Annotated in this window: 51 protein-coding genes, 1 tRNA gene and 1 pseudogene (1 of these 53 cut by a window edge); 33 read left to right on the top strand and 20 right to left on the bottom strand. The window is 61.3% G+C overall.

Annotated features, from left to right (window positions below):
* Positions 1-300 precede the first annotated feature (300 nt).
* The 7 genes from ATY76_RS31820 to ATY76_RS31790 all read left to right on the top strand — a co-directional run bounded on the left by ATY76_RS31820 (position 301) and on the right by ATY76_RS31790 (position 7,190).
* A complete protein-coding gene (locus tag ATY76_RS31820) occupies positions 301-1,251 on the top strand; it encodes a lysylphosphatidylglycerol synthase transmembrane domain-containing protein (RefSeq protein ID WP_088678593.1) in 951 nt (316 codons plus the stop codon).
* Between the two features lie 3 nt (positions 1,252-1,254).
* On the top strand, positions 1,255-2,586 hold the full coding sequence (locus ATY76_RS31815; RefSeq protein WP_088678592.1) for a glycosyltransferase family 2 protein: 1,332 nt from the start codon (positions 1,255-1,257) through the stop codon (positions 2,584-2,586).
* Positions 2,587-2,588: 2 nt separating this feature from the next.
* Positions 2,589-3,371 carry a methyltransferase domain-containing protein gene (locus ATY76_RS31810; protein ID WP_088678591.1) on the top strand — a complete coding sequence of 261 codons (783 nt, stop codon included), beginning with the start codon at positions 2,589-2,591 and terminating at the stop codon, positions 3,369-3,371.
* A 2-nt stretch (positions 3,372-3,373) separates the two neighbouring features.
* On the top strand, positions 3,374-4,123 hold the full coding sequence (locus tag ATY76_RS31805) for an FkbM family methyltransferase (RefSeq protein WP_088678590.1): 750 nt from the start codon (positions 3,374-3,376) through the stop codon (positions 4,121-4,123).
* 16 nt (positions 4,124-4,139) lie between these two features.
* Positions 4,140-5,003, top strand: a complete 864-nt coding sequence (locus tag ATY76_RS31800) for an FkbM family methyltransferase (protein ID WP_088678589.1) — start codon at positions 4,140-4,142, stop codon at positions 5,001-5,003.
* A gap of 199 nt (positions 5,004-5,202) precedes the next feature.
* The gene (locus ATY76_RS31795; RefSeq protein WP_088678588.1) at positions 5,203-6,210 is read left to right on the top strand and encodes a fatty acid desaturase family protein; all 1,008 of its coding nucleotides are present in this window, start codon (positions 5,203-5,205) and stop codon (positions 6,208-6,210) included.
* A gap of 215 nt (positions 6,211-6,425) precedes the next feature.
* Positions 6,426-7,190, top strand: coding sequence for a class I SAM-dependent methyltransferase (locus tag ATY76_RS31790; RefSeq protein WP_245310205.1), 765 nt, complete (start codon positions 6,426-6,428; stop codon positions 7,188-7,190).
* A gap of 172 nt (positions 7,191-7,362) precedes the next feature.
* Here the strand turns inward: ATY76_RS31790 and ATY76_RS31785 are convergent.
* Positions 7,363-7,436 (bottom strand) — tRNA-Gln (locus tag ATY76_RS31785).
* A 245-nt stretch (positions 7,437-7,681) separates the two neighbouring features.
* Here ATY76_RS31785 and ATY76_RS31780 point away from each other — a divergent pair.
* Together ATY76_RS31780 and ATY76_RS31775 are read left to right on the top strand one after the other, a co-directional pair.
* Entirely contained in the window at positions 7,682-9,241 is a 1,560-nt protein-coding gene (locus ATY76_RS31780; protein WP_088678586.1) for a Ppx/GppA phosphatase family protein, read from the top strand.
* Between the two features lie 8 nt (positions 9,242-9,249).
* Complete coding sequence (locus ATY76_RS31775; protein WP_088678585.1) at positions 9,250-9,969, top strand: RlmE family RNA methyltransferase; 720 nt, start codon at positions 9,250-9,252, stop codon at positions 9,967-9,969.
* 33 nt (positions 9,970-10,002) lie between these two features.
* Here ATY76_RS31775 and ATY76_RS31770 read toward each other — a convergent pair whose 3' ends face one another.
* A complete protein-coding gene (locus ATY76_RS31770; protein ID WP_088678584.1) occupies positions 10,003-11,427 on the bottom strand; it encodes an MFS transporter in 1,425 nt (474 codons plus the stop codon).
* 244 nt (positions 11,428-11,671) lie between these two features.
* On the opposite strand from ATY76_RS31770, the gene ATY76_RS31765 reads away from it, so the two are divergent.
* From ATY76_RS31765 to ATY76_RS31740, 6 genes are all read left to right on the top strand, one after another.
* Positions 11,672-12,664, top strand: a complete 993-nt coding sequence (locus ATY76_RS31765) for an MBL fold metallo-hydrolase (RefSeq protein WP_088678583.1) — start codon at positions 11,672-11,674, stop codon at positions 12,662-12,664.
* A 246-nt stretch (positions 12,665-12,910) separates the two neighbouring features.
* Positions 12,911-14,395 carry an IMP dehydrogenase gene (gene guaB, locus ATY76_RS31760; RefSeq protein ID WP_088678582.1) on the top strand — a complete coding sequence of 495 codons (1,485 nt, stop codon included), beginning with the start codon at positions 12,911-12,913 and terminating at the stop codon, positions 14,393-14,395.
* Positions 14,396-14,397: 2 nt separating this feature from the next.
* Complete coding sequence (locus ATY76_RS31755; RefSeq protein ID WP_088678581.1) at positions 14,398-14,952, top strand: hypothetical protein; 555 nt, start codon at positions 14,398-14,400, stop codon at positions 14,950-14,952.
* Positions 14,953-15,055: 103 nt separating this feature from the next.
* A complete protein-coding gene (locus ATY76_RS31750) occupies positions 15,056-15,472 on the top strand; it encodes an MAPEG family protein (protein WP_088678580.1) in 417 nt (138 codons plus the stop codon).
* Positions 15,473-15,722: 250 nt separating this feature from the next.
* Entirely contained in the window at positions 15,723-18,785 is a 3,063-nt protein-coding gene (locus ATY76_RS31745) for an autotransporter domain-containing protein (RefSeq protein ID WP_245310203.1), read from the top strand.
* Positions 18,786-19,083: 298 nt separating this feature from the next.
* Positions 19,084-19,725, top strand: coding sequence for a TetR/AcrR family transcriptional regulator (locus ATY76_RS31740; protein ID WP_088678622.1), 642 nt, complete (start codon positions 19,084-19,086; stop codon positions 19,723-19,725).
* Between the two features lie 6 nt (positions 19,726-19,731).
* Here the strand turns inward: ATY76_RS31740 and ATY76_RS31735 are convergent, their stop codons facing one another.
* Complete coding sequence (locus ATY76_RS31735; RefSeq protein ID WP_088678621.1) at positions 19,732-20,685, bottom strand: LysR substrate-binding domain-containing protein; 954 nt, start codon at positions 20,683-20,685, stop codon at positions 19,732-19,734.
* 202 nt (positions 20,686-20,887) lie between these two features.
* Here ATY76_RS31735 and ATY76_RS31730 point away from each other — a divergent pair, with 202 nt between their 5' ends.
* Entirely contained in the window at positions 20,888-21,187 is a 300-nt protein-coding gene (locus ATY76_RS31730) for a DUF1127 domain-containing protein (protein WP_088678579.1), read from the top strand.
* 86 nt (positions 21,188-21,273) lie between these two features.
* Here ATY76_RS31730 and ATY76_RS31725 read toward each other — a convergent pair whose 3' ends face one another.
* From ATY76_RS31725 to ATY76_RS31705, 5 genes are all read right to left on the bottom strand, one after another.
* On the bottom strand, positions 21,274-22,143 hold the full coding sequence (locus ATY76_RS31725; RefSeq protein ID WP_088678578.1) for a DUF937 domain-containing protein: 870 nt from the start codon (positions 22,141-22,143) through the stop codon (positions 21,274-21,276).
* A gap of 106 nt (positions 22,144-22,249) precedes the next feature.
* On the bottom strand, positions 22,250-23,623 hold the full coding sequence (locus ATY76_RS31720; protein WP_088678577.1) for a glutamate--cysteine ligase: 1,374 nt from the start codon (positions 23,621-23,623) through the stop codon (positions 22,250-22,252).
* A 146-nt stretch (positions 23,624-23,769) separates the two neighbouring features.
* Entirely contained in the window at positions 23,770-24,507 is a 738-nt protein-coding gene (locus ATY76_RS31715) for a 16S rRNA (uracil(1498)-N(3))-methyltransferase (protein ID WP_088678576.1), read from the bottom strand.
* A gap of 16 nt (positions 24,508-24,523) precedes the next feature.
* On the bottom strand, positions 24,524-26,023 hold the full coding sequence (locus ATY76_RS31710) for an inorganic phosphate transporter (RefSeq protein ID WP_088678575.1): 1,500 nt from the start codon (positions 26,021-26,023) through the stop codon (positions 24,524-24,526).
* Between the two features lie 62 nt (positions 26,024-26,085).
* The gene (locus ATY76_RS31705) at positions 26,086-26,598 is read right to left on the bottom strand and encodes an NUDIX hydrolase (protein WP_088678574.1); all 513 of its coding nucleotides are present in this window, start codon (positions 26,596-26,598) and stop codon (positions 26,086-26,088) included.
* A 263-nt stretch (positions 26,599-26,861) separates the two neighbouring features.
* On the opposite strand from ATY76_RS31705, the gene ATY76_RS31700 reads away from it, so the two are divergent.
* Both ATY76_RS31700 and ATY76_RS31695 read left to right on the top strand, forming a co-directional pair.
* Entirely contained in the window at positions 26,862-27,740 is an 879-nt protein-coding gene (locus ATY76_RS31700) for a LysR substrate-binding domain-containing protein (protein ID WP_088678573.1), read from the top strand.
* Between the two features lie 98 nt (positions 27,741-27,838).
* Positions 27,839-29,002, top strand: a complete 1,164-nt coding sequence (locus ATY76_RS31695) for an adenosylhomocysteinase (RefSeq protein WP_088678572.1) — start codon at positions 27,839-27,841, stop codon at positions 29,000-29,002.
* Positions 29,003-29,017: 15 nt separating this feature from the next.
* Here the strand turns inward: ATY76_RS31695 and ATY76_RS31690 are convergent, their stop codons facing one another.
* Complete coding sequence (locus ATY76_RS31690) at positions 29,018-29,914, bottom strand: LysR family transcriptional regulator (RefSeq protein ID WP_088678571.1); 897 nt, start codon at positions 29,912-29,914, stop codon at positions 29,018-29,020.
* Between the two features lie 263 nt (positions 29,915-30,177).
* On the opposite strand from ATY76_RS31690, the gene ATY76_RS31685 reads away from it, so the two are divergent.
* The 4 genes from ATY76_RS31685 to ATY76_RS31670 all read left to right on the top strand — a co-directional run bounded on the left by ATY76_RS31685 (position 30,178) and on the right by ATY76_RS31670 (position 34,854).
* Entirely contained in the window at positions 30,178-31,617 is a 1,440-nt protein-coding gene (locus ATY76_RS31685; RefSeq protein ID WP_088678570.1) for an FAD-linked oxidase C-terminal domain-containing protein, read from the top strand.
* The gene (gene glcE / locus ATY76_RS31680) at positions 31,614-32,813 is read left to right on the top strand and encodes a glycolate oxidase subunit GlcE (RefSeq protein WP_088678569.1); all 1,200 of its coding nucleotides are present in this window, start codon (positions 31,614-31,616) and stop codon (positions 32,811-32,813) included. The genes ATY76_RS31685 and glcE overlap by 4 nt, the downstream gene beginning before the upstream one ends.
* 247 nt (positions 32,814-33,060) lie before the next feature.
* Positions 33,061-34,371, top strand: a complete 1,311-nt coding sequence (gene glcF, locus ATY76_RS31675; RefSeq protein WP_088678568.1) for a glycolate oxidase subunit GlcF — start codon at positions 33,061-33,063, stop codon at positions 34,369-34,371.
* Positions 34,372-34,413: 42 nt separating this feature from the next.
* Positions 34,414-34,854, top strand: a complete 441-nt coding sequence (locus ATY76_RS31670) for a hypothetical protein (RefSeq protein WP_088678567.1) — start codon at positions 34,414-34,416, stop codon at positions 34,852-34,854.
* 108 nt (positions 34,855-34,962) lie between these two features.
* On the opposite strand, the gene ATY76_RS31665 is transcribed toward ATY76_RS31670, so the two are convergent.
* The 3 genes from ATY76_RS31665 to ATY76_RS31655 all read right to left on the bottom strand — a co-directional run bounded on the left by ATY76_RS31665 (position 34,963) and on the right by ATY76_RS31655 (position 37,419).
* Complete coding sequence (locus tag ATY76_RS31665) at positions 34,963-35,637, bottom strand: outer membrane beta-barrel protein (protein WP_088678566.1); 675 nt, start codon at positions 35,635-35,637, stop codon at positions 34,963-34,965.
* Between the two features lie 122 nt (positions 35,638-35,759).
* Positions 35,760-36,446, bottom strand: a complete 687-nt coding sequence (locus tag ATY76_RS31660) for a L,D-transpeptidase (protein WP_088678565.1) — start codon at positions 36,444-36,446, stop codon at positions 35,760-35,762.
* 226 nt (positions 36,447-36,672) lie between these two features.
* A complete protein-coding gene (locus ATY76_RS31655) occupies positions 36,673-37,419 on the bottom strand; it encodes a L,D-transpeptidase (RefSeq protein ID WP_088678564.1) in 747 nt (248 codons plus the stop codon).
* Positions 37,420-37,645: 226 nt separating this feature from the next.
* Here ATY76_RS31655 and ATY76_RS31650 point away from each other — a divergent pair, with 226 nt between their 5' ends.
* Positions 37,646-38,275, top strand: a complete 630-nt coding sequence (locus tag ATY76_RS31650) for a DNA-3-methyladenine glycosylase I (RefSeq protein ID WP_088678620.1) — start codon at positions 37,646-37,648, stop codon at positions 38,273-38,275.
* On the top strand, positions 38,272-38,775 hold the full coding sequence (locus ATY76_RS31645; protein ID WP_088678563.1) for a hypothetical protein: 504 nt from the start codon (positions 38,272-38,274) through the stop codon (positions 38,773-38,775). The genes ATY76_RS31650 and ATY76_RS31645 overlap by 4 nt, the downstream gene beginning before the upstream one ends.
* A gap of 17 nt (positions 38,776-38,792) precedes the next feature.
* Here ATY76_RS31645 and ATY76_RS31640 read toward each other — a convergent pair whose 3' ends face one another.
* The gene (locus ATY76_RS31640; RefSeq protein ID WP_088678562.1) at positions 38,793-39,497 is read right to left on the bottom strand and encodes an HAD family hydrolase; all 705 of its coding nucleotides are present in this window, start codon (positions 39,495-39,497) and stop codon (positions 38,793-38,795) included.
* A 234-nt stretch (positions 39,498-39,731) separates the two neighbouring features.
* On the opposite strand from ATY76_RS31640, the gene ATY76_RS31630 reads away from it, so the two are divergent.
* The gene (locus tag ATY76_RS31630; protein WP_088678560.1) at positions 39,732-40,781 is read left to right on the top strand and encodes an aldo/keto reductase; all 1,050 of its coding nucleotides are present in this window, start codon (positions 39,732-39,734) and stop codon (positions 40,779-40,781) included.
* Between the two features lie 62 nt (positions 40,782-40,843).
* Here the strand turns inward: ATY76_RS31630 and ATY76_RS31625 are convergent.
* From ATY76_RS31625 to ATY76_RS31615, 3 genes and pseudogenes are all read right to left on the bottom strand, one after another.
* Positions 40,844-41,200, bottom strand: a pseudogene (locus ATY76_RS31625) (DUF305 domain-containing protein); the annotation flags it as partial.
* Positions 41,201-41,274: 74 nt separating this feature from the next.
* Positions 41,275-41,643: a hypothetical protein gene (locus ATY76_RS31620; RefSeq protein WP_088678619.1), complete on the bottom strand. Its 369-nt coding sequence runs from the start codon at positions 41,641-41,643 to the stop codon at positions 41,275-41,277.
* A 59-nt stretch (positions 41,644-41,702) separates the two neighbouring features.
* Positions 41,703-42,458 (bottom strand): hypothetical protein, encoded by a 756-nt coding sequence (locus ATY76_RS31615; protein ID WP_088678559.1) that lies wholly within the window; start codon positions 42,456-42,458, stop codon positions 41,703-41,705.
* Between the two features lie 137 nt (positions 42,459-42,595).
* Between ATY76_RS31615 and hisS the strand changes: the two genes are divergently transcribed.
* From hisS to hisG, 3 genes are all read left to right on the top strand, one after another.
* The gene (hisS, locus tag ATY76_RS31610) at positions 42,596-44,134 is read left to right on the top strand and encodes a histidine--tRNA ligase (protein ID WP_088678558.1); all 1,539 of its coding nucleotides are present in this window, start codon (positions 42,596-42,598) and stop codon (positions 44,132-44,134) included.
* Between the two features lie 231 nt (positions 44,135-44,365).
* Positions 44,366-45,487: an ATP phosphoribosyltransferase regulatory subunit gene (locus ATY76_RS31600; RefSeq protein ID WP_088678618.1), complete on the top strand. Its 1,122-nt coding sequence runs from the start codon at positions 44,366-44,368 to the stop codon at positions 45,485-45,487.
* On the top strand, positions 45,484-46,179 hold the full coding sequence (hisG, locus tag ATY76_RS31595) for an ATP phosphoribosyltransferase (RefSeq protein WP_088678617.1): 696 nt from the start codon (positions 45,484-45,486) through the stop codon (positions 46,177-46,179). Before ATY76_RS31600 ends, hisG begins: the two co-directional genes overlap by 4 nt.
* 80 nt (positions 46,180-46,259) lie before the next feature.
* On the opposite strand, the gene ATY76_RS31590 is transcribed toward hisG, so the two are convergent.
* Positions 46,260-46,673 carry a DoxX family protein gene (locus tag ATY76_RS31590; RefSeq protein WP_088678557.1) on the bottom strand — a complete coding sequence of 138 codons (414 nt, stop codon included), beginning with the start codon at positions 46,671-46,673 and terminating at the stop codon, positions 46,260-46,262.
* Between the two features lie 203 nt (positions 46,674-46,876).
* Here ATY76_RS31590 and ATY76_RS31585 point away from each other — a divergent pair, with 203 nt between their 5' ends.
* Positions 46,877-47,587 carry a glutathione binding-like protein gene (locus ATY76_RS31585; RefSeq protein ID WP_088678556.1) on the top strand — a complete coding sequence of 237 codons (711 nt, stop codon included), beginning with the start codon at positions 46,877-46,879 and terminating at the stop codon, positions 47,585-47,587.
* A 195-nt stretch (positions 47,588-47,782) separates the two neighbouring features.
* Here ATY76_RS31585 and ATY76_RS31580 read toward each other — a convergent pair whose 3' ends face one another.
* From ATY76_RS31580 to groES, 3 genes are all read right to left on the bottom strand, one after another.
* Positions 47,783-48,229 carry a hypothetical protein gene (locus ATY76_RS31580; protein ID WP_088678555.1) on the bottom strand — a complete coding sequence of 149 codons (447 nt, stop codon included), beginning with the start codon at positions 48,227-48,229 and terminating at the stop codon, positions 47,783-47,785.
* A gap of 628 nt (positions 48,230-48,857) precedes the next feature.
* On the bottom strand, positions 48,858-50,495 hold the full coding sequence (groL, locus tag ATY76_RS31575) for a chaperonin GroEL (RefSeq protein WP_038687103.1): 1,638 nt from the start codon (positions 50,493-50,495) through the stop codon (positions 48,858-48,860).
* Positions 50,496-50,567: 72 nt separating this feature from the next.
* Positions 50,568-50,864 carry a co-chaperone GroES gene (groES, locus tag ATY76_RS31570; protein ID WP_004675403.1) on the bottom strand — a complete coding sequence of 99 codons (297 nt, stop codon included), beginning with the start codon at positions 50,862-50,864 and terminating at the stop codon, positions 50,568-50,570.
* Between the two features lie 283 nt (positions 50,865-51,147).
* On the opposite strand from groES, the gene ATY76_RS31565 reads away from it, so the two are divergent.
* The 4 genes from ATY76_RS31565 to ATY76_RS31545 form a co-directional block, all read left to right on the top strand.
* Positions 51,148-51,996 (top strand): TIGR01459 family HAD-type hydrolase, encoded by an 849-nt coding sequence (locus ATY76_RS31565; protein WP_088678554.1) that lies wholly within the window; start codon positions 51,148-51,150, stop codon positions 51,994-51,996.
* A 14-nt stretch (positions 51,997-52,010) separates the two neighbouring features.
* Positions 52,011-52,994 (top strand): bifunctional riboflavin kinase/FAD synthetase, encoded by a 984-nt coding sequence (locus ATY76_RS31560; RefSeq protein ID WP_088678616.1) that lies wholly within the window; start codon positions 52,011-52,013, stop codon positions 52,992-52,994.
* A gap of 288 nt (positions 52,995-53,282) precedes the next feature.
* Positions 53,283-56,210: an isoleucine--tRNA ligase gene (ileS, locus tag ATY76_RS31550; RefSeq protein WP_088678553.1), complete on the top strand. Its 2,928-nt coding sequence runs from the start codon at positions 53,283-53,285 to the stop codon at positions 56,208-56,210.
* 131 nt (positions 56,211-56,341) lie between these two features.
* Positions 56,342-56,886, top strand: partial view of a hypothetical protein gene (locus ATY76_RS31545; protein ID WP_088678552.1) — the 5' portion only. 85 nt of this gene lie beyond the right edge of the window; only the first 545 of its 630 coding nucleotides appear in the window; its start codon is at positions 56,342-56,344; its stop codon lies off the right edge, out of view.

Genomic DNA, 56,886 nt, shown 5'->3' with positions numbered 1-56,886 from the left:
AAAACGGCTGAACTGGTAAATGTGACGCTGCGGCCGCTCTGAGCTTATTCCATAATTAAAGCCGGCTGGCACAATTGGCTCCGAATCAAAAGGCAGCGGGCCACGGGCTAAGGTCAAGCGCTGTCGCGACTGCAACTCCTGTCAAAGCGAGAGGTCAAGGGGTTGCTCCTGATTGTTGTAATATGTTAGGGGCAGCGATCCAAGCAGAGCGAAGACCTTTGCGGTCCAACGGCGCCGCCGCTTCCAGAGAGAACTTCAGCAAACGTGATACGCGGCCTATTTAATCATCGACGCCTGCAAATGCTTATAGCCTCGGCAATAAGCCTTCTCTTCCTGATATTCCTGCTAAAGGCAGTGGATTGGGAGGAAGCTATCCGCATATTTCGTAGCGGAATATCCGTGACATCGCTCCTGTGGTTTATGCTTGTTACCTTCGGCATTGCTGTGGGTTATGCGGTGCGATGGCGCCTGTTGCTGGACGGCAAGATCGGTTACGGAACGTCCCTCATGGCCTCCCTCCTCGGTCTGGGCACCAACATGTTCCTTCCTGCGAGAGGCGGAGATCTTTTACGCGTGCATTACAGCCGCGTCGTCGCGACTGTCCCCTACGCCGACGCTCTTGGCAAGCTTCTGATCGAAAAAATGGTTGACCTGGTGACGATCATTTCTGTCGGTATATTTTCCTTGGTCTTGCTGAGTCATACACTGAATTCCGAATACCGAAATGTTCTTCTGGTCATCATGTTTGGTGCAATAGTCGGGATATTTCTATCGGCAGTTCTGGTAAGGTTTTTCAGTGATCGGCTTGTCCCGATATTGCGACCCGTCTTCGGTCTCGTGCGACTGCAGGATTTCTTTGACCGTCACATTGTTTATTTCATCCGGAATTCCGCACGAAGCTTATCTCTTTCCGTGACCATCGTTCCTGCTACTCTGACGCTGATTTTGTGGCTTTCGGCATACGCGCTTGCATATATCTTCGTTGCCCGATTTGTCGGTGTCCCGCTGAGTTATCAAGAATCGTTGTTCGTGTTGTTTGCCGGCGGGTTGGGCCTGATGATCCCAGCTGCACCATCCGGAGTCGGTACCTTTCATGCATCCGTCGTTTCGGCATTCTTATTACTAGGGCGTTCTCCCTCGGAGGGGTTGCTCCTGGCGACGGCCGTTCATTTTCTCTTTTTTATGGTGTACGTTGTGCCTGCAGCCCTCATTCTGGGACATTGGCGCTTGAACCGCTTGGCGCCGAGGTAACTTATGCGGGACTATTTCTATTCTCAATTGAGGAAGTACATTGGCCTCTTTATCCTGGGCCAGAATTCCGTGGTCGAGATCGATCCGACGACGCCTCTGCTGATTGGTAAATTTCCTCAGGGCAAGATAGCGTTTCGCTCGAGAACGCACCCTGCAGAACCTGTGAATGAGTTTGACGAGCACAAGATCGTCAAGATCGAAGCCGTCGCTGACACCAAACCTGATTACCTTGTCATCAGCGGCCTCATCCATTACGAACGAGACATACAGAGCATGTTCGCTCAGGCACGTGCATTGTGTTCGCCTGAGACACGCCTTGTTCTTACCTACTACAGCAGTATGTGGCGGCCGCTTGCCACTCTCGCATCTAAGCTCGGTCTGCGCCGGCGGGTTCCTGAATCGAATTGGCTCGCCCATGAAGACGTCGAGAACCTCCTGACGCTCGAAGACTTTGAATTGATACGACTGGACCAGAAGATCCTGATCCCGCTTTACATCCCACTTATCAGTGCCTTTGTTAACCGCTACCTCGCTCCTCTTCCGCTTCTTCGAACTCTCTGCCTTATCAACATCGCGATTGCGAGGCCGAACGGTGATGCCGCGTCGAAGACCGTGCCGTCGGTGTCAATTGTAGTTCCTGCGAGGAACGAGGCAGGAAATATCGAGGATATTGTGAAGCGGTTGCCGGTTATGGGGCCGGATGATGAACTTATTTTTGTCGAAGGCAATTCAACCGACGCGACGTGGAAGGCGATCCAGGAAGCGCAACAGCGTTATGGCGGCGAACGCACCATCCTGATTGCCCAGCAGGATGGAAAGGGTAAAGGCGATGCCGTCAGGAAGGGTTTTTCGCTGGCCTCAAAGGACGTCTTGATGATTCTTGACGCCGACATGACGGTCCCGCCCGAGGATTTGCCGAAATTCTACAATGCCATCAAGGACGGGAAAGGCGAGTTCATCAACGGCACGCGCTTGGTCTATCCCATGGAAAAGGAGGCTATGCGTTTCTTCAACCTCCTGGGCAACAAGTTTTTCGCATTGGCTTTCTCCTTCGTTCTTGGCCAGAGATACAAGGACACCCTATGCGGAACCAAGGTGATCAGCCGCTCCAACTATCTGAAGCTTCAGGCAAACAGATCCTACTTCGGTGATTTCGATCCCTTTGGCGATTTCGACCTGATCTTCGGCGCCGCGCGGATGGGCCTTAAGATCGTCGAGGTTCCGATCAGCTATCGTGAAAGACTCTACGGTGAAACGAACATCTCGCGTTGGCGCCACGGTGCCATCCTGTTGGCCATGCTGGTTTTTGCGGCAAGACGAATAAAGTTTCTCTGACGATGGAATCCGAAAGCGCTCTCTATGAAGCCGATCTTGCTCAGACGCTGGCAAATCGCACGCGGCTAAGCGCAAATCCGAACCTGATGCACTGGTATGGTGAGCTCTACCAGGAGATGTTTCGGCAGGAACCGGATATTGCCACGAATACAGTTCTGGAAATCGGGAGCGGAACGTCGCCTCTCAAGGGCTTCCTGCCGAATGTCATCACCTCCGATGTGCTGAAGTTAGACTATTTGGACTTTGTCTTCGATTGCCACGAGATCGCGAGCTTGCCTGACATCGCGGACCACAGCGTCGATGTGATTACCATGACCAATGTTCTGCATCACCTGAAGGATCCCCTTGCTTTCCTCCGCGGAGCAACGCGAAAGCTCACAAAGGGCGGCAGGGTGTATGTGACGGAACCCTATTTGTCTTGGCTATCCTACCCGATGTACAAACTTCTCCATCATGAGCCGGTGGATTTCAGTATCCGCCGCCCGGTTCTTGATACCGTTCAGGGTCCTCTTTCGACCTCAAATCAGGCTATGCCACATATGATCTTCTTTCAGCGGCCGGACTGGCTCGCTGAGCTTGCAGATTGCTATAGCCTCGAGAAGACGAGGATCAGCTATTTCACCTCGCTCTCCTATATGGTGACAGGCGGGATATCGAGAAAGTATCCTGTGCCTGGTTGGGCTTATAAGCCTTACTTCAAGCTCGACAGAGCAATAGGCGCCGCGCTGCCCAAGGTGTTCGCCTCATTCTTCACGGCCCGCCTCACATCAAAAGAAGAGGTGTAGGGATGGTTTTGCTGCGTCTCGCCGATTGGCTCTATCGACACTGTTATCCCCTTTATTACCCTCTCTATTCCGTATGGAAGGCAGTTTCAGAACGACGTGAGCGCGCACTGATGCGCGAGATGATTTCGCCGGGCATGATCGTCGCAGATATCGGTGCAAATATCGGAATATATACCCGTATGTTCTCCGCTCTGACGGGAGCGACCGGCCATGTGCATGCCTTCGAGCCGGCGCCGGCGAACTTCGAAAAACTTGAAGCGACGGTAAGCGGCTTGTCGAATGTATCGCTGCGGCACGCCGCGGTCGGAGCGGCCAGCGGCACCACAAGGCTGTATGTTTCGGCCGAGCTGAATGTCGATCACCGAACATTCGATAGCGGCGACGGGCGAGTGAGCATCGACGTCCCATTGGTGAAGCTCGACGATTACTTTTCGCCGGGGCAGCGGGTCGATTTTATCAAAATCGATGTTCAGGGATACGAGTTGAGCGTTCTGCAGGGTGCCGAGCGGGTCCTGCGGGAGAATCACGACATTCGGGTATTCATGGAGTTCTGGCCTTACGGCTTGTCGAAAGCCTCGGTGAACCCGTCCCAGCTCACCAGATTCCTGACGATGCTGAATTTCGAGTTCCACAACATAGCGGAACCACCTGGCACTGCTTTCAATGACGAGAGCCTTGATCCAAATAACGCGGGCCAATATTGCAACCTGATCGTTGCAAGAAGAGCGCCCGCCAATCACAAAACCATTTAGAGGCGACCTGAGGACAATGTTATCCACCAGCAACAAAATCCTGATTGCTCGCACTCTATCCAAAGCTGTCTTGTTCGTCCGGGGTTGCGTTGGCCTACCCGCCACCGTGATCGCGAAACGCCGGGGAGTAAATTGGTCGCTCGACCTCAGAGACGGCGTTGATTTCGCGATCTACCTATTGGGCGGGTTCGAGGTCAGAACGCTCCACAGGTATAAAGAGCTGATCAAGGATGGAGACATCGTCCTCGATATCGGCGCCAATGTGGGTTCTCATACGTTGCCCCTGGCACAATTGGTGGGCGGAGCCGGCAAGGTAATCTCCTTCGAGCCGACCGCTCATGCATTTGCGAAACAGAAAGCCAATATTTCGCTCAACCCGACGCTCGCCCAGCGTATCGACGCATACCAGATGATGCTTATGGCAAGTGCGGCCGAAGCGATGCCCGAAGCGGTCTATTCAAGCTGGCCGCTGGAAGTTGCTGAAGATTTGCATAGCGAACACCACGGCCGCCTCATGTCGACACAGGGCGCGCGGCTCGGCACCCTGGACGAAACACTGCGGGATCTTGGGGTCGGCAAAGTCGATTTCATCAAACTTGACGTCGACGGAAATGAGCTTGCGGTTCTGCTTGGGGCGACGGTGACTCTTGAAAAGTTCCAGCCGCGCATAATGCTTGAATTGGCCCCCTATGTTTATGCTGAGAATCCCGGAGACTTCGACAGATTGTTGGAGCTTCTCTGGGAGGGCGGCTACGAGATTGGTGAAATGGCATCCGGCAGGAGGCTGCCCGAAGACGCCGGCAAAGTCCGCGCGATGATACCGGAAGGTGGCGGTATGAATGTGCTGGTTAGAAGCAAGAGCTCAAAGGAAGGTGGATAACTTACTTCGAGGATTATAGGATGGATGGGTGGGGAATTCTGTTTTCTTTCTCGCGAGGAAACGCGGCGATACCGGGCCGTGACGTGGAGCGTCGCTACCGCGACGGTTTCCTTTGTAAGGTTTGAGCGTTTGGATCCCGCCTTTCGGTCTGGCGCTTGCAGATGCTTTCAAATTTTGAAACCTGAGGATTGGTCACTGCATGGATGCGCAGTTCAATGAATGCATGAAGGTAGCGAGAAGGCTTGTCGACCCGAGCTTCCTTGAATCGTTGAAACGGCCTCAACCGCGCGCAATTGTCGTGGCGACCACGATGATCTGGTTTCAGATTGTGACCTCTTGGGCGATCGCGCTCCTCGGCCCCTGGTGGCTCCTGTGGCTGCCGTTCCTGATTAACTCCGCAACAACGCAGGGCATGTTGCTTTGGGTTCACGAGGCGTCGCATTTCCATCTCTTTTCCAGCCGCCGTAAAAACGATATCTGGTGCGATATGTTCTTTGCCGCCCCTGTTGGAATGTCGGTCGGCGCGTATCGACTACGCCACATGAGCCACCATGCACACCTCGGTACGGAGAAGGATGCTGATGGTTACCCCTATCGGGAGCCGATCAAGGGCTTCCGGGCGCTCGCGTGGGTCATGGTAAAGGCGCTGAGCGGTGGCATGGGCGTATGGCTGGCGGCTGACAAATATGGTGGTCTGGCTCGAAAGAAAGCATCGGGGAACTCGCTGTCGCCTTCCTGGCTGGCACCGATGGTGACGATCATCTTCAACGGCTTGCTGCTTGCACTCTGCATTGCCGCAGGCCGCTGGTATCTCTACATTTTTTTATGGGGCTATCCCATTGCTGCCGTAGCAATCGCCCTCAATATCGTGCGCACCATTGCGGAGCATCAGCCCGAGGACTATCCACTTTACCAGGACGGACAGGAACGGGCCATGATGCCGCTGGCCCGGACGACAGTCCCTAATTGGTTTGAGAAATGGCTTATGTACCAAGCGAATTTCAACTATCACATCGAACACCATCTTTTTCCCGCCATTCCGCAGCACAATCTCGCAAAACTTCATAGACACCTCCTCGAAGGCGGATTCTACGAGCATTTTCCGGGGTGCCTGCAGCGCAGCGGTTTTGCAAAATTCATTCGACTCTCGAGAAATCGCAGGAACGACGATTTCTCGGATTCGGTTCAAGATGCGTTGGCTCTCTAGGTATCGAACGCGACAATATGAACTCTCAAGTAACAACGCATATAAGATCGACCCCCACAACGTGCGGCTGTTGCGGCAGCAACAGCGCCACCGTTGCCGCTTCCGGGCGCGACTATATATATCACGGCAGTGAAGATACCTTCACATACGTCCGATGCGACGGATGCGGTCATTTCTATCTCAATCCGAGACCCGACATCACTGAGCTATCTTTGATGTACCCGGCCAATTACGGCACCTTCTCGAACAGATTTCAGGGCCGGGCAAACCTTCTTGGTAGAATAAAGACAATCGTCAATCGGAAGCGCCTGAAGAGCGTTGTCGCGCATCTCCCTTTGCGGGCAAGGGTGCTCGATGTGGGATGCGGCAATGGCGAACTTTTGCTTGCACTTCGCCAAGCACGTCCCGATCTTGAACTTTTCGGTCTGGATTGGCATTTCCCGGTTGAAACGCGTGCCGCTCTGGAAGGCCATGACATAGGTGTAATCGAGGCGCCGCTTGAAGCGGCGGAATTGCCGGCGCAGCCCTTTGATCTCATCGTCATGCTCCAGCTCATAGAGCACCTTTGGGAACCGGAAGAGAGCTTGCGGCGTCTCGTCCGCGCCTTGGCGAAAGATGGCCGGTTATTGATCGAAACGCCTAATTCTGACGGCTGGGATAAACAGATCTTCGCAGATGGTGCGTGGGGCGGATATTATTTCCCGCGCCATCTGAACCTTTATAATTTTGAGCGATTGGCTAGATTGTTGCGCAGGGTAGGCTTGGATGTCGAATCGCAACGCAGCCTTTTGGCGCCTCTAATATGGGCATATTCCCTTCAGGGAGCTGCACAGGCGAGATTCGGGTGGAAGAGTCCTGTAGCAAAGCTTTTCGGCGTCAAAAACATCCCATTGATCGCAGCTTTCGCGTTCCTGGACAGCGTCGCTATCGCCATCCGAGTTACCACTTCAAACCAACAAGCAATTGCGAAGAAGGTATAGTAGGAAATGTTGGTTTCCTTGCGATCACGCACATGCGGCTTGGGGAGCCGATCGCCTTAGATAGTCGCAATTACGGAGCCAGCATTTTCCGAGCTACTCAAAGGATTGGTTTATTCCAAGCACCGGAAAACCACCCAGTCAGTATTTGATCGTCTCGATGTGAATGAGATTTTGGCTGGGGAACCTGGATTCGAACCAAGATCGACGGAGTCAGAGTCCGCTGTTCTACCATTGAACTATTCCCCATCAGGCGAACCGGCGGCCGGTTCGGCTGGTGTGCGGCGCTTATAAACAAAAGCCCGAAGATTGCAAATACCTGTTTCGAAAAAAATCCGGCCTTGCCTGGGGCATGGCCAACTTATCCGCAAATCCCTTGTCCAAAAAAGAATTTGGCGATTTCGGCGGGCGCTGATATCTTCGCGCCAACGCAAAAATCGAATGAGCGCCAGCTGCATATCCCAGGGACTTGCGCGGCGCGATGGAAAACGAACGTGGAAGACCCCGAAGGCGGCGCCAAGCCGCAATTTGACGGGGCGTCGGCGGCAGGGCGCAGGGACGGCAAGAAGTCCAGGCGTCGCAAAGGCAAGCGTGGCGGGCAATCCCGCAGCGCGGCTCATCCCGCTTCGCATGAGCTTTCCGGCAATGCCGGACAGTCTGCGCGCCCGATAGAAGACGCAGCCGGGAATCCGGCCCGCAAGCGAAAGCGTCGCCGCCGTGGCGGCCAAGGTGCCGCACAGGACGGTTCAACTCACCCTCAGGCCATGGAACAGGCGGCAGCGTCAGCTCACCCCGGTCGGGCCGATGGCGATTCGGCGCCGAGCCGGCGTAACCGCCGCAAGCATCGCGGTAAGCGCGGACTGCAGGGCCGGCCGCTGGCGCCGGCAAAGCCTTCGCTGCAGCGTGAAAGCCATGTGCAGCAGACGGCGCGCAGTGTCGAGCCGCGCGAAACGCCGAATGGCGCGGTCGCGATCCGGAAGGGCCGTCCGGATGGTGATGCTCGTTCGGGTCGCGACGGCGATCGCCAGGCCGTGGAGCATGCATGGCCGGAAGAACTTTACGCCGCGCTCGATCTTGGCACGAACAATTGCCGTCTGCTCATCGCGCAGCCGACCCGTCCGGGCCAGTTCCGCGTCGTCGATGCCTTTTCCCGCATCGTCCGTCTCGGCGAGGGCCTTGCGGCAAGCGGCCGTCTGTCCGACGAGGCGATGGAAAGGGCGATCGAGGCGCTGAGGGTCTGCGCCTCCAAGCTGCGGAACAGGGAGATCCGCCGTATGCGGCTGATCGCGACCGAAGCCTGCCGCCAGGCGGTCAATGGCGAGGAATTCCTCGGCCGCGTCGTTGCCGAAACCGGCCTCGAGCTTGAAATCATCGATCGGGAAACCGAGGCGCGGCTTGCCGTCTCCGGTTGCTCGTCGCTCGTCGGGCGGGAGACACGCTCCGTCGTGCTGTTCGATATCGGCGGCGGTTCGTCGGAAATCGCCGTCATCCGCATTGGCGACAATCGCTTCAGCCGGCTGGCCAATCATATCACCCACTGGACTTCGCTGCCGGTCGGCGTCGTGACGCTGTCGGAGCGCCACGGCGGACGCGATGTGACGCCGGAACTCTTCGAAGGCATGGTGCGCGAGGTCGAAGGTATGCTCGGTGGTTTCGACTGCCCGGAGATCGAGATCGCCCAGACCGGCGACTTCCACCTGATTGGCACGTCTGGGACGGTCACGACCCTTGCCGGCGTCCATCTCGACCTGCCGCGTTATGACCGGCGCAAGGTCGACGGCATTTGGCTCTCCGATGGCGAGGTCTCGGCCATGCAGGCAAAACTGCTCTCCTGGGATTTCGAAAGCCGCGCCGCCAATCCCTGTATCGGGCCTGATCGCGCCGATCTAGTGCTTGCCGGCTGCGCCATCCTCGAGGCGATCCGCCGCCGCTGGCCGAGCCCGCGCATGCGCGTTGCCGATCGCGGCTTGAGGGAAGGCCTGCTGACCGACATGATGGCTGATGACGGTGTTTGGCGGCGCAATCGCAATCGCCGCGGCCAGCGGGCTAGATAGGGGAAGGCATGACCAAGGCACCGATCGCGGGAAACCGCACCGGCCGCAAGCTCGGCCAGCGCGTCAAGAACAAGAAGATGAAGGCGTCCTCCCGCCAGTGGCTGCAACGCCACATCAACGATCCCTATGTGCAGCGCGCCCAGCTTGAAGGTTATCGCGCCCGCGCCGCCTTCAAGCTGCTGGAGATCGACGAGAAATACCATATCCTGCGCGGCGCCAAGCGCATCATCGATCTGGGAGCTGCCCCCGGCAGCTGGTCGCAGATCGCCGCCAAGGTCACCGGCTCCACCGACGAGGATATCCGCGTGGCCGCGATCGATTTCCTCGAAATGGCCCAGCTGCCGGGCGTGAAGTTCCTGCAGCTCGATTTCCTCGACCCGACGGCGCCGGAAAAGCTGATGGAGGCCGTCGGCGGCACGCCCGATCTCGTCATATCGGACATGGCGGCACCCACCACCGGCCACCACCGCACCGACCATCTGCGCACCATGCACCTCTGCGAGGTGGCGGCCCATTTCGCTATCGACGTGCTGGGGGAAGGCGGGCATTTCCTCACTAAAACCTTCCAGGGCGGCACCGAGCGCGATCTGCTTGCCATGCTGAAGCAGAATTTCCGCCAGGTCGTCCACGTCAAGCCGAACTCGTCTCGCGCCGAATCGGTCGAGATGTTCCTGCTCGCCAAGGGCTTCAAAGGCCGCAAGGCGGAGGGCGAAGAGCAGGAAGCCTGATCTTCACGCCGATCCTGCCGACTTCGCGGCCGCCTATTTTACCGCCGGCTGCTCTGCTTCACCAGCCGATGCCGCCAGGTGCCTCGAGCGGTGGCCGGAAACGAGCGCGCCGGCATTGCGGTCCATCTTGAAAAAGGGAATAGTCGCAACGACGGTCAGCCCGGCGATGATGTAGAAGGCGAGGTGGAAATCGGCCACCTGTAGCGCCTCGCCGCGGAAATAGATCGAGGTTTCCAGGATCGCGGCTGCGACCGCGACGCCGAGCGCCAGGCTGATCTGCTGCATCACCGAACTCATCGATGTCGCCTGGCTGGCTTCGGCATCGTCGATCTCGGCGAAAGCAAGCGCATTGACGCCGGTGAACATGAAGGAGCGGGAGAAGCCGCCGAGAAGCAGCACGCCGATGATGACGAGATGCGGGGTTGCCGGTGTGAAGAGGCCGGTGATGACGGTTACTCCGGTTGTCACCATGGCGGCGCAGATAAGCGTTGTGCGGAAGCCGGTGGCGGCAAAGACGCGCTTGGCCATGAACTTCGTGGTGATCGCACCGATCGCCCCGGCAAAGGTGATGAGGCCGGATTGGAACGGCGTCAGCCCGAAGCCGAGCTGCAGCATCAGCGGCGTCAGGAACGGCATGGCGCCGACGCAGATTCGAAAGAGATTGCCGCCTGTGGTCGAGGCCCGGAACGTAGGGTTCCTGAACAGGTTGAGGTTGAGGATCGGCGCCGGGTGGCGCTTGGCATGGCCGACATAGAGGAAGCCGCTGGCAAGGCCGATCAAGGTGGCGGTGATGCCGATCATCGGGGGGAGGGCCGGCAGGCTGACCACCGACAGGCCGAAGACGACGCCTGCTGCCGCAAGCGAGGTGAGCACGAAGCCGGTGAGATCGAGCTTCGGCGGCGCCGTCGCTTCCACCTCCGGCAGCAAGATCGTCGCAAGCCAGATGCCGATGATGCCGACCGGAACGTTGATCAAAAAGATCCAGTGCCAGCTGAAATAGGTGGTGATGAAGCCGCCGAGCGGCGGACCGGTGAGCGGGCCGACGAGCGCCGGAATGGTCAGCAGCGCCATGGCCGAGACGAGGTCGCTGCGTTGCGTGGTCCGCACGAGGACGAGGCGACCGACCGGCGTCATCATCGCCCCGCCCATGCCTTGCAGAAAGCGGGCAAAGACGAATTCGATGAGGTTGGACGAGACGGCGCAGAAGATCGAGCCGACGACGAAGACTGAGATGGCAAGGCGGAAGATCTTCTTGGCGCCGAACCTGTCGGCCATCCAGCCGCTGACCGGAATGAACACGGCGAGCGCCACCATGTAGGAGGTCAGCGCGAGCTTCAGCGTGATCGGCCCGACATGGAGATCCCTAGCAATTGCCGGCAGGGCCGTCGAAATCACGGTGGAGTCCATCTGCTCCATGAAGAGGGCGACGGCGAGAATCAGCGGGACGATACGGTTCATAGGGGAGCCTTGATAGGCTGCGGATTGGATCAGGAAAGGTGCTTGCTGTGTAGTCCCACTTCCAAAGCCTGCCAATCCTTCAATCCGCCTGGATGACACGTTTGGTTCACGTCTGCGTGAGATGGCTTGTTCGACATTCTCGCCTGTCAAGATTGACATATGTTTGCTTCGCCGGGGCAGGGCCTCCGGCTGGCGAATTGTCGGGGCAGTGCGGCGAGACGCCGCGCATCATAGGGGAGTGGATATGGCAATTTCAACGCGAATGAAGCGACGCACGCTTTTTGCCGCAGGCCTCGGCCTGCTGGCGGCACCGATGATTTTAAGACAGAAGGCCGAAGCGGCCGCGACTGGAGAAAGCAGCAATATGAACGCAACGCCTTTGCCCGAAATCAATCAATTCAAGCTCGGTTCCTATAAGCTCACCGTCGTACGCGACGGCATCAACATTTCCGAAAAGCCCTATGAAACTTTCGGGACCAATCAGGATCCGGAAACCGTCAAGACTTTGCTGACGGCCAATTTCCTGCCGGCCGACAAGTTCGTGAACGGCTATTCGCCGGCCCTCATCGACACCGGATCGGATGTCATTCTCGTCGATACCGGCTTCGGCGCCGGCGGCCGCGCGCGGGGTGCCGGCCAGCTTGCCGAAGGCCTGAAAGCCGCCGGATATTCGGCAGACGACGTCACCATCGTCGCGCTCACCCATCTGCATGGCGACCATATCGGCGGGCTGATGGAAAACGGCGCGCCGGCCTTCAAGAATGCCCGCTATGTCATCGGCCAGGCCGAATATGATTTCTGGTCGAACAAGGCGCGCGAGGGTACGCCTGCCGAAGGCGGCCACAAGGCCGTGCTCGCCAATGTGACGCCGCTCGTCGAAAAAGCCACCTTCATCAAGGATGGCGACAGCGTCGCGTCCGGCATGACGGCGATGCTGGCTGCCGGTCACAGCCCCGGGCATATGGTGTTCCATGTCGAATCGGAAGGAAAGCGCCTGGTGCTGACCGGCGATACGGCCAACCACTATATCCTGTCGCTGCTGCGCCCGGATTGGGAAGTGCGCTTCGATATGGACAAGGCGCAGGCGGCAGCCGCCCGTCGCAAGGTTTTCGACATGATTGCCACCGATAAGATCGCCTTCCTCGGCTACCATATGCCGTTCCCGGCCGTCGGCTTCGCCGAGAAACAGGAGGCCGGCTACCGTTTCGTGCCGAAGACCTATCAGTTCGACATCTGATCGCCCGCATGTCGCCCGGAAGTGTGCGGCGGTAGCGCATCGTATCGACCAAGTTTGACGTGATGCGCTTTGGATGCATGGCACCCATGACGAGCCCGGCGCACATGCCGGGCTTTTTGCTATTTCCTTCCTGTCATAGACGTGTTACCAGCCCTCGCCAACTTCCAAGCAACTCATGCACACCGCCGGGGCGGACGATTCGTTTCCGGGACGGGTTGCATTTTTCTTAACTGAAGGAATTTGGCGATGGCACGCATCATAGAAACGGCAACCGGCGCGGACGCGCTCACCTTCGACGACGTGCTGCTGCAGCCCGGCCATTCCGAAGTCATGCCCGGCCAGACGAATATCGCGACCCGCATCGCCCGCGACTTCGACCTCAACATCCCGATCCTCTCTTCGGCCATGGACACCGTCACCGAAAGCCGGCTGGCGATCGCCATGGCCCAGGCCGGCGGCCTCGGCGTCATCCACCGCAACCTGACGCCGGTCGAGCAGGCCGAAGAGGTCCGCCAGGTGAAGAAGTTCGAAAGCGGCATGGTCGTCAATCCCGTCACCATCGGCCCGGAGGCGAAGCTCGCGGAAGCGCTGGGCCTGATGAAGTCGCACGGCATTTCGGGCATTCCCGTCGTCGAAAAGTCCGGCCGCCTCGTCGGCATCCTCACCAACCGCGACGTCCGCTTCGCCTCCGATCCGGAGCAGAAGATCCACGAGCTGATGACCAAGGACAATCTGGTCACCGTCAAGGAAAACGTCGACCAGCAGGAAGCCAAGCGCCTCCTGCATTCGCATCGCATCGAAAAGCTGCTGGTCGTCGATACCGAAGGCCGCTGCGTCGGCCTCATTACCGTCAAGGACATCGAGAAGTCGCAGCTGAATCCGAACGCCTCCAAGGATGGGCAGGGCCGGCTTCGGGCCGCCGCCGCCATCAGCGTCGGCGATGACGGCTTCGAGCGCGCCGAGCGCCTGATCGAGGCCGGCGTCGATCTTCTGGTCGTCGATACCGCTCATGGCCATTCGCAGCGCGTTCTCGATGCCGTCACCCGTGTGAAGAAGCTGTCCAATTCGGTGCGTATCATGGCCGGCAACGTCGCCACCTATGACGGCACGAGGGCGCTGATCGATGCCGGCGCTGACGCCGTCAAGGTCGGCATCGGCCCGGGTTCGATCTGCACCACCCGCATCGTCGCCGGTGTCGGCGTCCCGCAGCTCGCCGCCATCATGTCGGCCGTGCAGGCCGCACAGGATCAGGATGTGCCCGTCATCGCCGACGGCGGGATCAAATTTTCGGGCGACCTAGCCAAGGCGATCGCCGCCGGCGCCTCCGCCGTCATGATCGGCTCGCTGCTGGCCGGCACCGATGAGAGCCCAGGCGAGGTCTATCTCTACCAGGGCCGCTCCTTCAAGGCCTACCGCGGCATGGGCTCTGTCGGCGCCATGGCCCGCGGCTCGGCCGACCGCTATTTCCAGGCGGAAGTGCGCGACACGCTGAAGCTCGTTCCGGAAGGCATTGAAGGCCAGGTGCCGTATAAGGGGCCGGTCTCGGCCGTCGTCCACCAGCTCGCTGGCGGCCTCAAGGCGGCCATGGGCTATGTCGGCGGCAAGGACCTGAAGGATTTCCAGGAGCGGGCGACCTTCGTACGCATCTCCGGCGCTGGTCTTCGCGAAAGCCACGCCCATGACGTGACGATCACCCGCGAGAGCCCGAACTATCCGGGCGCCGGCCTCTGATCATGAAAGCGGGCAGCGCAATTCCCCTCTGGGTCGTTGCGCTGCTCGCAGCCCTCTGCCTTGCCGTGCTCGCCTGGACGACCTTCGGCTTCGTCGTCCCGTTCAAGCACGAAACCGGGCAGGCGGTGCTGGACACCTATTTCGCCGGTTACGACGAGTCGGCCGTCTTCCATATGCAGAAGCTGCTCGATGAGAACGAGACGGCGGCGAAGCTGCTCAGCGCCATGTATTTCGGGCCGGAATTGATCTTTCCGGCCTTGCTGACGGCGCTGCTGTTTCTCGCCTTCCTCCGGCTTGGCCCTGTCGGCTCATGGTTCGGCCGATCGCTTCATCCGCTCCTCGCCGGGGCGATCTATCTGCTGCCGTTCATCTACGGCATCGCCGACTACGGCGAGAACATCTCGAGCCTGATTGCCTTTAGCGACGGCGTCTATGCAGGCGCGGCAACGCACCTGCTGCCGTGGATGACGCGGCTGAAATTCGCGAGCCTCGCCATCTGCTTCATCATCATTGCCAGACTTGCCATTGCCCGTTGGCTCTCGCCGGACGAAGGCTGAAGGCGTTTATGGCCCGTCTCTGCGATTTAAGGCCGCGTTGGCATCCGGGCTCCCTTTCGGCTACTGCTCGCAGCGACGGCAAGAGCGGAAAGGACGCGATCATATGACCGGCTATCAAATCTTCTGGCCACTCGTCGCCCATGTGGCTCTGGTCTATGGCCTTTATGCGCTTCTTGGGCTTCGACGCGCTAAAATGGTCCGGGCCGGCAGCGTCGCGAAATCCGATTACCGCGAAAATCGTGGCGAGCCCGCCGAAAGCCTGGTTGTGAAGAACTGCCTGGCCAACCAGTTCGAATTGCCTGTGCTCTTCTATGCCTGCTGTGTTCTTCTCTATGTCACCGAGGCCGATAATCTTGTCTCCGTCTGCCTCGCCTGGCTCTTCGTCGCCCTGCGGTATGTGCATGCCGGCGTGCATGTCACCAGCAACGACTTGCGCTACCGCAGCCCGCTCTTCGCCGCCGGCTATGGAGTGCTGGCCGTCATGTGGGGCTGGCTCGCCGTTTGGATGGCGATGGGCTGACGTTCGCCGAACTCCTGCATGGTTCCTTGGATCGGGATTGATTTAGCAGGGAAATTACACAAGAATTCAAGATGTTGCAGTGTTCGTTCCGCCTCCGCAAAGACGCGCGGGGCTGTGGTCGAAGAATAATTTCAGGAACATGGTTACTAATATTTAAATTGATTCGTCTATTTCTGCGCGAGCGAAGTGTGGTGAGGACGATTTGCGAGCGAAGATAGGCGAGAAGACAGGCGGGGCGGCAATCCATCGGATGGCCACGCTTCGACTTGCGGCATCAGCCAGCAGCGTAGCGCTGGCGCTGATGCTGGCGGCAGAGCCGGGATGGGCGCAGCAGGTCATCGGCGGCAACGATACGGAGATTGTCGACGGCAACGATCCGGGCGGAACCGGTGCGGGCACGCAGCCAAGTCCATGGACGATCAACAACGACCTCCTCATAGGCGAGCAAAGCGGTGATGACGCAGCCCTCATCATCCGCAATGGCGGCGATGTCAGCAATGATACCGGCGTGTTCGGTGTCGATCCGGGCGCGGCCGGCACGGTGACGGTGACGGGGCCGGGCTCCACCTGGAGCAATTCCGACGACCTCTATGTCGGCCATCAGGGCACCGGCACGCTCAGCATCGAAGATGGCGGCGTGGTCGACAATGCGGTCGGATATGTCGGCTATTTCTCCGGCGCGAGCGGTTCGGTCACGGTCACCGGTGCAGGTTCGACCTGGACCAGCTCCCAGGACCTCACCATCGGCGACAGCGGCACCGGCACGCTCACCATCTCGAATGGCGGGACGGTCAACAGCGCCTCCGGCTATATCAGCAACGATTCCAGTGCTGTCGGCGAGGTCATTGTCACAGGTGCGAACTCGCTCTGGAACAATTCCGTTGAAGTGTCGGTCGGCACGGCGGGAGCGGGCACGCTGACCGTTTCAAACGGCGGCTCGGTCACCAGCAGCTTTGGTTATGTCGGCTTCAGTACAAACGGCAGCGGCGTGGCCAGCGTGACCGGCGCGGGGTCGAGCTGGATCAATTCCAGCGAGCTGTATGTAGGGGAATTCGGTTCGGGCAGCGTAACGATCGAGAACGGCGGCATGATTTCCGCTTCCGGAGTCATCGTCGCCGACGATTCGGGCGCCACGGGAACGGTAAACATCGCCGGAAGCGCCGGAAACGGGCGTGGTGTCCTGGAGACCGGTTATATCGACCGGGGGGCCGGTGACGCCAGCCTCGTCTTCGATGGCGGGATTCTGCGCGCAACGGGCAATGAGGCAAATTTCCTGGGCGGTTTCAACGCCGGGGATGTCATCTTCAATGCGGGCGGCGCCTTTATCGATACGAACGGCTTTGCCGTCGGTGTCGCCACCGATCTGCAAGGCACGGGCGGCCTTACCAAGCAGGGCACGGGCACGCTGACGTTGTCCGGGACCAACATCTATACCGGCGTGACGACGGTGGATGCCGGCACGCTGCTGGCCGGCAGCGCCGGCGCCTTCGTGCAGAATAGTGCCTATGCGTTCAATGGCGGCATACTCGATCTCGGCGGCTTCGATCTGACAATGGCGGAACTTTCCGGAAGCGGCGGCGAGATCGCGATCGGCAGTGCCGATCTCACGATCGATCAGGCAAGCGACAGCACCTATGGCGGCATATTCTCCGGCAGCGGCGATTTCACCAAGCTCGGCAGCGGCACTCTGCTCCTGACCGGCAACAGTTCGGGCTTTGCCGGTACGACGACCGTGGCGGACGGCCGCCTGACCGTCAATGGCAGCCTTGGCGGCATCCTGACGATGACGGGCGGCAGACTGGGCGGCTCGGGGTCCGTTGGTACGCTGAACGCCGGCGCGGGCGTCACTGTTGCGCCCGGCAACTCCATCGGAACATTGACCGTCGGCGGCAACCTCACTTTCGATCCGGGCTCCACCTATGAGGTCGAGGTCGATCCCGCCGGCACCGCCAGCGATTTCATCTCGGTCGCCGGCACCGCGTTTCTGAATGGCGCCACCGTCTCCCATGTCGGGATGAACGGCCACTACAAGCCCTTCTCCACCTATGCGATCCTGACCGCTGCCGGCGGGATCAGCGGCACATTCGGCGCGGTCACCTCCAACTATGCCTTCCTGGCGGCCGACCTCTCCTATGACCTGAACAATGTCTATCTGGAGATCGCGCGCAACGACGTGAGCTTCACCGACATGGCGGCGACGCGCAACCAGATTGCCGCTGCCGGGGCCGCCGAGCAGCTCGGAACCGGCAACGATATCTACGACGCGATCGTTACATTGCCGGACGACGAGTCGGAGATCCATGCGAGCTTCGATGCGCTTTCCGGCGAAATCCATGCCTCGATCAAGACGGCGCTGATCACCCAGAGCCTCTTTGTCCGCGAGGCCGCCAATGAGCGCCTGCGCTCCGCTTTCGGCGATCCCGGTGCCGCCGCGGTCCCGATACAGGCCTTGTGGCCGGGCGGCCCGGAACTGATCGCCGCCGATACGCCGGAAGGGCCGGTGTTCTGGAGCACGGCCTTTGGCGGTCTGAGCGAAGCATTCACGGATGGCAACGCCGCCACGCTGCGTCATCAGACCGGCGGGTTTCTCGCCGGCGTCGACACCACGTTCGATGAGGTCAGGCTCGGCCTGCTGGCGGGCTACAGCAACTCGGGCTTCGACCCGCGCCACCGCGCCTCATCGGGATCGAGCGACGATTATCACCTCGGCCTCTACGCCGGCACGCAGTGGGACAATCTCGCTTTCCGCTCCGGCCTTGCCCATACATGGCACGAGATCGAGACAAGCCGCCGCGTCGTGATCGGAAGCTTCGAGGACAGGCTCGATGCGAGCTATAGCGCCGGCACGCTGCAGGCCTTTGCCGAACTCGGCTATCGCTTCGATAAGGCGGCGGCCTCTTTCGAGCCCTTCGTCAATCTTGCTCACGTGGCCGTTCGCACGGCGGGCTTTACCGAAGAGGGCGGGGCGGCCGCGCTCGACAGTTCGAGCCGCACGACCAACACCACCATCGCCACCCTTGGCCTGCATGCCGAGATGGATATCCGCCTGGGTGGGACGAATGCCACCCTGCGCGGCATGTCGGGCTGGCGGCATGCGGCCGGCGATACCGTTCCGCTGGCGACGCATGCTTTTGCGGGAGGCGACGACTTCACGGTCGCCGGCGTCCCGGTGGCGCGCAACGCCTTCATCCTCGCTGCCGGGCTCGACTTCGACCTCAACCCAAGCGCTGCCCTCGGCATTGCCTATTCCGGCCAAATCGCCGAAGACGCGCAACAGCATGGCGTCAAAGCGACACTGTCGTTGAAGTTCTAACATCCGCTGACCTGCATCCCATGGCGACGAAGGGGCAGCGGCAGGCTACCGAGGTGCGGGGACGCCAATCGGCCCACTGATGAAATTATCCAGCAATTTTAAAGTGCTATGGTCGCCTTTTCGCGTCTGAGGAGACAATCGGTGCCATCGCGCGCCGATTTTCGCAGGCTTTTGCCGGTCGTTAAAATGCGAGCGTTTCCATTTACGGCGGATGAAGACCTGCATGTCATATCGGCCCGATGCGCTGGTTTGGGCGAGAGCTTCTTCCGCCGCGAAAAACGATAAGAATGGGAACGACATGGGCGCGGAAAGCGTAGATCGGATCGGCCTCCGCAGGAAGCCGAAGCAGGAGCGCAGTATCCAGAGGCTGGACCTCATTCTCGCCGCCGCTTCGAACATCATTGCAAAAAAAGGCGTCAGCGCCATGCGGATGACGGAACTCGCCGTCGCCGCCAAGGTGCCGATCGGCTCGGTCTATCAATATTTTCCCGAGAAGGCGGCGATCGTCAAAGCCCTGTTCGACCAGCACGCTTCGGCAATCCAGGCGAAGGCGGCGGCAATGTTTGCCGATGTACAGTCGCTGGACCAGGCGCTCGATCTCGTCTGCGCCACCATCGACTGGTACTATGAATCCTACCGCAACGACCCCGTCTATCTCGGCGTCTGGATGGGCACGGAGACGGATCAGGATCTCCTGCAGCTCAACATCGAGCATAGCGGGCGCGTCGCCGGCATCTTCCAGGACGCCGTCCGCCAGCTGGCGCCCGACCTCTGCGACGAAGAAATGTATGCGCGCACTTATCTCTTCAGCCACCTGATCGGCGCCGTTATCCGGCTTGCCGCCGTCAGCGAGGAGGCCTTGGCGCGGCGCATGCTCGACGAGTGGAAACGCGTCATCCGCGCCTCGCTTTTCGCCGCTACGGCGCCCAGCGCCGCCTGAGCGCCTCTACCAGCTCGGCACCATATTGGCGGCCTTCAGCCGCGGGTAACGCGCCTGGGCGGATTTGACGTCCGCCTCGAGATTGTCGTCGATGACGGCAGGCGTGATGTTGTCGAGGCAAGCGGTGATGTGGGCGGTAATCGCGTTCATCAGCGAGATCGAAACGCCCGGCCGCTTCATGATGCCGATCTGCACCGGCGGCAGCGCCGGAAACCCATCCGCCTGGCTCAGCACCTTCATACCCGTCCGCAGAGCCGATTCCGGCATCACAGAAACCGCCATGCCGGCAAGCACGGCGGCGGCAACCACGGTGCAGGACCAGCTGGTGAACAGGATCTGATGTTCGCGTCCCACAGCATCGAGCGCCGAGCAGGCGAGCTGGCGCCACTGGCAGTCGCGCCGGCCGACGGCAAGCGGTACCGGCGCATCGTCCCGGATCGGATGATTGGCCGAGCCGACCCAGCAGAGCGGCTCGGTTCTCACCACGTCGGACATGCGCTCGCGCGGATTGTGAGTGACAAGCGCGATGTCGAGCTCGCCCTTGTGCATGCGCTCGGCAAGGTCCACCGAAGGCTCGCAGACGATATAGAGTTCGACGTTCGGATGCGTCTTGGCGAAGCGGCCGATGATTTCAGGCATGTAGCGGTCGGCGTAATCATCCGGCGTGCCGATGCGCAGCGTCCCCTCCAGCCTGTTGTCGTCGAAGGCGGCGATCGCCTCATTGTTGAGGCGGATGATGCGCCGGGCGTAATTGAGCAGTTTCTCGCCCTCGACCGTCAGCCGGTTGCCGCGGCCGTCCTTGATGAACAGCTGCTTGCCGATGCGCTCCTCGAGACGGCGCATCTGCATGGAGACGGCCGATTGGGTCTTGTAGACCCTGTCGGCCGCCTTGGTGAAGCTGCCGGAATCGACGATGGCGATGAAAGTCTGCAACTGGTCGAGATCAAGAGGCGCGGACATGGTGTCACCCATAAAGATAGCTGATGATAATCATTAGAAACATTCGTTGGACTGATCAATAGGTCTTTGGCATCTTCGGGATGCAAATCAAGCAAAGTGAAGGACAGACACCCTGCCTGTCCAAGCAGAATCCAGCCTGATCCCTCCCGCATGACCTCGCGGGCGGGGTGGGTTGTTGCGTGCCCGAAGAAAGGAGAGTTCGATGCACACGACAGACCGAACAATAGAACTCGACTGCAGCAAGCTAACCCCGACGCTTTTCCAGCGTCTGGTGGCAGGCCTCGCTCCGCTGGTCTTCCTCTTTCGCGGGTTCCGCAATCGAATGGAGATCAATGGGCTGCATGATCTGAACGACAGTCAGCTAAGGGATATCGGCCTCACCAGGGCCGACCTTACCTCCGCGTTCCTGGCCTCGACCTTTTTCGAGGACCCGTCGGAACATCTGACGCGTTCGGCGCGCAGTCGCTGGCGCCTGCAGCTCTTCCGCCCTCACGAAGAGTAGGGCGTCGAGTTTCCCCGCAGGGTGATAGCCAATAGCCCTGCCGCTTGACCCGGTGATCGGCTTTCCCAAGCCATCTCCGGGTTTTTTTATGCCTTGGTTTCAGAAGAGGGTTTCGGCCGGTAAGTTTCGAAAATCGCTTCCAGGTTTTTCTGGTAGCTCTTCTGCACTTCGAGCCCGCTGTCGAACATGGCGTTCAGCATCTCGGCATAGGTTTCGGCCGTGGCCTTCGCCTCCTCCGTCGGAGGCTCGGGGGGCTTTGCTGCCGGTGATTTGGTCGCTGGCTGCTGACCGAGACCTGCCATCATTTCTTGGAAAGCCTTGGCAAAGGGATTGTCGAGGAAGGGGTTCGGCGCGGGCGTCGGTTCCGGTTTCGGCGTCGAAAACATCACCTGCATCGCCTGCGTGAACGGATTGTCGAAGATGTTAGGCACCGGGGCTGCCTTCGGCTTCGGCGCAAAGCCGGTGCTCTCCAGCCATTTCTGGATGCTCTCGCCCATCGCCGTGTTGACGAAGGGATTGACCGGCGAAGCCATCTGGCCGGTTGTCTGCTTGAAGAGCCCGCCCATCAGCGTGTCGGCCAGCACCGGCAGCATCTGCTTGTAGATGTCCTGGCCGATGCCGGTCATCTGCGCCGCCTGGGCGGCGATCGCACGCGAAACCTCCTTCGAGCCGAAAAGCTGGGCGAGGATGTTGTTGCCGTCGGAAATGCCCTCCGGCGTGAAGGCCCGGCTCATATCCTCGAAATAGCGCGCGTAGTTGCCGGAGGCGACGGCCTGCATCAGCCCGACGAAATCATAAGGGTTGCTGGTGCTGCGCTTCAGGCCGGCGGAAAAAGCGGGCATCAGTGCGGCCATAGCTTTGGTCGCCTGTTCCTGCGCCAGATTGAATTGCCGGGCGACCGCTTCCATCGCCGCGCCGTTCTGCGCCTGCATCATCATGTCGAAGAGTGGCAGCATGGAGGTCCCTTTCCCCGAGTCGTGACGCGTTGTAGCGTCACTATATCCGGAAATGGTAATGCGCAAACGGCTTTTTGCCAGAGGAACTTAGGGAGCTCGGGCGGTCTCAGTACTGATAGTCTTCGAAGACCGGCTCGACGGAACCCTGCCAGCGGCCGTTGTAGAGCGAAAGCAGATCCTCGGCGAGCGTCGCCTTCTTGGCGAGCACTTCGTCGAGCGGCGCCAGGAAGATGCTCTCGTCCTGGCCTTCCCCGTTGAGCTTGCCGCGCGCCTTGAGGCCGGCCCGCGATATGCCGATCACTTCGCGCGCCGTGTCGAAGAGCGCATGCCCGCGAAACTCAGCCTTCAGCCCTTGCGCCGGAACGGCATCGCGCAGGGCGCCGATCTCGGCAAAGCCCCAATCCTTGGTCAGTTCGTCGGCTGCCTCCAGGGCTGCGTCTTCGTAGAGCAAGCCGACCCAGAAGGCCGGCAGGGCACAGATGCGCCGCCACGGGCCGCCGTCGGCGCCGCGCATTTCGAGGAAGCGCTTCAGCCTGACGTCGGGGAAGAGCGTCGAAAGATGGTTGGTCCAGTCGCCCATCGTCGGCGCAGGATCGGCGACCTCGCCCTTCAAGGCACCGTTCATGAACTGGCGGAAGGTGACGTGCGTACAGTCGTGATAACGGCCGTCGCGGACGATGAAATACATCGGCACGTCGAGCGCCCATTCGGCATAGTCCTTGAAGCCGAAATCGTCGCGGAAGGTGAAATCGAGCAGACCGGCGCGGCGATTGTCGGTATCGCGCCAGATGTCGCCGCGCCAGGAGAGCAGCCCGTTCGGCTTGCCCTCGGTGAAGGGCGAGGATGCAAAAAGCGCGGTCGCCAGCGACTGCAGCTTCATCGAGACGCGCATCTTCTTGCGCATGTCGGCTTCCGAGGAGAAATCGAGATTCACCTGGATCGTACAGGTGCGGTACATCATGTCGAGACCCTGGGTGCCGACCTTCGGCATATAGCGGGTCATGATCTCGTAGCGCGACTTCGGCATCTGCGGGGTTTCCGCATAGGTCCATTTCGGGCTGCCGCCGATGCCGAGGAAGCGGATGCCCATCGGCTCGGCAATTTCGCGCAGCGTCGCCAGATGTTGGTTCGATTCCTTGCAGGTCTGATGGATCGTCTCCAGCGGCGCGCCTGACAATTCGAACTGGCCGCCGGGCTCGATCGAGATCGCGCCCATGCCGTTCTGTTCGGCAAGCCCGATGATGTTGCCGCCGTCCATGATCGGCTCCCAGCCGCTCTTTTTCTGCAGGCCGGTGAGCAGGGCGGAAATGCTGGCATCGCCGAAATAAGGAACCGGGCTGTTATCGGCGCGGAAGAAGGCGAACTTCTCGTGTTCGGTGCCGATCCGGAAGCGCTCCCGCGGCTTGTTGCCCGCAGCGAGGTAATCGGTCAGTTCCTGGACCGAAGAGAGCGGCGTCTGGTCGGTAGTATCGCGGGCCATGCGGGTACCTGCATTCGAAAAAGGCGCCCAGGGGGCCGGGCAATTGGAAGGTGATTAGGACCCAAGCCACGTATGTTGCAAGTGAAATTCTTTCAATGACGCATCAAAAAAACAGCAGTGATTTCCGCGTCAACCCGTTTTCGGCGTCACGTCCAGTCGCCGATCGCCGCCTGGACGACGGCGAGCGCCGCAACGGCTGCCGTGTCGGCCCGCAGGATGCGCGGTCCGAGCGGAATGGCGGTGACGAAATCGAGGCTTCGAAGCCGGGCGCGCTCTTCCTCCGAGAAGCCGCCTTCCGGCCCGACCAGCAGGGCGAGGTGCCTTTCCCTAATGGCGGACAAGACCGGCAGCGGGTTCTGCCCGGCATCGCCCTCGTCGCAATAGATGATGCGGCGCTCGCGGGGCCAACGGTCGAGCAGATCGGAAAGCCTCGCCGGTTCGGCCACCTCTGGGATGCCGAGGACGCCGCATTGCTCCGCTGCCTCGACGACGTTGGCACGCAGCTTGTCGAGATTGGTGATCTTTCCCTGCACGTGCTGGGTCATCACAGGCTGCAGCAAGCCGGCTCCCATTTCCACGGCTTTCTGCACGAGATAATCCAGGCGCCCGACCTTCAGCGGCGCGAAGAGATAATGCAGGTCGCAAGGCGCCGGCTGCGGCCGCGTCTCTTCCTTTGCCGTCAGCAGGATGCGTTTGCGTGTGGGGAAGGTGAGGCTGGCCTTCCACTCGCCGTCGCGGCCGTTGAAGAGCAGGATCTCCGCGCCATCCTCCATCCTCAGCACATTGGCGAGATAATTGAACTGGTCGGAATTTGCTTCCACGACGGCGCCGCGGGAAAGCGGCGCATCGACGAACAGTCGTTGCATGCGAAAATTGGCGCGCATTTGAAAACTCAGAAGTTCAGACGAAGAGGGCGAACATAGCCCAATAAATCATGGCCGCAAGCGTGGCGGAAACCGGCACGGTGATGATCCAGGCAGCGATGATCGTCATGAAATGCGAGCGGCGCACCAGATAGCGCCGTCGCCTCTCATGAACGTTCGGTTCCTCCGGCTCGTCGAGCTCCCACGTTTCGGTCTTGCGCCTGATATAGGCGATGCGCCGCTTCGAATTGCGGGTGTACCATTCGCGGAAGAAACCGACGCCGAAGACCGAGCCGACGGCGATATGCGTGGTGCTGACCGGCAGGCCGAGCCAGGAGGCGACGATGACGGTGAAGGCGGTTGACAGCGCGACGCAATAGGCGCGCATCGGGTTGAGCTTGGTGATCTCCTCGCCGACGAGGCGGATGAGGCGCGGCCCGAAGAGCAGCAGGCCGACGGAGATGCCGAAGGCGCCGATCAGCATCACCCAAAGCGGCGGGTGGCCCGCACCTCCGTCACCGCCGATGGCGGCGGAGTGGACGATTGCCGACAGTGGCCCGACAGCGTTCGAAACGTCGTTTGCCCCGTGCGCGAAGGAAAGCAGCGCCGCCGACCCGATCAGCGGCAGGCGGAACAGCACGCGCAGCGAGCTGTTGCGGTTTTCGAGGTTGCGCGCTTGCGCGAGCACGAGCGGGCGCGCGCAAAGCCAGCTCACCAAGCCGATACCGATCCCGATGAGGATGACGGTGAGAGACGGAAAGCGGCCGGCCGGCGACAGCTGCAGCACCATATAGGCCATGAAGCTGCCGGCCATCACAGCCACCAGGACCGGCACCCAGTGCCGCGCCGCCGCGATCTTGTCGTCGCGATAGATGATGAGCGTCTTGACGAGATAGAGCAGACCGGCGGCGATCAGCCCGCCGATCAACGGCGAAGTGATCCAGCTCGAGGTGATTTCCAGCATCACCCGCCAGTTTACCGGCTCGGGCCCGACGGCAGCGACGCCGGCGCCGATCACCGCGCCGACGATCGCATGCGTGGTCGAAACCGGCGCGTTCATCCAGGTTGCGAGATTGATCCAGAGGGCTGCCGCGGTCAGCGCCGCCATCATGATCCAGCCGAGCACCACAGGCGGCACCTGAACGGCATCGACGATGTTGGAGGAAATCGTCTTGACGACCTCGCCGCCGCCGATCGTGGCGCCGAGGACCTCGAAGATCGCGGCGATGATAAGCGCCTGGCCCATCGTCATGGCGCGTGCGCCGACGGCCGCGCCCACATTGTTGGTCACGTCGTTGGCGCCGATATTCAGCGCCATGTAGGCGGCAAGGGCCGCTGCCGCCACGACGAGCACGGCTCCGGGCCGGTCGAAGACGTAGACGCCGGCAAAAAGCATGGCGAGACCAAGGAAAATCAGCCCGAGACCGGGCGCCACCAGCCGCCGCGCCACATGCTTGGCCGCGTCCTCGACATAGGTGATCTTATCGAGATCCTTGTCGAGCGTGCGTTTGGTAAGAACTGCGGGGCGTGGCGGCATTCGGTTTTCCAGAGATAAATCTGCTTCTACGCTGCTTTTTTAGCAGTGCAAGATGGCAGGATTCATTCCGCCGGAATTTGCTTCGCCGGTTTGGCCGAAAGCCTGTCGATCATCTTTTGCTTGAAGGCGAGGAAAAGGTGCCGCAGCTCCGGTTCGCGCACGCGATTGGCCGCCTCGTCGAAGGACACCCATTCGATGGTGCGCTCGCCCTTCTCTTTAAAGTTCTTCGCCATGTCGGTGACTTCGAGCGCATAGACCTGCACCTTGCAGATCACCTGCACCCCATCGCGCAGCACCTTCGGATAGGTATAGGCGCCGAGGGTTTCCGCCTCGACGGAGCCGCGGACGCCGGCTTCCTCCAGGGCTTCCTGCATCGCGACTTCATGGGCGCATTTCCCATTCATCGGCCAGCCCTTGGGAATGACCCAGCGGCCGGTGTCGCGGCTCGTCATCAGGAGCACCTCGACCTCACCGCTCTTCTTCTTCACCCGGTAGCACAGCGCGCCATATTGTTGTCGCGGCGGGCGCCGGAACATCAGTTGCACATCGGATGCCAATCTGGCGAGAAGAGTCAATTGTCGGGTCACCTTCGCAGTGGTTGTTAGGAATCACTCATATACGTGTATCACGGAAAGCTTACGCAATCCAAAACCGAGCACGGTCCGAAACGTGGTTTCACCGCCGTTCTTAGGGGAAATCGAGCTGGGGCAGGCTCAGAAATCCGTCACGACCTGTTTCGAATGCGCCATATTGCACAGGTGTACAATATGGCTTCGTCTTGCTTTCTAATCAATGGCGGGATCAATTGTTCCCCAATCATTTTGCGAATGTGGCAACTATGCGTCTACCGCCTCTCAATGCCGTGCGCGCCTTCGAGGCCGTTTGCCGTCACGGCAGCATTTTGAAAGCCGCCGAGGAGCTGAATGTCGTGCGCGGCGCCGTGCGCCAGCAGATCGCGACGCTCGAGAATCACTTCGGCCGCAAGCTCTTCACGCGCGAAGGCCGCAGGCTGGTTCCGACTGGCGAGGCAAGCGCTTTCGCCGAAGCCTCGGGCGCGGCATTCGACATCCTGCAGCGCGCCGCTTCGGAGTTCGAAAGTGCCGGAACGGGCCGCCTCCGCCTCGGCGTTCCCTCCGCCTTCGCTGTCTGGTGGCTGATGCCACGCGTCGCGGACATGCAGGCCGGTCTCGGCGATCTCTTGGTCGACATCGTGCCGATGACCGTGGTCGAACCGCTGCAGAAGCACCCGGAACTGGACGCGGTGATCATGGGCGGCGAATATCGGCCGGCCGCCGGAATTACCGCGCTACGCTTCATGGAGGACGAGTTCGGCCCGGTCGCCACGCCGGCGCTTGCGGCGATGCTATCGAAAGACGCCGCGGCAATGGCTGCGCAGACAATGCTGGTCAGCCGCAGCGCCCCGAAGCTCTGGGACGAATGGTTTGCCGAAAGCGCCACGCCGCCCGTCCTCTTTTCACGCCGCCAGGAATTCGAGGATCTGCTGCTGGCGCTGGGTGCCGCCCGTTCGGGGCTTGGTATCGCCCTTGCGCCGCGCGCCTCGATAGAAGACGATCTTGAGCGCGGGCGGCTGGTCGCGCCCTACGGCTTCATCTCCCGGCCGTCGGGTTACAGCCTCTGCTGCCGCACGCCCGATGCGAAACGGCCGGCCTTTGCCGCCTTGTCCGGTTGGCTGCTTCGTTGCGGGAAGGGGAGCTGAAAGGGCAGATTTTCTGCTCTTTCGTCAGAATAACCTCCATACTCGCCATCCTGTTGCTCCGCTAGAAATGGCCGGCGTCAGACGCAGAGGAGAAGATGATGGAAAGAACCGCAACCCGCATCGACTGGATCGGCAGCAACTGCCGGCTGCTCAGGGCGACGGCGGCCGAATTCGAACACACGCGCCCCTTTAAGGGCCTGTCGATCGGCACCGGCATCCATCTCGAGCCGAAGACGGTAGCGCTGTTGATGACGCTTCGCGCCGGCGGGGCGCATCTCGTCTGCACCGGCAACCTCAACAGCACCCAGCCTTCGACGGTCGAGTTCCTGCGTGCACAGGGCATCACCGTCTTTGCCACCCCGACGACCGATCCTGCCGCGCATCACCAGAGCCTGGAAGCGGTGATCGCCGAAAGGCCGGACCTGCTGCTCGACAATGGCGGCGATCTCTTCGCTATCGCCGCGGAAAAGCCCTACGCGAATTTGCTCGGCGGGACCGAGGAAACGACGTCGGGCCGCACGCGGCTGCTGCCGATGCGCGAGCGCCTGAACATGCAGATCCTCGTCATCAACGACAGCCCGATCAAGCAGTTCGCCGAAAACAGGCATGCCGTCGGCCAGAGCCTGTTCGAAAGCTATCTGCGCTTTACCAACCGGTCCACCAACGGCAAACGCGTGACGGTTTTCGGCTACGGCGCCTGCGGCAAAGGCACGGCCGCCTGTTTCCGCAATGCCTTTGCGACTGTCAGTGTCGTCGATATCGATCCGGTGACGACACTCGAAGCCCATCTCGACGGCTTCGTCACACCGCTGCGCGAGGCGGCGATCCGCTCGGCCGATATTCTCGTCACCGTCACGGGTTTTGCCGATATCGTCACGGCCGCCGACCTGCCGCTCCTCAAGGACGGTGCAATCCTGATGAATGGCGGCCATTTCCCGCGCGAGATCGACGTCGAAGCCTTTCGCCGCCATCCGGATGTCGGCGGCATCGATCGTTACGAGGCCGAGCATATCGAGACCTTCCATCTGAAGGACGGCCGGTCTTTTCACGTGCTCGGCGGCGGCCACATGGCCAATCTTGCCGGCCCGCGGCCGCTCGGCAATTCCGCCGAATCGATGGATCTCGGCTTCACGCTTCAGGCGCGCTGCCTGGAGCGCGTTGCCAGGGGTGAAGCCGGTGCCGGGTCCGGGTCCTGCGTCGTGCCGGTGCCGGCCGATATCGATGCGATGGTGGCGAACGCCTATCTCGATCTCTCGCGCTGACCCTGCCGTCTTCAGTCAGAGCTCCCAGTAGGGAACGGGTCCGTAAAGCTCGCTGAGATAATCGATGAACAGCCGCACCTTGGCCGGCAGGAATTGCCGGCTGGGATAGACGGCCGAGAGCGCGACATTGTGCGAGCCCTCATAGGCCGGCAGCACCTGCACCAGGCGCCCGGCCTTGAGCTCTTCGCCGACATCCCAGGTGGAACGCAGTGCGATGCCGAGGCCGGCAATGACAGTCTCGCGGATAACTTCGCTGGAGTTGGTGATCAGCATGCCCTCCGGCCGTAGGCTGAGCGGTCCGTCCGGCCCGTTCAGCCGCCAGGTGTCGTTGTTATGCGCCGGCAGGCAGCGGTGGTGTTTCAGCGCGTCGATGGTTTCAGGCTTGCCATGGGCGGCGAGGTAATCCGGCGAGGCGCAGAGCAGCCGGCGCACCGGCGCGAGCCGGCGGGCGACGAGGCTTGAATCGGTGAGTTCAGCGATACGGATCGCCAGATCGAAGCCGCCGCCGACGATGTCGGAGAATTCGTCGGTCAGCACGAGGTTGATTGCAAGATCCGGATGCGCCTCCATGAAGTCTTTGAGATGCGGAGCGATATGCATGCGCCCGAAGGAGGTCGGCGCCGAGATCTTCAGCGTGCCGTGCATCTGCGCCGAGCGGCCGGAAATATAGAACTCGGCCTCTTCCAGGCCGGCGAGGATGCCGAGGACGCGGTCGTAGAAGCCTTGCCCGGCTTCCGTCAGCGAAATCTGCCGCGTCGTGCGCTGCAGAAGCCGGGTTCCGAGCCTGTCCTCCAGCCGCTTGATGCGCTTGGAAACGACGGCGGGGGAAAAGCCGAGCGCCCGCCCGGCGAGCGACATGCTTCCTGTGGCCACGACCTTGGCGAAGATTTCGAGATCACCCAGATTGGTCATAAGGTTCTGCGGCTTTTTCCTCTTTTGGCATAAGTGCTTAGCATTTGCGCCGGTTTTGGGAAAGTGCTAAGCCGATCTCACGGCGGCAGGGAGGTTCGCGGCCGGTTCCCGCTGTCATTTTCCCGTCGTCAGGACTAAAACAGGATGATTTTAGGCCGGTTGGCCTGAGATCTGAATCCTGTTCTATTCTATTAAAGAGTGAGAGCATGATGTCGTCCGAAAACCCCGCACACTTTTCGGCATCATGCTCTGGGGAGAACGCCATGTCCGACGCCATTCCGTTTCTGAAGCCCCGTGCCGACGTGCTGGCGCGGCGGGCTCAGATCGTCGCCGATCTGACCGATCTCCTGCCGCCGGAATGCCTGGTCCACGAGGCGCGAGAGCTGGTGCCGTTCGAGACGGACGCTTTTGTCTCCTACCGGCGCCTGCCGCTTGCCGTCGCGCTGCCGCGCACGACGGCCGAGGTGTCTGCGGTCATGCGTTATTGCCATCGCTATGGGATTCCCGTCGTGCCGCGCGGCGCCGGCACCTCGCTTTCCGGCGGCGCTATTCCGCAGGAGGATGCGGTCGTGCTCGGTCTCTCCAAGATGAACGGCATCCTCGAGATCGATCTGGCGAACCGGGTCGCCGTGGTTCAGGCCGGCGTCACCAATCTCAATATTTCCGAATCCGTCTCCGCCGACGGCTTCTTCTATGCGCCCGATCCGAGTTCGCAGCTTGCCTGCACCATCGGCGGCAATATCGGCATGAATTCCGGCGGCGCCCACTGTCTGAAATATGGAGTCACCACCAACAATCTACTCGGCGTCAAAATGGTGCTGGTCGACGGCACGGTGATCGAACTCGGCGGCAAGGCGCTGGATGCGGCGGGTTATGACCTGCTCGGCCTCGTCTGCGGTCACGAGGGCCAGCTCGGCATCGTCACCGAAGCGACGGTGCGGCTGATCGCCAAGCCGGAAGGCGCGCGCCCGGTGCTCTTCGGCTTCGAAGCGTCGGAGGAAGCCGGCGCCTGTGTGGCCGATGTCATCGCCGCCGGCATCATTCCCGTGGCGATCGAATTCATGGACAAGCCGGCGATCGAGATCTGCGAGGCCTTCGCCCATGCCGGTTATCCCCTCGATGTCGGCGCGCTCTTGATCGTCGAAGTCGAAGGTTCGGAAGCCGAGATGGACGCCACGCTGAGAGACATCGTCGAGATTGCCCGCCGGCACGGTGTGAAGACCGTGCGCGAATGCCAGTCGGCAACCGAAGCGGCACTGATTTGGAAGGGCCGCAAATCCGCCTTCGGCGCCACCGGCCGCATCGCCGACTATATCTGCATGGACGGCACCGTGCCGCTCAGCCAGCTTTCCCATGTGCTGAAGCGGACAGCGGAAATCGTCGATCATTACGGCCTGCGCGTCGCAAACGTCTTCCATGCCGGCGACGGCAACATGCACCCGCTGATCCTCTTCAATGCCAACGATCCCGAGGATGCCGCCAGGGCGGAAGCGGCCGGCAACGATATTCTGAAGCTCTGCGTCGATGCCGGCGGCTGCCTGACCGGCGAGCATGGCGTCGGCATCGAGAAGCGCGACCTGATGCGGCATCAATATTCCGAGGCCGACCTTGCCCAGCAGATGGCGGTGCGCGCCGCCTTCGATCCCGGCTGGATCCTCAACCCCTCGAAGGTCTTCCCGCTCGAAGGACGCCCTGCAGCATGATCGATCTGATGCCGACGAGCGAGGAACAGGCGGCGGCGATCGTCCTCGCCCATGCGGAGATGAACCGGCCGCTCGCGATCTGCGGCGGTGATACGCGCTCGGGCTTCGGCAATGCCGTTGCCGCCGAAGATCGGCTGCGATCGACCAGGCTTTCCGGCATCCTCGCCTACAATCCCGGCGAGATGGTCATGACGGCTCGTTCGGGCACGCCGCTCGCCGAGATCGAGGCGGCGCTCGCCGAAGCAGGCCAGATGCTCGCTTTCGAGCCGATGGATCATCGCCTCGTCATGGGCAGGTCGGGCGAGCCGACCATCGGCGGCGTCTTCGCCGCCAATGTCTCCGGCCCGCGCCGCCTCGTTGCGGGTGCAGCCCGCGACAACCTGCTCGGCGTGCGCTTCGTCAACGGCAGGGGCGAGGTCATCAAGGCCGGCGGCCGGGTGATGAAGAATGTCACCGGCCTCGATCTCGTCAAGCTGATCGCCGGTTCGCACGGCACGCTGGGTTTTCTGACCGAAGTCACCTTCCGCGTGCCGCCGCGCCCGAAGACGGAACGGACCGTGGTTCTCTCCGGCCTCAACGATGCCGAGGCGGCAAAGGCCATGGCGACGGCGATGGCGCTGCCGGTCGAAGTCTCGGGCGCGGCCCATCTGCCTTTGACGGTGACGTGGAAATTCCTCGCCGGCAAGCTTCCGGAAGGCGAGGCGACGGTTCTGCGCATCGAGGGCTTGGCCGGCTCCGTCGACGTGCGCGTCGAAAAGCTTGCAGCGGCAATGTCTGCCTTCGCCACGGTCACGCGGCTGGACGAGAGTGAAAGCCAGAGGCTCTGGCGGGAAGTCCGCGACGTGCTGCCCTATGCCGACGGCACGACGCGGCCGGTCTGGCGCGTCTCTGTCGCCCCCGGTACCGGCCATCAGCTGGTGGCGGCGCTCCGCCTCGAAGCCGGCGTCGATGCCTTTTATGATTGGCAGGGCGGCCTCGTCTGGATGCGCATGGAGGCGGATCCCGAAGCCGAACTGGTCCGTCGCTACATCAAGGCGCTCGGCGGTGGGCATGCCACCCTCATCCGCGCATCCGCCGCGGCGAGGGCGACAACCGCCGCCTTTCATCCGGAGCCCGAGGCGGTGACAATGCTGTCGCGGCGGGTGAAGGAGAAATTCGATCCGGCCGGGATATTCAATCCGGGGAAGATGGGGTGAGAAGATGAGTTTGCGTCTGGGTTACCCCCCTCTGTCCTGCCGGACATCTCCCCCACAAGGGGGGAGATCGGCAAGAGGTTGGACCATTGCTCCCTCGCTGTTCTATCGGAGTTGCAGTAGCCCAGTTGTTTGGGGAAGCCATCACTCCGATCCGATCTCCCCCCTTGTGGGGGAGATGTCCGGCAGGACAGCGGGGGGTGCCATGGGCACTACGCCCGAGGTCTTCCCAAAGTGGAGGCCCCGCTAGATGCAGACGAACTTCACCCCCGCCCAACTCGCCGACCCCCATGTCGCCGAATCCGAGAAGATCCTGCGCAAATGCGTGCATTGCGGTTTCTGCACCGCGACCTGTCCCACCTATGTGACGCTCGGCAACGAGCTCGACAGTCCGCGCGGCCGCATCTACTTGATCAAGGACATGCTGGAAAACGGCCGCCCGGCCGATGCCGAGGTCGTCACCCATATCGACCGCTGTCTTTCCTGCCTTGCCTGCGTCACCACCTGTCCCTCGGGCGTCGACTATATGCACCTGGTCGATCACGCCCGCGCCCATATCGAGAAGACCTATAAGCGGCCGTTCATGAACCGGCTGACGCGCGCCATCCTTGCCGCCGTGCTGCCCCATCCCGGCCGGTTCCGCCTGGCGCTTAATCTCGCCCGCCTCGGCCGGCCCTTTGCCGGGCTGATGCGACGTGGCGCGCTGAAGCCCTTTGCCGCCATGCTGGCGCTTGCGCCGCGCCGCATTCCCGCTGCTTCGGCCTTCGCAAAACCCGGCACGCACGGGACTGAGATGGAAAAGCGCGGCCGTGTGGCGATCCTGACCGGCTGCGCCCAGCCGGTGCTCGACCCCGCCATCAACGAGGCGGCGATCCGGCTGCTGACGCGGCTGGGCGTCGAGGTGGTGGTGCCGGAAGGCGAGGTCTGCTGCGGTTCGCTCGTCCATCACATGGGCCGGGCCGAACAGGCGCTCGAAAGCGCCCGGGCCAATGTCGATATCTGGACGCGCGAGATCGAAGGGCAGGGGCTCGATGCGATCATCATCACCGCCTCCGGCTGCGGCACGACGATCAAGGATTACGGCCACATGCTGCGCCTCGATCCCGCCTATGCCGCAAAGGCGGCCAGGGTTTCGGGACTGGCCAAGGACATCACCGAATATCTCGCCACGCTCGACTTGCCCGCGCATATGCCGAAAGGCCTGACGGTCGCCTATCATTCCGCCTGTTCCATGCAGCACGGCCAGCGAATCACCCTTCAGCCGAAGCAATTGCTGAAGGCGGCGGGTTTTACGGTGCGCGATCCCGCCGAAGGTCATCTTTGCTGCGGTTCCGCCGGCACCTATAACATTATGCAGCCGGAAATCTCGGCGGCGCTGAAGGCGCGCAAGGTGAAGAACATCGAGGCGACCAAGGCCGATATCATCGCCACCGGCAATATCGGCTGCATCACCCAGATCGCCACCGGCACCGGCATCCCGATCCTCCATACGGTCGAATTGCTCGATTGGGCCTATGGCGGCGCTGTGCCTGAAAAATTAACGGGTTTGCCCTTAGCTTGATGCCTGCGACGGCCCGCCTGGCCGTTTTCGGGAGGTTAGGCGATGTGGCGCGGAATGATTGTTCTTGCGGGTTTGCTCGTGCAGGCGGGCATCGCCCACGCCGACAGCCGCTTTTTCTGTTCGGCCGATGACAAGCAAGCACGCTTCACGCTCGAAAGCGGTTTCGAAAGCGAAGCCGGCCATCGGCTCAACCATTTTCGCGGGGCGCTCGTTATCAAGGATGCCGCCCAGGCGACCGTTTTCGGAAAGCGCGTCTTCGAATCGCAGCATCTGACTAATCACTGGTCGCGTGACGGCGATCTGCTCCTGGAGGTTTTCGACGGGGGTAGTGACGATACCGGCGGAGCGACGCTGGATCTGGTCGTGGTCGCCGGCGAGCGCGGCAAGGCCGCGGCCAATTTCAGCGGCACCTATTCCCTGACGATCGCAGGCGGCAGCGAGCCCTACGCCGCCCAGGGCAAGGTCAGCTGCGGCACGAAATAGTGTAATTGCAGGAAAACCGCGAAGCAGTTTTCCGTCTCCCCAAAAAGGCTAGAGCGGTCCTGCTTTCATGAAGCTGAACCGCTCTAACATTGCAGCCGAAATTCAATATTACCAGTGGAACGACACGCCGACGTTGACGGCATTGGTGAAGATGTTGGTCTTCAGCCGGTCGCCGCTGTCGATCGGAACATCGACGCGCGAATAGGTGCCCTTGTATTCGACGAAGGTCGACCAGCGCTCGGTCACCTTGAAGTCGACGCCGGCCTGCGCCTGCAGCGTCACCCCGCCGAATTCATAAGCCCAGGTCTTGCCTTCGGGACGAATGACTTCGACATGCGGAATGTTCACGCCGATACCGGCGCCAAGATAGGGTGTCCAGCGGCGGGCGGGATCCTGGAAGCGGTAGAGACCGTTCACGGTGAGAAGGTTCAGGCCGTCGGTGAATTCGAAATGCGACCAGCCGGCCTTGGCGAGCGTGTCGTCGTCGGCATAGACCTTGTCATGGGTGTAATCGAGCGAGATGCCCCAGTTTGGCTTGTTGAAATCCTCGAGCCACCAGGTGACGCGGGCGCCGTAATAGGGCGGGCTGCCGAAGGACTTGCCTTCCCATCCGGCGGTGAAGCTCGTGCCGTCGGAGACGTCGACGCCACTGTGCGGTGCGGTCTGATAGCCGCCGTAAATGGAAAATTCCAGATCTTCCGCCGAGGCGGAGGCTGCAGAACAGACGGTGAAAAGCGCGATGCCCGCAAGCAGGGAGGCGGAGGAACGCAGCGCATATGTCATTGATTAGCCCCGATATTGCAAATATGTCGACTCTTAGGCAGCAGTGCCAGCTTTCCGCCGCAAAGTCTAAGGAAAAGAAAAGGCGCGTCAAAATGCGCCTTTCGTTTTTTCACAAGTGTTGCTCAGCCGCCGAACATCGTGCGCAGCACGTCGATGCCCCTGTCCTCGAACGCCACCTTGCCCTGCCGGTTGCCGGGGCCGATGACGATCACTTTCGTGCCGACGGGGGCGCGATCGTAAAGATGCATCACGTCGGCGTTCATCATGCGGATGCAGCCGGAAGACATGTTGAGGCCGATCGTCCAGGGCTGGTTGGTGCCGTGGATACGGAAGATGGTGTCGCGGCCGCCCTGATAGAGATACATGGCGCGGGCGCCGAGCGGATTATCCTCGCCGCCTTCCTGGAAAGCCGGAATGATGTGGCCCTTGGCGGCTTCGCGGCGGCGCATCTCGGCCGGCGGCGTCCAACTCGGCCATTCGGCCTTGCGGCCGATCTTGACGATGCCGGACCAGCCGAAGCCTTCACGGCCGACGCCGATACCGTAGCGGGTGGCGCGGTTGCCGCCTTCGACCAGATAGAGGTATTTGTTGTTGGTATCGATGATGACCGTGCCGATCGGTTCCGTCGTTACCAGGCGCACTTTCTTGCGCTTGAACTGCGGCTTCACATATTTCGGCATCTGCGCCACGCGCACGATCTGCGTCGGGCGCCGTGCGTTGTCGGAGCCGGCAGGCGCGGCAAAGGCAGATGTAGACATCAAGGACAGAACAAGTCCGGCCGCAGCCAGACCTGACATCAATTTGATCATGATCGATTCCCCTCAAGCAAATCCGCCTGAAGCTACATGAACTTCTGTCCGATTCAAGATCGGTCCGGCCGGGTAAAGCAAATTCGGGAGAGCAAGCCGCCTGTTCTTGCGGCTTGCCAGAGCATTTCCGTTTTTCGGGAAAACACGGAAACGCTCTATCATTTTGTTTTTACAAGAAAAATACTGCACGATTTTGCTGGAAGCGCTCCAGCTATTATGTGTGCCATTACATGACGATGACGCGGGTCCCGACGTTGACGCGGTCGTAGAGATCGACGACGTCCTCGTTGCGCAGGCGGATGCAGCCGGAAGAAACGGCGCTGCCGATCGACCAGGGCGCGTTGGTGCCATGGATGCGGTAGAGCGTCGAGCCGAGATACATGGCGCGGGCGCCGAGCGGGTTTTCCGGACCGCCGTCCATGCGCGCCGGCAGGTAATGGCCCTTGGCGGCTTCGCGGCTGATCATCTCGGAAGGCGGCGTCCAGTCCGGCCATTCCGTCTTGCGGGTGATCTTGTGGACGCCTGCCCATTCGAAGCCGGGCTTGCCGACGCCCACACCGTAGCGCCGGGCCTTGCCGCCTTCCATGACGAGATAGAGAAAGCGGTTGTTGGTATCGATGACGATCGTGCCGGGGTTTTCCTTGGTGTCGTAATCGACCATCTGCGGCAGGAATTGCGGCTCGATCGGGTTGCGGATCGCCGGTATGCCGGGTCTGATCGCCGATACGGTCTGAGGTGCTGCCTGCGGCGCCTGGCGCAGGACGCGGCGCTGGAAGAGGCCGCGCTGCTGGCGCTGGATGACCGGCCGCTGGTAGACGACGGGACGAACCCTGCCACCGAGCTGGTTGATCCACGGCGCGGTCAAATCGGGGCTCAGCACGACAGGCGGGCGGGTGGCGTAGCGGTCGTCTGCAATGGCGGCCGTGGAGAAGATGCCGCAGAGGGCTGCGGCAAGGACAAGGTGTTTCATCATCGGACGAACTCTCTACAAATGACCGAAAATGCGCTGGCGGCATATGTCCGCCCGCTGAGACGCTGCCACCTTTCCGCCAGCGAATGGTAAAGATCGATTCATGAAAGGCCGCCCGGCCGGATAAACTTTTCGTCAGGGTTACCGATCGGTTTGGAAAGACGGTTTTCAAATGGTAAAGCCGGAATCAGGCCGGAAAACCAAGCCGGCCACGGAGATCGAAGCGGACATGAGCGCGACTGGCATCATCATCGGCGAGGACGGCAGGAGCCGCTGTCACTGGCACGCCAACCTGCCGGATTATCTCAAATACCACGACGAGGAATGGGGCCGTCCCGTCACCGACGATATCCGCCTGTTCGAGAAGATATGCCTCGAAGGTTTCCAGTCCGGCCTTTCCTGGCTGACCATCCTGCGCAAGCGGGAGAACTTCCGCGCCGCCTTCGCCGGCTTCGATTTCGAGAAGGTCGCGCGATTCGGCGAGGAGGATGTGGCCCGCTGCCTTGCCGATGCCGGCATCATCCGCCATCGCGGCAAGATCGTCTCCACCGTCAACAATGCCAGGCGCGCCATCGAACTTCGGGACGAATTCGGTTCGCTCGCTCGCTATTTCTGGCGCTACGAGCCAGGCCACAACGAGCGTCCGGCGGTGGTCGACCGTGACCATATCGTCGCCAATCCGACGACGCCGACGTCGGCGGTCATTTCGAAGGATCTGAAGAAACGCGGCTGGACCTTTGTCGGTCCGACCACAGTTTATGCCTTCATGCAGGCGATGGGTCTCGTCAACGATCATCTGGAGGGCTGCTATTGCCGGCCCGAGGTGGAGGCGATGCGCAGCGCCCTGGTGCGCCCGTGAAAGATGCATTCATGAGAACGATGATCGCCGCCGCTGCCCTGTTTTTCGTGACCGCCCCCGCCATGGCGCAGGCGCCGCAGCTCGAGCCCGGCGAGAAGCTGGAAAAACTGCAGTTTCCAGCCGTCGCCATGCAGCTGAAGGGCTGGACGAAATTCGGCAACAGCCACGTCTATACGCTGCCGGTGCGCGCCGGCCAGCACGTGAAGGTCAGCTTTGCCACCAAGAGCAAGTTCGCCTTTCTCGCGATATTCGACCTGTCGAAACCCGATGACGAGGCCTTCTTCGGCACCGATGAGGACGGCTCGAGCTTCGAGACGACGGTCAAGGAAAACACCACCTGGCTGCTGCGGCCCTATTATTCCAAGGTTTCGCCGCGCCGAGGCCTCGGCGCCCCCTTCAGCGTCCTGATCGAGCCCTTGGCTGCTGCCCCGCAGCCGAAAGCACAGCCCGAACCGGAGCAGCCGTCGCTCTTTCCGAAGGCGCCCCCCAAGCCGCAATGAGGCGTGTTTGAATCCGGTCACGAAAGCCGGTCGATCAGCTCGCGCAATTCGCCGAGATGACCGATCTTGCGGAAGCGCGGTGCCTCCGTCGGCTCATCGACATGCTCCAGCACCCAGGTCAGTTCGTGTGGCACGAATACGCCGTAGCTGCCGGCGGCGATTGCCGGCACGATATCCGATTTCAGCGAATTGCCGACCATCATCGCCCGCTCCGGCCCGTCGCCCACCTTGGCGAAGATGCGGCGGTAGGTGACGGCCGTCTTGTCGGAGACGATCTCGACGGCATCGAAGAAATCGCCGAGCCCGGATTGGGCAAGCTTGCGCTCCTGATCGAAGAGATCGCCCTTGGTGATCATGACAAGCAGATATTTGCCGGCAAGCGCCTCCAGCGTGTCGCGCACATGCGGCATGGTCTCGACCGGATGGTTGAGAAGATCGCGGCCGGTATCGAGGATCTTGGCAATGACGCTCGCGGGGACCTTGCCCTCGGTGATCTCGATCGCCGTTTCGACCATCGACAGGGTGAAGCCTTTGATGCCGAAGCCGTAGTGACGAAGGTTGCGTTTTTCGGCTTCCAGCAGCCGCTCGGAAATCTTCGGTCCTTCGGCGAAATCGGCAAGTAGGCTGGTAAAATGAGCTTCCGTCAGTCGGTAATATTGTTCGTTCTGCCAAAGCGTATCGTCGGCATCGAAGCCGATGGTGGTCAGTGGACGCGTCGCCATATGCGCACCTCTTGAAATAGGGCCGGCAATCTATCGGCCGCCTGTGTCGAGACGAGGGCGGTTGCCTCCAGTGCGGGACGCGCGTTGAAAAGCGCGGCCGCCGCACTACATCGAGTTTGCCTCACCCAGCAGCCAGCTACGGCTGTGCCTGTCATGCGCAGGCCAATAATTAAAAAAATGAAGTTCTTGAGTTCGCAAGCCCCCTTGCGGCAGACACAAAGGAATTTTTCGACCATGCGTTACAATCAACTCGGAAATACGGGACTTTTCGTCTCGGAAATCTGCCTCGGCACCATGACCTTCGGCGAGGCCAAGCAGGGCAGTGCCTGGGGCGCCATCGCCGATGTCGACCAGAATGCCGCCGACCGGATCGTCGAGCGTTCGCTTGCATCGGGCGTCAATTTCATCGACACGGCCGACGTCTATTCTTTCGGCGAGTCCGAAAGGCTGCTCGGCCAGGCGCTGAAGAACCTCGACGTACCGCGTAAGGACGTCGTCATCGCCACCAAGGTCTATGGCGTGATGGGCGACAAGCCCAACGACCGCGGCGCCTCGCGCGGCCACATCATGGATTCCGTCGAGGCGAGCCTGAAGCGTCTGCAGACGGATCATATCGACCTCTATCAGATCCATGCGACCGATACGGTCACGCCGATCGAAGAGACGCTGCGCGCCTTCGACGATCTCGTTTCCCGCGGTCTCGTGCGCTATATCGGCGTTTCCAACTGGCAGGCCTGGCGCATTTCCAAGGCGCTCGGCCTGTCCGAACGCCGCGCCTTTGCCCGTTTCGAAAGCGTGCAGGCCTATTATTCCATCGCCGGACGCGATCTCGAACGCGACATCGTACCGATGATGCAGGAGGAGAAGCTTGGCCTGATGGTCTGGTCGCCGCTCGCCGGCGGTCTCTTGTCCGGCAAATATGGTCCCGGCGCGCCCGGCAATGGCGAAGGCCGCCGCGCCAATTTCGATTTTCCGCCGGTCGACAAGGACAAAGCCTGGGCCTGCGTCGCGGTCATGCGCGAGGTTGCCGAAAAGCACGGCGTCGGCGTCGCGACAGTCGCGCTCGCCTATATCCTCGCCAAGCCTTTCGTCACCTCGGTCATCATCGGCGCCAAGCGTGTCGACCAGCTCGACCAGAACCTGGCTGCCGTTAGGCTGAAGCTCGATGAGGACGATCTGAAGAGGCTCGACGAGGTGAGCGCGCTTGCGCCCGAATATCCGGGCTGGATGCTGACGCGGCAGGGCGCCGGCCGCCGGCCGGCGGACTTCGAGCCGAAGGAGTAAACGGCATTGCGTGAGGGAACGCCGGTCATCTCCGGCGTTCCCCTTTCACGAACGTTCGATTGCTTGCCGCGGGCCTTGAGCCAGGCGTTCATCTCGGCGATCTCCGCTTCCTGCGTCTTGATCACCGCTTCCGCAAGTTTGCGGATTTCGGGATCCTTGCCGTATTGAAGCTCGACCTTGGCCATATCGATCGCGCCCTGATGGTGAGGGACCATTCCGCGAACGAAGTCCACGTCGGCATCGCCGCTATACTCGATCATCATATCCTTGTGCATCCTGTCGTTCGCCTCGCTGAAAGCGTGGCTGGAAGCATTGTGGCTGCCCATCGGCTTGCTCATGTCCATGGACATGTCTTCGGCAAGGGCCGGGGCGGCAACGATGGCGAGCATTGCGGTAAGCGTGATGATTTTCAAAGACATGAGAGTTCCTTCCTCTGTCTGACAATAAATACGTCGGCAGTCGAAGCCGCCTGATCTGCGTGTAAAATCGGTTGTCAGCCCAGTCGGGGAGGAGGCGCCTGCGGAGCGGGTCTATTGTCGTCAAGGGCGCGGACGAGCGGCGGCGGGGGATAGCCGAAGGCGGGTTTTCCGTCGGCCATAACAATCACCGTCGGGGGCAGCAGAAGGCAGGCGGCGCAAAGCGGCATATGCGCGGCGTCTCCGCTCGCACAGGGATCTTTTGCGGGAGTGGTTTTTCCCGCTCCTTCGTGCATATCCATGCCGGCCATTTCATGATGCATGCTGCCGCTTTCGACCGCGGCCGGCGCATTCATCGACGCACACGTCGGACAGCCTGCCCATGCGGACATGGCGCTATAGACCAGCCAGCCGAGAAACATCGTGATGAGAGCGAGCGTGCGCATGACGTCCATATAGGCGAATGCCGGCCGCAAGCCAAGGACGGCCGGCAGTCACATCTCGATCACCAGGCGGCGATGACCTTGTGTTCGATCCGGTAATCCCGGCTCTCCTCGCCGAGCGGTGCGACCGGCCATGTCCAGGCCGCCTTTGCCGGCGGCGGCAGAATGCCGTGCAGCAGGTCGGCCTCCTCATGGATTTTGCTATTGCGGTCGATGACGGCATAGGCGATGTCGGTCACCAGGCAATGGCGGCAGGCAAGCTCGGAAAGCCCGGCCAGATGCGCGGTGATCAGCCGTTCCACGGTGTCGGCCGGCATCCCGCCGGTGGCGGCCTCGTAGCGCCGTTTCACGCCGCGGCCGATCTGCGACAGGAGATTGGCCGAAACCACGAGATCGAGATAGGGCACCGAACGCAGGAAGCCGAGCGGTTCGGGCTCTTTGCCGGCCGCAAGCTCGTCGTAGCCGGAAAGATCGCGCTCGATCAGCCGGACATTGCGGTAGCCCTTGGCCGACAGCCACAGGCGAACCGAGGCGAGGTGAACGAGATCGACCAGAACGACGGTGTCGAAGTCCCTTGCCAGTTCCTCGATCGGCACGTCGCGCAAGAGGCCGGAGCCGAGCACCACGGCCGTCCGCTTCTGCCTGAGACCGGCGGTCGCCGCACGTATCGCATTCCGGCTCATCTCCTCGTGTTCGGCCCAATCGCTGGCGCAGCGCCTGGCGCGCGACCAGAGATTGACCGAGTAACGGATGAACTTTCGATGCGGCTTGCCGGTGAGCGGCCATGTCGCGGCATAGAGAAGCGCTTCAGCGATCATGATGCATATCCCGCCTTCTGATGGATGCCTTCCCGTTCAATCGATTCTCGCAGCGACATCAAGACCCTTCGCCCTTGCCGCTCCCCGCCCGATCGGTTAGGAAACCGCCACTGTCACAGTCAGCGGAATTCCCGGAAATGAACGACAAGCAGAAGAAACCGCAAAAGCTCAAGGCCCGCCTGCCGCGCGGCTTCGTCGACCGTGCGGCGAGCGATATCCGCGCCGTCAACGAGATGACGGCTAAGATCCGGGAAGTCTATGAGCATTACGGCTTCGATCCTGTGGAAACACCGCTGTTCGAATATACCGATGCGCTCGGCAAGTTCCTGCCCGACAGCGACCGGCCGAACGAGGGCGTCTTCTCGCTGCAGGACGACGATGAGCAATGGATGTCGCTGCGCTACGACTTGACGGCGCCGCTCGCCCGTCATGTCGCCGAGAATTTCAACGAGATCCAGCTTCCCTACCGCACCTATCGCGCCGGCTACGTCTTCCGTAACGAGAAGCCAGGCCCCGGCCGCTTCCGCCAGTTCATGCAGTTCGATGCCGACACCGTCGGCGCGCCGGGTGTCCAGGCCGATGCCGAAATGTGCATGATGATGGCCGATACGCTGGAGGCCCTCGGCATCAAGCGCGGCGACTATGTCATCCGCGTCAACAACCGCAAGGTCCTGGACGGCGTGCTGGAGGCGATCGGCCTCGGCGGCGACGACAAGGCCGGCCAGCGGCTGAACGTGCTGCGCGCCATCGACAAGCTCGACAAGTTCGGTCCGGAAGGCGTTCGCTTGCTGTTAGGCGAAGGCCGTAAGGATGAATCCGGTGACTTCACTAAAGGGGCAGGACTTGACCCCGTAGCTGTGGAATTCCTAATCGCGGTAGTGCTACGGCAGCCTTACTTGGAAGGTGGAAAGTCCTCGAGAGCAGACGAGATTAATCAGGCGCTGAAAGAAAATAGCGTCTACAATCAGGGCTTCTCCGAACTCGATACAATCCATCATCTGGTAACGGCTGCAGGTTATCAGTCCGACCGCATCAAGATCGATCCCTCTGTCGTCCGTGGCCTCGAATATTACACCGGGCCCGTTTACGAGGCCGAGCTTCTCTTCGACGTCACCAATGAGAAGGGCGAGAAGGTCGTCTTCGGTTCGGTCGGCGGCGGCGGCCGTTACGACGGCCTCGTCTCCCGCTTCATGGGCCAGCCGGTCCCCGCGACCGGCTTTTCGATCGGCGTTTCCAGGCTGATGACGGCGCTGAAGAACCTCGGTAAGCTCGGCGCCAGCGAAGTGATCGAGCCGGTGCTGGTGACCGTCATGGACGGTGATGTCGAGGCGATGGGCCGTTATCAGAAGATGACGCAGCAGTTGCGCGCCGCCGGCATCCGCGCCGAGATGTTCCAGGGCAACTGGAAGAAGTTCGGCAACCAGCTGAAATATGCCGACCGCCGCGGCTGCCCCGTCGCCATCATCCAGGGCGGCGACGAGCGCGCAACCGGTGTCGTGCAGATCAAGGACCTGATCGAGGGCAAGCGGCTCTCCGGCGAAATCGAGGATAATGCCAGCTGGCGCGAAGCCCGCGTGGCGCAAGAGACCGTGCCGGAATCCGACCTCGTCGCCAAAGTGAAAGAGATCCTTGCCGCACAGGCGGAGGATCGCAAGAGGGCTGGCGGCGATGTCTGAGGCATACCCCCCTCTGCCCTGCCGGGCATCTCCCCCACAAGGGGGGAGATCGGCTAGGAGAGGCCTCTTGCTCCTACCAGACGCCTTAGATGGCCGAAACCATTTGGCGCACGCTCAATATTTCGGGAGGCCCGCGCGTCTTGCCGATCTCCCCCCCTGTGGGGGAGATGCCTGGCAAGGCAGAGGGGGGTGCGTTCCGACAAGCTCTTCGCCTACTATTCGGAGCGCGGCATGCCCCTGATCAATCTCCCCGAGTTCGCCACCGACCTTCTGGCCGAATTCGACGCCCGCAACGCCGAGCGCATCGATACGCCGGTCATTCAGCCGGCCGAGCCTTTCCTCGATATCGCCGGCGAGGATTTGCGCCGGCGCATCTTCATGACCGAGAGCGAAACCGGTGCCAGCCTCTGCCTGCGTCCGGAATTCACCATCCCCGTCTGTCTGCGCCACATCGAGACCGCGACCGGCACGCCGAAGCGTTATGCCTATCTCGGCGAGGTCTTCCGCCAGCGCCGCGACGGCGCCAACGAATTCTATCAGGCCGGCATCGAGGATCTCGGCGACATCAACATACCGAGCGCCGACGCCCGCGCCATCGGCGACGCCACCGCCATTCTTGCGCGCCTGCTGCCCGGCCGACGCCTGTCGGTGACGCTTGGCGACCAGGCGGTGTTCGAGGCGGTCGTCCAGGCGCTCGGCCTGCCGCTCGGCTGGCAGAAGCGGCTGATCCACGCCTTCGGCAACATGACACAGCTGGAGGCGCTGCTGGCCGGTCTCGTCAGTCCGCAATTCGTCACCGGCCTCGACGACGATATCGCCAAGCTTGTCGCATCAGGCGACGAGCAGGCGCTGGTCGCCCATATCGAGCAGGAAATGCAGGCGACGGGTTATTCGACCAATGCCAGCCGCTCGCCGCTGGAGATCGCCCGCAGGCTCAAGGAAAAGCTCATCCTGTCCGAAACGCGCCTCGACGATGCCGCCTTCCATGTGCTGGAAGAATTCCTGTCGCTCGATGTACCGCTCGTCAATGCGTCCGCGGCACTGGCCGGTTTCGCCGATGCGGCCGGGCTGAAACTCGGCAATGCGCTCTCCCGCTTCAACGGCCGGGTCGCCGCCCTTGCCAATGCCGGTGTCGATCTTTCCGGCATTGGATACCGCGCCGCCTTCGGGCGTCCGCTCGATTATTATACCGGTCTCGTCTTCGAGGTGACGGTGGAGGGATCGGCCGCGGTTCTGGCCGGCGGCGGACGCTTCGACAAGCTCCTGACCTTCCTCGGCGCCACGGACCGCATTCCGGCGGTCGGCTTCTCCTTCTGGCTCGACCGTATCGAAACCGAAAGAGCAGCCGCATGACCATCACCATTGCGCTTCCCTCCAAGGGCCGGATGAAAGACGACGCTTCGGCGATCTTCGAGCGGGCCGGCATGCCGATAACGGCCGTCGGCAACGACCGCTCCTATCGCGGCCGCGTCGAAGGCTGGGACGATGTCGAGGTCGCCTTCCTGTCGGCTTCCGAGATTTCCCGCGAACTCGGCAACGGCACCGTCGATTTCGGCGTCACCGGCGAGGATCTGATGCGGGAAGGTTTTGCCGAGGTCGACAAGCGCGTCGAATTCTGCGCCCGCCTCGGCTTCGGCCATGCCGATGTCGTCGTCGCCGTGCCGGAGATCTGGCTTGACGTCGAGACCATGGCCGATCTCGGCGACGTCGCCGCCGATTTCCGCGCCCGCCACTCCAGGCGTCTTGCCATCGCCACCAAATACTGGCGCCTGACCCAGCAGTTCTTCTCGAGCCAGCACGGCATCCAGCTTTATCGCATCGTCGAAAGCCTCGGCGCCACCGAAGGCGCTCCCGCTTCCGGTTCCGCCGATATCATCGTCGATATCACCTCAACCGGCTCGACGTTGCGCGCCAACCACCTGAAGGTGCTTCAGGATGGCGTCATCCTGCACTCGCAGGCCTGCCTCGTGCGTGCCCGCAGGGAAACCCATGCCGGCGAACCCGTCGTGCAGGCGATTATCGAAGCGGTGCGCGCCGCTCTCTGATTTCGGCCATCAATGCATAAAAAAACCCGCCGTCATTCAATGACGGCGGGTTCTGCATGTCTGGGAGGACGTCTGCTGGATCAGGCAGCCGCATAGGCGCCGCGGCGGGCATCAATCGAATAGGCACCGGCACCGACGGTGGCGAGCAATATGTACGCGCCGGCAAGCGTGATGTTCTTCATGACCATGATCTGGTTGAGAATATTCACGAGTTCCGTGCCGCTTGCGTAGGGCAGGTGGAAGGCAACGCCCGTGAAGACACAGAATGCGGCGAGCAGCCAGCCGGCGATGCGGACCTGGAAGCCAGTAAGAACCGCAAGGCCGGCGAGCAGTTCGAAAAGGCCTGCGACATAGGCCAACAGGGTTGCTGCCGGCAGGCCGGCGCCGGCGATCATGCCCGCAGTACCGGCGGGATCGGTTAGCTTCATGAAACCGGAAAGGATGAACATGAAAGACAGAAGAATGCGGGCGATCAGGATGAAGGCGTTCGACATGGATGGTGTCTCCGTTGAATGGCTATGGAGATCTTAGTGCCCCCGGGCACGCTGTGGATCTCTGATATCCCTATCTCGCCTTTTTCTTTGGTTGTGCAAAGATAGACGGAAGGGGACACTTCGTTCAATAATATGAAACGACGCCCTCGCTTGCTTTTCCAGAGCCTCGTCTCCTATGGTCGGCACCCAACATGGAGTCTCCTATGGCAGATTTGTCCGCATTTCCGATCACGAGCCGCTGGCCGGCGAAAAATTCCGACATCATCCAGCTCTATTCGCTGCAGACGCCGAACGGGGTGAAAGTGTCCGTCGCCCTCGAAGAGCTCGGCCTCGCCTATGAGCCGCATTATATTTCCTTCGCCGCCAACGAACAGAAATCGCCGGAATTTGAATCCCTCAATCCGAACGGCCGCATTCCGGCAATCATCGATCCGAACGGGCCGGGGGGAAAGCCGATCGGCCTTTTCGAATCCGGCGCCATCCTGCTTTATCTCGCGGAAAAGACCGGCAAGCTCATCCCTGAGGATGCGGCCGGCCGCTACGAATGCATTCAGTGGGTGTTTTTCCAGATGGCGGGCATCGGCCCGATGCTCGGCCAGTTTGGGCATTTCTACAAATTCGCCGCCGACAAGGTCGCGAATAATTCTTATCCGGTGGAGCGCTATCGCGATGAATCCAAACGCCTGCTCGGCGTGCTCGAAGGCCGGCTGAAGGACCGCCAGTGGATCATGGGCGGTCAGTATACGATCGCCGACATCACCACTTTCACTTGGGTTCGCGGTGCCGATATCTTCTATGGCGGCCGCGAGGTTCTCGAATATGCGAAATTCCCCGCCGTCTCGGATTGGCTGGAGCGCTGCATCGCCCGTCCGGCGAGCGCCAGGGGGCTCAATATTCCCGTCAAGCCGGAGTAGCGATCCCTGCGCAAAGGCCGCTCTCGGAAGCGGCCTCAACTGCGTGACAGCCCTTGGCCTTGCGCCGAGGATATGCTGCCCTATTGAGCCCAGGCAGATACTCGGGACAAGCCCGAGTATGACGAAAGAGGAGTTGACCGGTTTTTTAGCAGCCGGACCGCTTTCAGCGAAGACCGTTATTTCACCCGCCCGCTTCTATCGCCAACTCGTGATCTGGTTTGCGCCTTCGAGCTTGAAGCGCGGGAAGATGAAGACGCCGGCCATGCTGCCGCTGTATTTCTCCTCGAGGCCGTTCGACTCGCCCATGCAGAAGAGCGGCTGGCGGAAGCCGTTCGGCATGATGATCGTCGTCGAAAAGCAGAAGGAGGAGCAGCGCGTCGCCGCCTGCTCGAACAGTTCCAGCACGTGGCTGCGATCCTTCGTGTCGTAGCAGCGGATGAGGTTCAAAAGCCCGCATTCCGGTGCGGAGAGACCGTGCAGCATCGAACTCCATTCACCGAGACGGATTACGCCGGTCGAAAAATCTCCGGCCCAGGCTTCGGAAACGGAAAACTGCGCCAGCATTTCGTGATTGCGATTGTTGTCGTTCAGCGAGCCGGGCATCAGGGGCATGGCTGTATTGGCTTTGGCGATCTTAAACAAGGCGTTCCCCAGTTCGGATGCGGCTCCTCCGCCGCACGCTCGGCAAACACAAAGAAACAGAATCACGCAGCAGCGGGCATGATGCCCGCGCTTCATCCGGCGATCGTTGCCACAGTCAGAAGCTCTCCGGAAACGGAGCCTTCGAAAGCCGAACCTTCTCGTATCGCCTTTTGCGCTCCGGCCTCGTCTATTGGCGAAAAATTATCGCCGGGCGCACGTCAATTGCAGCGCGGATTTATAGGGGCTTTTGCACAAACGGCAACGGCTTTTTAAGGGGTGTTCGGATCGGCGACGCTTGTCTAATTGCCTCAGCTCCGATTTGCCGTCCCAGCGACAGCGCCAAAAACGCCGCTTTGAGCGCTTTGAAAACGTTTCCACACTCTTCCAGACCCGAAAACCCGCCGCAACAGGGCATTCCCCTGCTTATTTCCGCGGCGGGAGAAATACACAGCGCCGCAAGCTCCACGAAAGCTTGCCGGACAGAAAAGGCAGCTCGCGCCATAAAATGGTGCGCAACGGATCGAATCGCCTGAACATGGGAATGAGGCGCAAAAGAAAAGGGCGGCCCGAAGGCCGCCCTTCCTATTCCGGATGTGCCGGAATGGATATCAGCGATGGCTTTCGCCTATCACATCATGTCCATTCCACCCATGCCGCCCATGCCGCCCGGCATAGCCGGAGCGTCCTTCTTCGGCAGCTCGGCGATCATGGCTTCGGTGGTGATCAGCAGCGATGCAACGGAAGCGGCATCCTGCAGGGCGGTGCGAACGACCTTGACCGGGTCGATGATGCCCATGCCGATCATGTCGCCATATTCGCCGGTCTGGGCGTTGTAGCCCCAGTTGTCCTGATCCTTGTCGAGGATCTTGCCGACAACGATCGAGGCTTCGTCGCCTGCGTTCTCAGCGATCTGGCGGGCCGGAGCCTGCAGAGCGCGGCGAACGATGTTGACGCCGGCTTCCTGGTCGTCGTTAATACCCTTGGAGGTGATCTTGACGGAGGAACGCAGCAGGGCAACGCCGCCGCCCGGTACGATGCCTTCCTGAACGGCAGCGCGCGTCGCGTTGAGGGCGTCGTCGATGCGGTCCTTCTTTTCCTTCACTTCGACTTCCGTCGAGCCGCCGACGCGGATGACGGCGACGCCGCCAGCGAGCTTGGCAAGACGTTCCTGCAGCTTCTCGCGGTCGTAGTCGGAGGTGGTCTCTTCGATCTGGGCCTTGATCTGGGCAACACGGCCTTCGATGTCGGACTTGGCGCCCGAACCGTCGACGATCGTGGTGTTTTCCTTGGAGATCGAAACCTTCTTGGCGCGGCCGAGCATGTCGAGCGTAACGCTCTCGAGCTTGATGCCGAGGTCTTCGGAGATCACGGTGCCGCCCGTCAGGATGGCGATGTCTTCCAGCATGGCCTTGCGGCGGTCGCCGAAGCCAGGAGCCTTGACGGCAGCGATCTTCAGGCCGCCGCGCAGCTTGTTGACGACGAGCGTTGCAAGAGCTTCGCCTTCGACGTCTTCAGCGATGATGAGGAGCGGCTTGCCGGTCTGGACGACGGCTTCGAGAACCGGGAGCATCGACTGCAGGTTCGAGAGCTTCTTCTCGTGGAGGAGAATGAAGACGTCCTCGAGGTCGGCGACCATCTTTTCCGGGTTGGTGACGAAGTAGGGGCTGAGGTAGCCGCGGTCGAACTGCATGCCTTCGACGACTTCGAGCTCGGTTTCGGCGGTCTTGGCTTCTTCAACCGTGATGACGCCTTCGTTGCCAACCTTCTGCATGGCTTCAGCGATGTCGAGACCGACCTGGCGCTCGCCGTTCGCGGAGATCGTGCCGACCTGAGCGACTTCTTCCGAGGTGTTGATCTTCTTGGCCTTGGCCTGGAGATCCTTGACGACTTCGGCGACGGCGAGATCGATGCCGCGCTTCAGGTCCATCGGGTTCATGCCGGCGGCAACGGCCTTGGCGCCTTCGCGAACGATCGCCTGGGCAAGAACGGTTGCAGTCGTGGTGCCGTCGCCGGCGATGTCGTTGGTCTTCGAAGCAACTTCGCGGACCATCTGGGCGCCCATGTTCTCGAACTTGTCTTCGAGTTCGATTTCCTTGGCGACCGAAACGCCGTCCTTGGTGATGCGCGGCGCGCCGAAGGACTTGTCGATGATGACGTTACGGCCCTTCGGGCCGAGCGTGACCTTGACCGCATCGGCGAGAATGTCGACGCCGCGCAGCATCTTTTCGCGCGCGGTGCGGCCAAACTTGATTTCTTTAGCTGCCATGTTTGTGACTCCTGAATTCGATTTGTTCGGGCAAAAAGCCCGTCAGCCATTTCGGGAAAGCGGATCGGCCAATCAGCCGATGATGCCCATGATGTCGGCTTCCTTCATGATCAGAAGGTCTTCGCCGTTGATCTTGACTTCGGTGCCGGACCACTTGCCGAACAGGACGCGGTCGCCAGCCTTGACGTCGAGAGCCACGACCTTGCCGGACTCGTCACGAGCGCCGGAACCGACGGCGACGATTTCGCCTTCCTGCGGCTTTTCCTTGGCGGTGTCGGGAATGATGATGCCGCCCTTGGTCTTCTCTTCGGACTCGACGCGACGAACAACGACGCGGTCGTGAAGCGGACGGAAATTGGTGCTTGCCATTGTCTAATCCCTCGATCGAATGACATTCGCGGACCGGAGTGGCCCACATGGATAGATGTTAGCACTCCCTTGCGGTGAGTGCTAGCGACGAGCATTTAGGGATGGCTCCAAGAGGAGTCAATGAGAGCAATCACGAATTTTTGTGCCGGAATTGTGAAGAGGCCGGAGAATTGCGGAGATTGCCGCCGAAACCCGGCCCGTTGCAGAATGGCGAAGAAAATGCCTTGCCATCGCCTTGCGCCTTTGCAATGTCACCGATGCTGAAGCAAATCGGGAAATTGAAATGGCCAGGCGGATAGAAAACTTCTCCGAGATCACGGATCGCTATGATGTGGTGCTCTGTGATGTCTGGGGCGTCGTTCACAACGGCGTCGATCCGTTCCCTAAGGCCGCCGCGGCCCTTCAGGCCGCCCGCGAGAGCGGCCTTGCCGTCGTGCTGATCACCAATTCGCCGCGCCTTTCCTGGCAGGTCGTCGAGCAGTTGCGCCATATCGGCGTGCCCGACAGCGCCTATGACAGGATCGTCACCTCGGGCGACGTCACGCGCGGGCTGATTTCGGAAGGGCCGAAGACGGTCTTCCTGCTCGGCCCCGAGCGCGACAAGGCGCTTCTCGAAGGCATCGGCGTCGAGCGGGTGCCGGCGGGCGAGGCGCGATCGCTGGTCTGCACCGGCTTTTTCGACGACGAGACCGAGAAGCCCGAGGATTACACCGACATGCTTCTGGATTTTCAGGCGCGCGAAGTGCCGATGATCTGCGCCAATCCCGATCTCGTCGTCGAGCGCGGCCACCGCATCATTCCCTGCGCCGGCGCCATGGCCGCCTATTACGAGCAGCTTGGCGGCAAGACCCGCATCGCCGGCAAGCCGCACCGGCCGATCTACGAGGCGACGCTGGCGGCTGCCCGTGAGCTGCGCGGCGATTTCCCCACCGAGCGCGTGCTCGCGATCGGCGACGGCATGCCGACCGATGTGCGCGGCGCCTTGAATTTTGGCCTCGACCTTCTCTACATCAGCGGCGGTATCCACGCCAAGGAATACACCTTGAACGGCGAAACCGACGAGGCGATCCTCAATGCCTATCTCGAACGGGAAAAGGCGGCGCCGAAATGGTGGATGCCGCGCCTTGCATGAAGAGAAGCCAGCCGATGACCGTCTTCCACCGCAATGAAACCCGGGAACCTCTACCCGCCCATCTCAGAGGCGGAGTGATTGCCATCGGCAATTTCGATGGTGTCCACCGCGGCCACCAGTCGGTGCTGAATCGCGCATTGGAAATCTCCAGGGCGCGTGGCATTCCCGCTCTGGTGCTGACCTTCGAGCCGCATCCGCGCACGGTCTTCCGGCCGCAGGCGCCGGTCTTCCGCCTGACGCCCGCGCCGCTGAAAGCCCGCATTCTGGAGACGCTCGGTTTCAACGCGGTCATCGAATATCCCTTCGACTATGAATTCTCGCAGCGCTCGCCAGACGATTTCATTCATTCGATCCTGAAGGACTGGCTCGGCGCCTCCGAAGTCGTCACCGGCTTCGATTTCCATTTCGGCCGCGGCCGCGAGGGCGGTCCGGCTTTCCTGATGAATGCCGGCCAGACCTATGGCTTCGGCGTCACGCTGATCGATGCCTTCCGCGACGAAAACGCCGATGTCGTCTCGTCGAGCCATATCCGCGCACTTCTGACGGACGGCAATGTCAGCGAAGTCGCCGGCATGCTCGGCTATCGCTATACTGTCGAAGCCGAAGTGATCGACGGAGAAAAACTCGGCCGCCAGCTCGGTTTCCCCACGGCCAACATGCGCCTGCCGCCCGAGGTCGAACTCGCCCCCGGCATCTATGCCGTCCGCTTCCGCCGCCAGGACGGAACGCTCTACGATGCCGTCGCCAGCTACGGCCGCCGCCCGACGGTGACGGAAAACGGCGCCCCGCTGCTCGAAACCTATCTCTTCGACTTCAGCGGCGATCTCTACGGCCAGCTCTGCTCGGTCTCCTTCTTCGGTTATTTGAGACCCGAACTGAAATTCGACGGCCTCGATCCGCTCGTCGCCCAGATCAAGCGCGATGAGGAAGAGGCGAGGGCGCTGCTGGCGGGCGTCGTGCCGCTCGGTGAACTCGACCGGAAGCTCTGCTTTTCCTGAGACGACATCAGGCAGAGGATTATCTCAGGCATCAGTAAGAACTCGGCCCGCCTTGGGATCGAATGCGGCGATTTCTTCTCTTCCTTTTCCCGGCAAAAACGCCTATGAACCGGCGCTATGACGAAACTTCGGCTGGCGATCACGATGCGAATTATCGGCCCGGCCTTCCGCGCGCGCTAAGCGGCCGGGAGGTCCGGGTTTTCGGCGCTTGCGAGCAGGCGCTTCCGCCGCCACCTATTTTCACGTCCGTTGCGCCCCTTCCTGGGCCGCCAGAAACGATTGTCACACATGACCGAAACAGCCGAAAAGATCGATTACTCGAAGACCCTCTATCTGCCTGAAACCGATTTCCCGATGCGCGCCGGCCTGCCGCAGAAGGAGCCGGAACTCGTTGCCCGCTGGCAGCAGATGGATCTTTACAAGAAGCTGCGCGCTTCCGCCGCCGGCCGCGAAAAATTCGTCCTGCACGACGGCCCGCCCTATGCCAACGGCAACATCCATATCGGCCACGCGCTGAACAAGATCCTCAAGGACGTCATCACCCGCTCCTTCCAGATGCGCGGTTACGACTCCAACTACGTTCCGGGCTGGGACTGCCACGGCCTGCCGATCGAATGGAAGATCGAGGAAGAAAACTATCGCGCCAAGGGCAAGGCCAAGCCTGACCTGACCGAGCCGTCGGCGATGATCGAGTTCCGCCGCGAATGCCGCGCCTATGCTGAAAAGTGGATCGCCATCCAGGGCGGCGAATTCCAGCGCCTCGGCATCATCGGCGATTTCGAAAACCCGTATCTGACGATGAACTTCCATGCGGAAAGCCGCATCGCCGGCGAACTCTTGAAGATCGCCAAATCGGGCCAGCTCTATCGTGGCTCCAAGCCGATCATGTGGTCGGTCGTGGAGCGCACAGCGCTCGCGGAAGCCGAAGTCGAGTACCATGATTATGAGAGCGACACGATCTGGGTGAAATTCCCGGTGAAATTCGTCGTGCGTGATGGCGCGGAAGCGAAGTTTCGTTTGTTGGATGCATCTGTCGTCATCTGGACGACCACGCCCTGGACGATCCCCGGTAACCGGGCGATCGCCTATTCCTCGCGCGTTGCCTACGGCCTTTACGAAGTCACGGCTGCCGAGAACGATTTTGGCCCGCGTCCGGGTGAAAAGTTGATCTTCGCCGACAAGCTCGCCGAAGAATCCTTCGCCAAGGCAAAGCTGCAGTACAAGCGCCTTGCTGACGTCACCGCTGCCGATCTCGCCGGCATCACCTGCGCCCATCCGCTCAAGGGTGTCGGCGGCGGCTACGAATTCGCCGTGCCGCTGCTCGACGGCGACCACGTCACCGACGATGCCGGTACGGGCTTCGTTCACACGGCGCCGAGCCATGGCCGCGAAGACTTTGATGTCTGGATGGCGCATGCCCGTGAGATCGCGGCGCGCGGCATCGAGACCAAGATCCCGTTCCCGGTCGATGACGGCGGCTTCTACACCGCTGACGCCCCCGGCCTGGAAGGCGCACGCGTCATCGACGACAACGGCAAGAAGGGCGATGCCAATGATCGCGTCATCAAGGCGCTGATCGAGCTTAACGCGCTCTTTGCCCGGGGCCGCTTGAAGCATCAGTATCCGCATTCCTGGCGCTCCAAGAAGCCGGTGATCTTCCGCAACACGCCGCAGTGGTTCGTCTATATGGACAAGACGCTTGCGGACGGAACGACGCTGCGCACCCGCGCCCTGAAAGCGATCGACGATACCCGCTTCGTGCCGGCTGCCGGCCAGAACCGTCTGCGCGCCATGATCGAACAGCGCCCGGACTGGGTTCTCTCACGTCAGCGCGCCTGGGGCGTGCCGATCTGCGTCTTCGTCGACGAGCAGGGCGCCGTGCTGCAGGATGATGCCGTCAACCAGCGCATCCTCGATGCTTTCGACGCCGAAGGCGCCGATGCCTGGTTTGCCAAAGGCGCCAAGGAGCGGTTCCTCGGCAACGAGCATGATCCGGCCAATTGGTCGCAGGTCATGGATATCCTCGACGTCTGGTTCGACTCGGGCTCGACGCATACCTTCACGCTGGAAGACCGCCCCGACCTGAAATGGCCGGCCGATCTCTATCTCGAAGGCTCCGACCAGCATCGCGGCTGGTTCCATTCGTCGCTGCTGGAATCGGCTGCGACCCGTGGCCGCGCGCCTTACGATACTGTTCTCACCCATGGCTTCACCATGGACGAGAAGGGCGAGAAGATGTCGAAGTCGAAGGGCAACGTCACCTCGCCGCAGGAAGTGATGAAGGATGCCGGCGCCGACATCCTGCGCCTCTGGGTCATGACGTCTGACTATGCGGACGACCTGCGCGTCGGCAAGACGATCATCCAGACCAATGTCGATGCCTATCGCAAGCTGCGCAACACCATCCGCTGGATGCTCGGCACGCTGGCGCACGACAAGGGCGAAGTCATCGCGCTCACCGATCTGCCCGAGCTGGAGCAGCTGATGCTGCACCGTCTCTCCGAGCTCGATCAGCTCGTGCGCGAAAACTACGACGCCTTCGACTTCAAGAAGATCGCCCGCGCTCTCATCGACTTCGCCAATGTCGAGCTTTCGGCCTTCTACTTCGATATCCGCAAGGATGCGCTTTACTGCGATGCGCCGTCGAGCCTTCGCCGCCGCTCGGCGCTCTATGTCATCCGCATGATCTTCGATTGCATGGTGACCTGGCTTGCGCCGATGCTGCCCTTCACGACCGAAGAGGCATGGCTTTCGCGCAATCCTTCGGCCGTCTCGGTGCACCTGGAGCAGTTTGCCCCGGTTGCCGAGGAATGGCGCAACGATGCGCTGGCCGACAAGTGGAAAAAGATCCGCGCGATCCGCAGCGTCGTGACCGGCGCGCTCGAAATCGAGCGCAAGGACAAGCGCATCGGCTCTTCGCTGGAAGCTGCTCCGGTCGTGTATATCGCCGATGCGGGCCTGCGCAAGGCGCTCGAAGGGCAGGATTTCAGCGAAGTCTGCATCACTTCGGGCATCACGGTGGCGGCGGATGCCGGCCCGGCCGAAGCCTTCCGCCTGTCCGAAGTGCCTGACGTCGCGGTCGTTCCCAAGCTTGCCGAAGGTGTGAAATGCGCCCGGTCCTGGCGCATCACCACCGATGTAGGCTCCGATCCGGAATATCCCGACGTCTCGGCGCGTGACGCTGCGGCATTGCGCGAACTCGGTATCTGCGCCTGAAGATATTTGCCGGGTGAATTGCCTTTATGGCGTTCATCCGGTAAAAGCTGCCTGAAAATGGCCGGATTTTTGCGTCAGGGGGACGGTTGTCCGGTTGGGCAACGATTGCACCGGTGGCTGGAAGGGTTTTCATGTTCGCAACGCATTGGTTCCGTATGGGCGCCTGCCTGTCTGTTGTCGTGGCGGGATGCTCCTTGGTGTCCAGTTGCGCCAGCAGCCCGACCTACGGCACCGACAAGACCGCCATGGAGCAGCTGACCGACGACCTCGGCCAGTCCGTGTCGCTGACCGGACCAGGCCCGAAGAACAAGGGCGTCAAATATTCCCCGCGTCCGACGCTGGTGATGCCGGCCGAGGGCCAGAGAGAGACTCTCGTGGCGCCGCAGCAGACGATCGCCAACAAGGACAATCCGCAGTGGCTTGAATCGCCGGAGGAAACCCGCGCTCGCCTGGTTGGAGAAGCCGACGCAAACTCCGACAATCCGAACTATCGCTCGCCGCTCGCCAGCTCGGCGATCGAAGGCGGTCGCCGCACGACGGAAGCCCAGACCCAGGCCTATCGCGAAGCCCGCGCCCTGCAGAAGGGTTCCTATGTCGATCAGCGCCGCTCGATCTCCGATCCGCCGCCCGGCTATCGCACCGTCGACGACCCGGCGAAGCTCGACGATGTCGGCGA

The organism is Rhizobium sp. R339 (assembly GCF_002211395.1).
Taxonomy (GTDB): domain Bacteria; phylum Pseudomonadota; class Alphaproteobacteria; order Rhizobiales; family Rhizobiaceae; genus Rhizobium.
The sequence above is the reverse complement of the archived record's forward strand: the minus strand, read 5'-3'. Positions and strand labels throughout refer to the sequence as shown.

Excerpts from the sequence above, each read along its gene's own strand:
- ATY76_RS31820 (WP_088678593.1), top strand. The coding sequence starts at position 301 with ATGCTTATAGCCTCGGCAATAAGCCTTCTCTTCCTGATATTCCTGCTA.
- ATY76_RS31815 (WP_088678592.1), top strand. The coding sequence starts at position 1,255 with ATGCGGGACTATTTCTATTCTCAATTGAGGAAGTACATTGGCCTCTTT.
- ATY76_RS31810 (WP_088678591.1), top strand. The coding sequence starts at position 2,589 with ATGGAATCCGAAAGCGCTCTCTATGAAGCCGATCTTGCTCAGACGCTG.
- ATY76_RS31805 (WP_088678590.1), top strand. The coding sequence starts at position 3,374 with ATGGTTTTGCTGCGTCTCGCCGATTGGCTCTATCGACACTGTTATCCC.
- ATY76_RS31800 (WP_088678589.1), top strand. The coding sequence starts at position 4,140 with ATGTTATCCACCAGCAACAAAATCCTGATTGCTCGCACTCTATCCAAA.
- ATY76_RS31795 (WP_088678588.1), top strand. The coding sequence starts at position 5,203 with ATGGATGCGCAGTTCAATGAATGCATGAAGGTAGCGAGAAGGCTTGTC.
- ATY76_RS31790 (WP_245310205.1), top strand. The coding sequence starts at position 6,426 with ATGTACCCGGCCAATTACGGCACCTTCTCGAACAGATTTCAGGGCCGG.
- ATY76_RS31775 (WP_088678585.1), top strand. The coding sequence starts at position 9,250 with ATGACCAAGGCACCGATCGCGGGAAACCGCACCGGCCGCAAGCTCGGC.
- ATY76_RS31770 (WP_088678584.1), bottom strand. The coding sequence starts at position 11,427 with ATGAACCGTATCGTCCCGCTGATTCTCGCCGTCGCCCTCTTCATGGAG.
- ATY76_RS31765 (WP_088678583.1), top strand. The coding sequence starts at position 11,672 with ATGGCAATTTCAACGCGAATGAAGCGACGCACGCTTTTTGCCGCAGGC.
- guaB (WP_088678582.1), top strand. The coding sequence starts at position 12,911 with ATGGCACGCATCATAGAAACGGCAACCGGCGCGGACGCGCTCACCTTC.
- ATY76_RS31755 (WP_088678581.1), top strand. The coding sequence starts at position 14,398 with ATGAAAGCGGGCAGCGCAATTCCCCTCTGGGTCGTTGCGCTGCTCGCA.
- ATY76_RS31750 (WP_088678580.1), top strand. The coding sequence starts at position 15,056 with ATGACCGGCTATCAAATCTTCTGGCCACTCGTCGCCCATGTGGCTCTG.
- ATY76_RS31745 (WP_245310203.1), top strand. The coding sequence starts at position 15,723 with ATGGCCACGCTTCGACTTGCGGCATCAGCCAGCAGCGTAGCGCTGGCG.
- ATY76_RS31740 (WP_088678622.1), top strand. The coding sequence starts at position 19,084 with ATGGGCGCGGAAAGCGTAGATCGGATCGGCCTCCGCAGGAAGCCGAAG.
- ATY76_RS31735 (WP_088678621.1), bottom strand. The coding sequence starts at position 20,685 with ATGTCCGCGCCTCTTGATCTCGACCAGTTGCAGACTTTCATCGCCATC.
- ATY76_RS31730 (WP_088678579.1), top strand. The coding sequence starts at position 20,888 with ATGCACACGACAGACCGAACAATAGAACTCGACTGCAGCAAGCTAACC.
- ATY76_RS31725 (WP_088678578.1), bottom strand. The coding sequence starts at position 22,143 with ATGCTGCCACTCTTCGACATGATGATGCAGGCGCAGAACGGCGCGGCG.
- ATY76_RS31720 (WP_088678577.1), bottom strand. The coding sequence starts at position 23,623 with ATGGCCCGCGATACTACCGACCAGACGCCGCTCTCTTCGGTCCAGGAA.
- ATY76_RS31715 (WP_088678576.1), bottom strand. The coding sequence starts at position 24,507 with ATGCGCGCCAATTTTCGCATGCAACGACTGTTCGTCGATGCGCCGCTT.
- ATY76_RS31710 (WP_088678575.1), bottom strand. The coding sequence starts at position 26,023 with ATGCCGCCACGCCCCGCAGTTCTTACCAAACGCACGCTCGACAAGGAT.
- ATY76_RS31700 (WP_088678573.1), top strand. The coding sequence starts at position 26,862 with ATGCGTCTACCGCCTCTCAATGCCGTGCGCGCCTTCGAGGCCGTTTGC.
- ATY76_RS31695 (WP_088678572.1), top strand. The coding sequence starts at position 27,839 with ATGGAAAGAACCGCAACCCGCATCGACTGGATCGGCAGCAACTGCCGG.
- ATY76_RS31690 (WP_088678571.1), bottom strand. The coding sequence starts at position 29,914 with ATGACCAATCTGGGTGATCTCGAAATCTTCGCCAAGGTCGTGGCCACA.
- ATY76_RS31685 (WP_088678570.1), top strand. The coding sequence starts at position 30,178 with ATGTCCGACGCCATTCCGTTTCTGAAGCCCCGTGCCGACGTGCTGGCG.
- glcE (WP_088678569.1), top strand. The coding sequence starts at position 31,614 with ATGATCGATCTGATGCCGACGAGCGAGGAACAGGCGGCGGCGATCGTC.
- glcF (WP_088678568.1), top strand. The coding sequence starts at position 33,061 with ATGCAGACGAACTTCACCCCCGCCCAACTCGCCGACCCCCATGTCGCC.
- ATY76_RS31670 (WP_088678567.1), top strand. The coding sequence starts at position 34,414 with ATGTGGCGCGGAATGATTGTTCTTGCGGGTTTGCTCGTGCAGGCGGGC.
- ATY76_RS31665 (WP_088678566.1), bottom strand. The coding sequence starts at position 35,637 with ATGACATATGCGCTGCGTTCCTCCGCCTCCCTGCTTGCGGGCATCGCG.
- ATY76_RS31660 (WP_088678565.1), bottom strand. The coding sequence starts at position 36,446 with ATGATCAAATTGATGTCAGGTCTGGCTGCGGCCGGACTTGTTCTGTCC.
- ATY76_RS31655 (WP_088678564.1), bottom strand. The coding sequence starts at position 37,419 with ATGATGAAACACCTTGTCCTTGCCGCAGCCCTCTGCGGCATCTTCTCC.
- ATY76_RS31650 (WP_088678620.1), top strand. The coding sequence starts at position 37,646 with ATGAGCGCGACTGGCATCATCATCGGCGAGGACGGCAGGAGCCGCTGT.
- ATY76_RS31640 (WP_088678562.1), bottom strand. The coding sequence starts at position 39,497 with ATGGCGACGCGTCCACTGACCACCATCGGCTTCGATGCCGACGATACG.
- ATY76_RS31630 (WP_088678560.1), top strand. The coding sequence starts at position 39,732 with ATGCGTTACAATCAACTCGGAAATACGGGACTTTTCGTCTCGGAAATC.
- ATY76_RS31620 (WP_088678619.1), bottom strand. The coding sequence starts at position 41,643 with ATGCGCACGCTCGCTCTCATCACGATGTTTCTCGGCTGGCTGGTCTAT.
- ATY76_RS31615 (WP_088678559.1), bottom strand. The coding sequence starts at position 42,458 with ATGATCGCTGAAGCGCTTCTCTATGCCGCGACATGGCCGCTCACCGGC.
- hisS (WP_088678558.1), top strand. The coding sequence starts at position 42,596 with ATGAACGACAAGCAGAAGAAACCGCAAAAGCTCAAGGCCCGCCTGCCG.
- ATY76_RS31600 (WP_088678618.1), top strand. The coding sequence starts at position 44,366 with ATGCCCCTGATCAATCTCCCCGAGTTCGCCACCGACCTTCTGGCCGAA.
- hisG (WP_088678617.1), top strand. The coding sequence starts at position 45,484 with ATGACCATCACCATTGCGCTTCCCTCCAAGGGCCGGATGAAAGACGAC.
- ATY76_RS31590 (WP_088678557.1), bottom strand. The coding sequence starts at position 46,673 with ATGTCGAACGCCTTCATCCTGATCGCCCGCATTCTTCTGTCTTTCATG.
- ATY76_RS31585 (WP_088678556.1), top strand. The coding sequence starts at position 46,877 with ATGGCAGATTTGTCCGCATTTCCGATCACGAGCCGCTGGCCGGCGAAA.
- groL (WP_038687103.1), bottom strand. The coding sequence starts at position 50,495 with ATGGCAGCTAAAGAAATCAAGTTTGGCCGCACCGCGCGCGAAAAGATG.
- groES (WP_004675403.1), bottom strand. The coding sequence starts at position 50,864 with ATGGCAAGCACCAATTTCCGTCCGCTTCACGACCGCGTCGTTGTTCGT.
- ATY76_RS31565 (WP_088678554.1), top strand. The coding sequence starts at position 51,148 with ATGGCCAGGCGGATAGAAAACTTCTCCGAGATCACGGATCGCTATGAT.
- ATY76_RS31560 (WP_088678616.1), top strand. The coding sequence starts at position 52,011 with ATGACCGTCTTCCACCGCAATGAAACCCGGGAACCTCTACCCGCCCAT.
- ileS (WP_088678553.1), top strand. The coding sequence starts at position 53,283 with ATGACCGAAACAGCCGAAAAGATCGATTACTCGAAGACCCTCTATCTG.